This window comes from Polaribacter sp. L3A8 (assembly GCF_009796785.1).
GTDB lineage: Bacteria > Bacteroidota > Bacteroidia > Flavobacteriales > Flavobacteriaceae > Polaribacter.
Genome location: NZ_CP047026.1, coordinates 1,153,430 through 1,197,500 on the forward strand (window position 1 = coordinate 1,153,430; position 44,071 = coordinate 1,197,500).

30 protein-coding genes and 2 rRNA genes (2 of these 32 cut by a window edge) are annotated in these 44,071 nt (G+C 29.4%); 11 read left to right on the forward strand and 21 right to left on the reverse strand.

Features of this window, described 5'->3' with window-relative positions:
* The 17 genes from GQR92_RS04505 to GQR92_RS04585 form a co-directional block, all read right to left on the reverse strand.
* Window positions 1–352, reverse strand: partial view of a glycosyltransferase gene (locus GQR92_RS04505; RefSeq protein WP_158838004.1) — the start only. The gene continues 368 nt to the left of window position 1, outside the view; the window shows 352 of its 720 coding nt (coding positions 1–352); the start codon lies at window positions 350–352; the stop codon falls past the left edge of the window.
* A 208-nt stretch (window positions 353–560) separates the two neighbouring features.
* Window positions 561–1,724 carry a glycosyltransferase family 4 protein gene (locus tag GQR92_RS04510; protein WP_158838005.1) on the reverse strand — a complete coding sequence of 388 codons (1,164 nt, stop codon included), beginning with the start codon at window positions 1,722–1,724 and terminating at the stop codon, window positions 561–563.
* A 4-nt stretch (window positions 1,725–1,728) separates the two neighbouring features.
* Window positions 1,729–2,688 carry a glycosyltransferase family 2 protein gene (locus tag GQR92_RS04515; RefSeq protein WP_233270005.1) on the reverse strand — a complete coding sequence of 320 codons (960 nt, stop codon included), beginning with the start codon at window positions 2,686–2,688 and terminating at the stop codon, window positions 1,729–1,731.
* Window positions 2,681–3,934: a glycosyltransferase gene (locus tag GQR92_RS04520; protein ID WP_158838006.1), complete on the reverse strand. Its 1,254-nt coding sequence runs from the start codon at window positions 3,932–3,934 to the stop codon at window positions 2,681–2,683. The genes GQR92_RS04515 and GQR92_RS04520 overlap by 8 nt, the downstream gene beginning before the upstream one ends.
* A gap of 70 nt (window positions 3,935–4,004) precedes the next feature.
* Window positions 4,005–4,982 carry a glycosyltransferase family 2 protein gene (locus GQR92_RS04525; protein WP_158838007.1) on the reverse strand — a complete coding sequence of 326 codons (978 nt, stop codon included), beginning with the start codon at window positions 4,980–4,982 and terminating at the stop codon, window positions 4,005–4,007.
* 1 nt (window position 4,983) lies between these two features.
* A complete protein-coding gene (locus tag GQR92_RS04530; RefSeq protein ID WP_158838008.1) occupies window positions 4,984–5,829 on the reverse strand; it encodes a glycosyltransferase family 2 protein in 846 nt (281 codons plus the stop codon).
* Window positions 5,823–7,100: a glycosyltransferase gene (locus GQR92_RS04535; protein ID WP_158838009.1), complete on the reverse strand. Its 1,278-nt coding sequence runs from the start codon at window positions 7,098–7,100 to the stop codon at window positions 5,823–5,825. Before GQR92_RS04535 ends, GQR92_RS04530 begins: the two co-directional genes overlap by 7 nt.
* Window positions 7,101–7,116: 16 nt before the next feature.
* Window positions 7,117–9,294, reverse strand: a complete 2,178-nt coding sequence (locus GQR92_RS04540) for a polysaccharide pyruvyl transferase family protein (protein WP_158838010.1) — start codon at window positions 9,292–9,294, stop codon at window positions 7,117–7,119.
* Window positions 9,294–10,577 (reverse strand): ABC transporter ATP-binding protein, encoded by a 1,284-nt coding sequence (locus GQR92_RS04545; protein ID WP_158838011.1) that lies wholly within the window; start codon window positions 10,575–10,577, stop codon window positions 9,294–9,296. Before GQR92_RS04545 ends, GQR92_RS04540 begins: the two co-directional genes overlap by 1 nt.
* An 82-nt stretch (window positions 10,578–10,659) precedes the next feature.
* On the reverse strand, window positions 10,660–11,514 hold the full coding sequence (locus GQR92_RS04550; RefSeq protein ID WP_158838012.1) for an ABC transporter permease: 855 nt from the start codon (window positions 11,512–11,514) through the stop codon (window positions 10,660–10,662).
* A gap of 287 nt (window positions 11,515–11,801) precedes the next feature.
* Window positions 11,802–13,013 (reverse strand): hypothetical protein, encoded by a 1,212-nt coding sequence (locus tag GQR92_RS04555; RefSeq protein WP_158838013.1) that lies wholly within the window; start codon window positions 13,011–13,013, stop codon window positions 11,802–11,804.
* Window position 13,014: 1 nt separating this feature from the next.
* On the reverse strand, window positions 13,015–14,136 hold the full coding sequence (gene rffA, locus GQR92_RS04560) for a dTDP-4-amino-4,6-dideoxygalactose transaminase (protein WP_158838014.1): 1,122 nt from the start codon (window positions 14,134–14,136) through the stop codon (window positions 13,015–13,017).
* Window positions 14,127–14,798, reverse strand: coding sequence for a GNAT family N-acetyltransferase (locus GQR92_RS04565; protein ID WP_158838015.1), 672 nt, complete (start codon window positions 14,796–14,798; stop codon window positions 14,127–14,129). Before GQR92_RS04565 ends, rffA begins: the two co-directional genes overlap by 10 nt.
* Complete coding sequence (locus tag GQR92_RS04570; RefSeq protein ID WP_199269180.1) at window positions 14,795–15,727, reverse strand: glycosyltransferase family 2 protein; 933 nt, start codon at window positions 15,725–15,727, stop codon at window positions 14,795–14,797. Before GQR92_RS04570 ends, GQR92_RS04565 begins: the two co-directional genes overlap by 4 nt.
* Window positions 15,728–16,141: a type II 3-dehydroquinate dehydratase gene (gene aroQ, locus GQR92_RS04575; protein ID WP_158838016.1), complete on the reverse strand. Its 414-nt coding sequence runs from the start codon at window positions 16,139–16,141 to the stop codon at window positions 15,728–15,730. It lies immediately after the preceding gene.
* A 78-nt stretch (window positions 16,142–16,219) separates the two neighbouring features.
* Window positions 16,220–16,723 (reverse strand): transporter, encoded by a 504-nt coding sequence (locus GQR92_RS04580; protein WP_158838017.1) that lies wholly within the window; start codon window positions 16,721–16,723, stop codon window positions 16,220–16,222.
* Between the two features lie 124 nt (window positions 16,724–16,847).
* Entirely contained in the window at window positions 16,848–17,315 is a 468-nt protein-coding gene (locus tag GQR92_RS04585; RefSeq protein WP_158838018.1) for a hypothetical protein, read from the reverse strand.
* 306 nt (window positions 17,316–17,621) lie between these two features.
* On the opposite strand from GQR92_RS04585, the gene xerD reads away from it, so the two are divergent.
* The gene (gene xerD / locus GQR92_RS04590; protein ID WP_158838019.1) at window positions 17,622–18,518 is read left to right on the forward strand and encodes a site-specific tyrosine recombinase XerD; all 897 of its coding nucleotides are present in this window, start codon (window positions 17,622–17,624) and stop codon (window positions 18,516–18,518) included.
* A 273-nt stretch (window positions 18,519–18,791) separates the two neighbouring features.
* Here xerD and GQR92_RS04595 read toward each other — a convergent pair whose 3' ends face one another.
* Both GQR92_RS04595 and GQR92_RS04600 read right to left on the reverse strand, forming a co-directional pair.
* The gene (locus GQR92_RS04595; RefSeq protein ID WP_158841977.1) at window positions 18,792–19,049 is read right to left on the reverse strand and encodes a hypothetical protein; all 258 of its coding nucleotides are present in this window, start codon (window positions 19,047–19,049) and stop codon (window positions 18,792–18,794) included.
* Window positions 19,045–19,203 (reverse strand): hypothetical protein, encoded by a 159-nt coding sequence (locus GQR92_RS04600; protein WP_158838020.1) that lies wholly within the window; start codon window positions 19,201–19,203, stop codon window positions 19,045–19,047. Before GQR92_RS04600 ends, GQR92_RS04595 begins: the two co-directional genes overlap by 5 nt.
* A 276-nt stretch (window positions 19,204–19,479) precedes the next feature.
* Between GQR92_RS04600 and GQR92_RS04605 the strand changes: the two genes are divergently transcribed.
* The 10 genes from GQR92_RS04605 (at window position 19,480) to GQR92_RS04650 (ending at window position 41,327) form a co-directional block, all read left to right on the forward strand.
* Window positions 19,480–20,289 carry a helix-turn-helix domain-containing protein gene (locus tag GQR92_RS04605; protein WP_158838021.1) on the forward strand — a complete coding sequence of 270 codons (810 nt, stop codon included), beginning with the start codon at window positions 19,480–19,482 and terminating at the stop codon, window positions 20,287–20,289.
* 251 nt (window positions 20,290–20,540) lie between these two features.
* A complete protein-coding gene (locus GQR92_RS04610; RefSeq protein ID WP_158838022.1) occupies window positions 20,541–21,335 on the forward strand; it encodes a pentapeptide repeat-containing protein in 795 nt (264 codons plus the stop codon).
* Window positions 21,336–22,064: 729 nt separating this feature from the next.
* Window positions 22,065–23,840, forward strand: a complete 1,776-nt coding sequence (locus GQR92_RS04615; protein WP_158838023.1) for an AMP-dependent synthetase/ligase — start codon at window positions 22,065–22,067, stop codon at window positions 23,838–23,840.
* A 440-nt stretch (window positions 23,841–24,280) separates the two neighbouring features.
* Window positions 24,281–28,396: a hybrid sensor histidine kinase/response regulator transcription factor gene (locus tag GQR92_RS04620; RefSeq protein ID WP_158838024.1), complete on the forward strand. Its 4,116-nt coding sequence runs from the start codon at window positions 24,281–24,283 to the stop codon at window positions 28,394–28,396.
* Window positions 28,397–28,656: 260 nt separating this feature from the next.
* Window positions 28,657–31,740 (forward strand): SusC/RagA family TonB-linked outer membrane protein, encoded by a 3,084-nt coding sequence (locus GQR92_RS04625; protein ID WP_233270007.1) that lies wholly within the window; start codon window positions 28,657–28,659, stop codon window positions 31,738–31,740.
* Between the two features lie 19 nt (window positions 31,741–31,759).
* Window positions 31,760–33,286, forward strand: a complete 1,527-nt coding sequence (locus GQR92_RS04630; protein WP_158838025.1) for a RagB/SusD family nutrient uptake outer membrane protein — start codon at window positions 31,760–31,762, stop codon at window positions 33,284–33,286.
* Window positions 33,287–33,296: 10 nt separating this feature from the next.
* The gene (locus tag GQR92_RS04635) at window positions 33,297–34,907 is read left to right on the forward strand and encodes a carbohydrate binding domain-containing protein (protein WP_158838026.1); all 1,611 of its coding nucleotides are present in this window, start codon (window positions 33,297–33,299) and stop codon (window positions 34,905–34,907) included.
* A gap of 69 nt (window positions 34,908–34,976) precedes the next feature.
* Window positions 34,977–36,356: an endo-1,4-beta-xylanase gene (locus tag GQR92_RS04640; protein ID WP_158838027.1), complete on the forward strand. Its 1,380-nt coding sequence runs from the start codon at window positions 34,977–34,979 to the stop codon at window positions 36,354–36,356.
* A 30-nt stretch (window positions 36,357–36,386) separates the two neighbouring features.
* The gene (locus GQR92_RS04645) at window positions 36,387–39,017 is read left to right on the forward strand and encodes a glycoside hydrolase family 3 protein (protein WP_158838028.1); all 2,631 of its coding nucleotides are present in this window, start codon (window positions 36,387–36,389) and stop codon (window positions 39,015–39,017) included.
* 165 nt (window positions 39,018–39,182) lie between these two features.
* Window positions 39,183–41,327, forward strand: coding sequence for a beta-glucosidase family protein (locus GQR92_RS04650; RefSeq protein WP_233270008.1), 2,145 nt, complete (start codon window positions 39,183–39,185; stop codon window positions 41,325–41,327).
* 642 nt (window positions 41,328–41,969) lie between these two features.
* On the opposite strand, the gene rrf is transcribed toward GQR92_RS04650, so the two are convergent.
* Together rrf and GQR92_RS04660 are read right to left on the reverse strand one after the other, a co-directional pair.
* Window positions 41,970–42,079: ribosomal RNA gene (gene rrf / locus GQR92_RS04655) — 5S ribosomal RNA — on the reverse strand.
* Between the two features lie 188 nt (window positions 42,080–42,267).
* Window positions 42,268–44,071, reverse strand: a 23S ribosomal RNA gene (locus GQR92_RS04660) (it continues 1,082 nt past the right edge of the window).

Consider the following 44,071-nt stretch of genomic DNA (forward strand, 5'->3'; position numbering starts at 1 on the left):
GTTTCTTATCATTTTGTAAAACATCTAAAAAAGTTTTTAAAAAATCATCTGGACACTCATTACTAGGTACAATGTCCGCATCTGTTATCACATAATATCCTTTTCCATATTCTTTATATAATTCTTTCACTTCCCAAAATACTCTATGCCCCCAATTATAATCCATTTTAATAACATTTACGTTGTTACTTATTGCATTATAATACTGAAGTAATGGTGTATAATTAGATTTATTATCTATAATAATAATATTATCATACTCATGTTTAAGTAAAAATTTAATTAATTTTTTTAGATAAAATAGTTGGTTATAATTTATAATTATTATAGGTATACTTTTTGGCTTTTTCAATTGTTCTGATACGACCTTATTTAGATAACAATTGTAAAACTGAATTTTATAAAAGAGGATTTTTTTTATAATTCTTTTAAATAACTTAAGAATTTTTTTAATCATAATTATATATTTTTAATAAAAAAACATCAAATTAACAGTATAAAGAAATACCACATACTTCATTTTTGATATTGATATAAACCTCTTTATAAAACCAATAAATTTAATCTAAGGAATTAAAAATAGCTGTAAATTTTTTAAAATAACTTTCTTTACTATACTCATTAATTTCCATTTTATTATTTGAGCCAATTCTTTCTCTTTCTGCTTTATTAGTTATTAGGTGTTCTAATTTAGAATATAACTCTTTTGAATTATTTGCAATTAACATTTCTTTATCTATAAGTAATTTGTTACAACCAGAATGATTCGTAGAAACCACTGGTAATCCATACAACATGTACTCTAAAACTACATTTGGGGTTCCTTCTAATGTAGAAACTAATACAGCAATATCTAACATATTTAATACTTTCTTTACAGGCACATCTGATAACAAACTAACTTTAGAGTTTACGTCTAAAGTTTTAATTTGATCTTTTAATAAATTAAAGTTGAATTCTGTTTCCAAGCCACTTTTTTTATCTCCCAAAAGCACCAAGTGTATGTTATTATATTTAGTACTTAATTTATTAAATACTTCCAACAATAATTGATGTAACTTTTCTTTTCTATAATGAGATATCATTCCTATCACAATATCTTTTTGATCTATCTTAAATTCATTTTTTAAAGTAATTTTATTTAAAACCTGTTTATCTATAGAAATATATTGTGGTAAACAAAATAATTTAGAATGAGGTACATTGTAATCATTTGTAATTAAATCTAAACCATTGTCGGCATTAGCAATAAACAAAGGTGTTTTGCGAATAGCATATTTTTCTAACAAATCTTTTGTAAAAAAATCTAGGCCTAATTGATGCCAAAATGTGTATTTTGCTCCTGTAAATTTATAAATCAACACCGCTAGTTTAGATGGTGGGTTTAAAAAAGGGACAAGCATATAAGGTTTTTTCTTTCTTACATGGTAAATCATTTTAATTAAATACTGTACTGTTTTTAAAATGTCTTTTAAATTTTTAATAGAAAATTTATTATCAATTTTTAGAATAAATTTCCCATAATAACTAACTTCATCAAGTTCAATTTCATTTAAAAAATTTTTAAATTCTGTAGACATTTCTCCAGAATGGGTAGCTATAAAAGATACATTACAATTTAACTCTTGTTTTGCATATTTAGCAAAACCAATTGCTTGTCTTTCTGCTCCACCTAAAACAGGTGCTTTTATAATTAATACAATATTTTTGTTTCTTAAATCCATTTAACTACGTTATTTGAAGTAATTTTTTAAATTTAAATTCTCCTTTTTTTAAATTCTTCATCAAATAATAATAAGCTTTTATTTTAAACAGGTTTTTATGGTAATTTGTTTCTTTGTATTCTATATTTATAAATTTTATAATTTCTGTTGCTTTATCATACTCTCTTTCTTTAATTAAATATCTAAATACTTTTAAAATTTGTATCAGAACTATTTTTAAAATCTCTTTATTTTTTAATGAAGATTCAAGAGTTAATATTCTTCTTTTTACTTCTAAAAAGGAAGCTATATGATACTGCTTTTTATTATTTTTTACCGTAATTGATTCATTATTTTCTCTTACATAAATTAAAACCTCATCTATAAAATCTATCGCATTTTCTTTATCTATTATTCTAGAATACAATTCTAGGTCTTGATTTTGTTTAATGGTTTCATCAAATAAATCATATTTTCTTAGAAGAGATTTTCTCCACATAGGGTGAAACGTAAGAATTGTTAGTTTTCCATAAATATAATTTTCAAATAAATCTCCTGTAATTAACATATTAGACTCCCATCCCTTTTCGTCTATTTTATCATCAAAATTTTGACTTTTACAAATTACAAAATCATTCTTTTTATTTTTAATAAAACAGGTTACTTTTTTTTCTAAGTGTTCAGGATGCATCAAATCATCACTATCAAACCAATTTACATATTCTCCTTTTGACAATTGAAATCCATAATTTCTACAAGCATTTGCTCCTTTAATACGATCATTAGGCCTTGTATGATATTGGAAACGATTATCTTTTTTAACATACGCTTCTAAAATAACAGAAGTAGTATCTGTAGAACCATCATCTACCACAATACACTCCCAATTGGTATGCGTTTGTGCTATAATAGAATCTAACGTTTCAGTAATTAAGTGAGCTCGGTTATAGGTTGGTATAATTATGGAAACCAATGGATTATTCATAGCAATATACTTTATCTATTAAATATTTTGTTAACTTGGTTGTTGTAAAATGATTATTAACATACTTCATTCCGTAATTTCCCATTATTTGCCTCACCTCTTCATTCTCTTTCAAATATATTATTTTATCTACAAAAGCATTTATATCTTTTTGCGGTAACACATACCCTGTTTTACCATCTACCATACCATATTGCATACCACCAGCATCAGACACTAAAACAGGCAATGCCATAGCTTGTGCTTCTTGTATTACCAAACCTTGTGTTTCTGCTCTTTTAGTAATTTCATCTTCGATACCTGGTGATATAAAAAGATGACTTTCTTTAAATATATTTTTTATTTTTTCTTGTGACACCCCTCCATAAAATTTAATAAAATTCTCGAGGTTAAAATCTTTTGTTTTTAGTTGTAGCTCGTCCATTAATTCTCCTTCTCCAATAATATTCATTTTAAAATGAATCTCTTTTTCTTTTAATGCTTTCGCTATTTTAATCATTAAATGACTCCCTTTTAAATTTATAAGTCTACCACAATAAGAAATATTTATAGCTTCTTCTTTATTTCTTCTGTTCGCTTTTTTTACATGAAACAACTTTAAATTAGGGCCCATAGGTAAGATTTCTATGTTTTTTAATCCGGGATTTACCGCCTTTAAAAGGTGTTGAAGATAAACTGTATTTACGGTAAAAATCGCTGCATTTTTAAAAAGTACATTATATTTTTTTCTATAATATGCTTCTTTATTAGGCATTAAATCATAACCATGAAATGTTACTACAATTTTAACTGTTGATGGAATAATATTAAGCGCTTTTAATTCTGCAAATTGAATTCCATTATGCCCAAAATGAGCATGAATAATATGAGGCATTTTATTAAAAACAAAATAAATACTTTTATAAAATAGGTTTAAATTGTAAGCTTCTTTTTTATGTTTTTTAATATTTAACGTATTAAATAATACCCTCCATTGTATTTTATAAAACTTAGAAATAAGTAACGTTAACGCATACAATACTCGCTTGTATTTTTTTACAGGAGTACGTATTGTATTATAATATGTTTTTTCTAATAAACGGTATTCTTTAATTACTTGATGTATTTTTACTTTTTTGTTTTCTGCAATAGAAAAAATACGGATATCATATCCCTCATCTATTAATCCTGTAATTTGATTAACAATAAAAGTTTCTGATAATGTAGGAAAACCGTCTACTATAAAAAGTATTCTTGTTTTTTGCATTAGTTAAAAAGTTTTACATTTTTTTGAATCATAGACTACTAAAATCGTAATTTACTGGCAATAAACGTTATTAAAAACGACAAACCTTTCTTATTTTTACTAATATTTTTACAGAATTCTTGTAAATAATTGTTCCGTAAAACAACCCAAACCATTCAATACAAATCCAATATTTTTTCTTTTTACTTAAAAAGCTATTTGCTTTTAATTTATCAAACTCTTTTGCGGCTTTTTTTGATAGTGATGGGTATTCCTTTTCTGCCCATATGTACAAGTGATAATACATCCGTTTAGAGTAACTTAATAAATCTGTATTTTTATCCTTTTTTAATAACTCTGTGATTAAACCATAACTTTTAAAAGCGGACTCAAATTTATTTAATGAATTTAAACTACTTAAACTATCTGTAGGTAATACTCTGTAATAACCTAAAATTTTATCAATACAAATTACTTTTTTAGAATGATACAATATTCTAGAAAAATACTCTCCGTCATCATTATTTGTAATATTTACATTCCATGCTCCTGCCTTTTCTATAAGGCTTTTATGTACCAACCAAGCTACTGGTATTACAAACCAATTATCAATTCCATAACTCACCATTACATCTTTGCCCGTACAAATTTTCGAATAATTTATATCAATAAACCTAAAATCATCATGTTTACTTATATCTTTTGAAAAATTAGCCCAATAAGTAAATGATAAATCTGCATTTACCTGCAACATCTTTTTTAATTGTAATTCAATTTTATCCTTGTGTAAAATGTCATCTGAATCTAAAAACTGAATGTAATTACCTTTTGCTTTAGAAAGCCCAATATTACGAGCATTAGAAGCTCCTTTATTTTTTACTTTATAACATTGAACTCCTTTTCTCTTAAAATCATCAAATAAAGTTTGCGTATTATCCGTAGAGCCATCATCAATTACAATAACCTCAATATTCGTATAACTCTGGTTAAGTGTACTTTCTACAGTCTGTTGTAAAAAAGCAATTGAGTTATATGTTGGAATTATAATACTTACTAAAGGAGTTTTCATGTTAACTTCTTTTTTTAAAGACACCTTTTGCTTTCAATAGAAACATCAGTATTTTTAGCCATTGTCTGTTTAACTTTTTTAATAGAAAAGAATCCTCTAAACATATGAAAATTATAAAACTCTCTCGTTTCATTAACGATTCTAACTGGTTTAACCTCTGATAGTCTTTGTAAATTGGTGTAGGTATTAATTCTTTTATTACTTTTTCGCGTTCTACTTTTCTTAAATTTAAATTGCTATTACTTATTCCTGTCATATCAAAATATGAAATAGATACATCAATATATTTAACTAGAGAATTATTTAACCCTAAAGCTATTAAAAATAATTTCCAGTCTGAAACAATCTTTAGGTTTTCATCATAAAACCCATATTTATAAAACAAATCTCTTTTTATAAATGAAGAACCATGATTTAAAGTCCCCTGCATAAAGGTGTTTAGTGTAATCTGCATTCCTTTAGGCCCTTTGTCTACTTTTATTGTTCCATCAGTAAATATTTTCACTAAATTACCATACAAAATATCGGTATCAAATAATTTACTAATTACACGTTCTAAAACTTTTGCATCACACAGATAATCACCACTATTTAAAAATAACAAATATTCCCCTGTAGCTTTATCAATACCTTTATTCATGGCATTATAAATACCCTTGTCTGGTTCACTTACCCAATAAGTAAGTTTCTCTGCATTATTTTCTATATACTCCTTACTACTATCAGTAGAGCCACCATCTATAACAATGTATTCTATATTAGTATAAGTCTGCTCAAAAACACTTTGCATTGTTTTTGTTAAGCCTTCTAGGTCGTTATAGTTTATGGTAATTATAGAGATTAACATTCTACTAATTTATTAAATAATTTAATATAGCTTGTTGCCTGAACTTGTAAGCTATATTTTTTTATTGCATTATCTCTAATATTCACACTGTTAAATATTTTTGAAGTATCTAAAAATATATTTAATTGAATTACTAATGACTTTACACTAATGTCTTCAGTTAAATAACCATTTACTCCATGTTCTATAATATCTGTAATTCCTCCTTTAGGAAAACCTATAACAGGCGTTCCGCATAGTAATGACTCTATTGCTGTGTTTGGTAAATTATCCATTAAAGAAGGAATAACAAAAACATCTACAGCATTATACACAACACTCATTAAGCGTTCATCATGGATTACTCCTAACTCAATTATATTATTATCTTCTTTTAAATTTTCATTTTTTCTACCAATAGCACACAAAATAACATCTTTTCTTTTTACTAGTTCTAAAGCATTTTTTAGAAAAACAAAACCTTTACGATTGTTAGATATAGAATCTGAAACAAACAATACTATTTTCTTATCCTGAGGTAACCCTAATACTTCTCGCGAATATTTTTGATCTATCGGTTTAAAAATCGTTGTGTCCAATCCATTTGGAATTAAATGAATCGGGTAATTTTTAAATAATTCACTTTTTTTAACCTCTTCAGACATCCAAGTACACAGAGTAACTATGTGTAAATTTGAAACATTTTGTAAGGCTTCCTTTTTAATTTTTAAGTTTTTTAAAAACTCTTTTTTTTCTATTTCTGTAACACTTCTTTTTTTAGGTTTACCCGATTCATCTATTCCTAAAAAATCTTCTAAATAATGTTCTCCACCTGTAAATGGATTCATATCATGTAAAGTCCAAATAACGGGTTTTTTATTTTTTTTAAAAAAAGAAGCATAATCTAAAAAGTTAGAAACCCAATGTAGGTTAATTATATCGGCTTCTTTATAAAGCTCCGATTCGGTGATATCAAAATTAGAATTTGGGTAACTAAACATTTCTAATCTAGCATCTCTATTAATTAAAAATTTATTTGTCTTCTGAGGTTTTACTTTAAGCAACTTTAACTCCTTTAATATTTTTGTTGCTTTTAATTTTATTTTTTTATAAATAGAATGTTTTACCTGTTTATCTATTGGTGAGGCTACATAGGTAAATGGAATGTTTTTTGAAGCTGTTCTTAATAACACATTCGACTCCATCCCCTCTTGTAACAAGCCTTTATGCAGTCTTATACAAGCATTTGCAGCTCCTCCTCTATCGTATGTATTTACAAGTAAAACTTTCATTTTTATAGAAAAATATTTAACTCAACTTTAAAATTTGCTCTAAAGACCTTTCTTTTTCTAACACATTGTTATCTTCTAGGTAGGCATGAATTTTACCGCCAAGAGTGTAATCTATTGCAAGAAAATCGGTATCTAAAGTATGGGCAAATAACACAGAATGAAAACGCATACAAATATTTAACTTAGATTTTTTCATTACTGTAATTATCGAATCTACTGTTGAAAGTTTTTTATTAATAAAAACTCTATGGTCATTATAAAAATATTTCTCAGTAAAATAACGAGAAAAATCCCTATCATCATTTCCAATCACAAAATTATGCATGTGGTGAAACTCTATCTTCTCTACATTTAATCTATCAGCTTCCTCTTTTATTAAATTAGCGATTCCTTGTTCAAATTTTTCTTTTTCTAATTTAAAAGTTTCCTTATCACCGGTATAATACTCAAAAGTCCAATCTCTTAAAAAGCAACTTAATACATTTTCTGTTTCTACAATAATTCTACTACTTTGTTGTTCTATAAAACCTTTAGCAGGATCTCCAATATATTTTGCTTTATTTTTAAAACCATATTCATTATAAACAGCAATACTTTTTTTATCTCTCAATTTAACTTCATCAGTTAGTGAGAATATATTTTTAACCAATTTAGAAAACTTTTCTCTTTTCAGAGGTCCTATTCCACAACCAAAAACGGTCGTCTTTACACCAAGTGATTTTGCTAATTTAAACCCAATATAAGGCACGGATAATTCTTCAAGATCCATTAAGGGACCACCTCCCATTACAATTTCATCAGAACTTTTTGTATAACGTAATAAATCTAACGTTTTTGTAGATACTACTTTTGCTTTAAAATTTAATTCTTTACAAGTTCTATCTGTAATAAATGGGTATAAACTACCAATTACAAACTCAACATTATTGTTGTATTGTTTTTTATAAAACTCAATAATACCTCCTAAAATTGCCTTATCACCAACGGTTTCTGTACCATACCAACCAACAATAAAAACTCTATACGTATTTTTATTTTTAGGTATTGTTTTTAACAGTTTCGTTAACTTTATGGCTCTACTTGCTTTTGATCTTTTTAATATTTTAGCGTAAAATTCTTCTTCAAAGTTATTTTTTTGTTCTCTATAAGTTATTGGTGCATGATAATCATGAATACAACTTTTACAATTCTCTTTTAAAATTCTTTTTTTCTCTTTAACGTTTTTTTTATAAAGATCTATAGCAGATGTTTCCGTTGCATTACCAATTTCTTTAGACTTTGGTGCACAATAACTTAATTGTCCTTTAGATCCTAAAACAACACCATTTTTATGATATGGACACCCTATAAGTCTATCGCCACCTTGCAACATATTTTGTATACTACTATATGTTCTTTGGTATGTATTTTCTGTTTCATACGTTCTTTTTAATTTTTCGAAGAATAAAATTAAATTATACGTTTCATCCTCATCAAAATTTCTAATTACTTTGCCTCTATCTTGGTTATATAATCTATTAATACTTTCTGCTATTCTAAACCTACCATACATGTTGTGTTTTTTAACATAATACAATAAATCATCTGCATCCCATACATTTAGCTTAGATATTGTACAGCCAAATGACGTTGGTATTTTTAATTCATTTTCTAAATATTTAAAAACTTTTATAGCTGTTTCAAAATTTCCTTTTACCCCTCTTACGTTATCATGTGCTTTACCAACACCGTCAATAGAAACCATTGCAGAAAAAGGAATATTTTGTTCATCGCAAATAGCTTTTATTTTTTTAATCCTATTTAAAACATCTTCACTTTCAATAGCATTAGTAATAATACTTACTCCTTCTAAATTTGGAACCGCATCTATAATAGACATATAGATTTCTGGTAAATCTTCTCTTAAAGTTGGTTCACCTCCTGTTACTCCTACATGTTTTAATTCTGAAAATAAAGGATCTCTAAGGACATTTCCTAATTCTTCTGGTGAAATTTCTAAAGCTTCATCTTGTTTCCAAATATTGCACATAGTGCATTTAGAATTACAACTATCAATAATATTTAAGTTAAGTACACTCGGTTTGTGATTAATATCTACAACATTCTGGTTCTTTAAAGTATATAAACTTTTAGCTTGTTTATAAATAGTACTGGTATAACTTTTAGTTAATCTTAAGTAATTTAATATTCTCATTATTTAATACTCCAATTTAAGTTGGGATGTATTACCCCAGGCCATTTTTCATTAAATCCAAACCCCTTACTTTCTGAATCTATTATTTTTAACGTTAAACACTTTTTTTGTTCAAAAAAATAATTTTTACCTGGTATTGCACCACTAATAAAAATATCATATTCAATACTGTTTAATAAATCTTTAGGAATAATAGTTGTAAGCGTATATTTTCCTTTTGTAATTAATTCATTTGTTATTTTAAATGAGCCACTTACAAAGACAATATCTTCTGAAACTGTTTTAACGATTATTGCAAATCGAGATTTTTCTATATCCTTCTTTACATCTATTTTAATATCAACAAAAATTTCTTCGTTATCAAAAAAAGTACCTTTACAAACATTAGAACTATTGTAAGAAGTAATTTCTAATAAATGAACCTCAGCATTCCCTACTTCTCCTTTTTTAAACTTTACAACACCATTTAAATCTTCTGAATTAGCAATTTTCTTTTCATTTAAATAATAATCTACAGCAGCATCCGTATCTCCATCAAAAACAACCCCACCATTACCCAAAACAATTCCTCGTGTACACAAACTCTTCACTGCCGCCATATTATGGCTTACAAACAAAACGGTACGTCCATCTCCTTTAGAGATATCTTGCATTTTACCAATGGCTTTCTTTTGAAATTCTGCATCTCCAACAGCCAATACCTCATCTATAATTAGAATATCTGGTTCTAAAAAAGCAGCAACGGCAAATGCCAAACGAACCGTCATACCACTAGAGTATCGTTTTACAGGCGTATCAATATAACGTTCACAACCAGAAAACGCTACAATTTCATCTAGTTTACTTGCTATTTCCTTTTTAGTCATTCCTAAAATAGCTCCGTTTAAAAAGATGTTTTCTCTTCCTGTCATTTCTCCATGAAAACCGGTACCAACTTCTAACAAAGAAGCAATTCGTCCACGAGATTTTATACTACCTGTAGTTGGATTTGTTATTTTAGACAGTATTTTTAACAAGGTAGATTTCCCTGCACCATTTTTACCTATAATACCAAGTACTTCTCCAGGTTGTACTTCAAAATTAATATCTCTTATTGCCCAAACATAATCAGATGTTCCTTTAGTAGCACGGTCGTTTACATCTCCAATTTTTAAAAACGGATCTTCTTTACCTCGTACAACATACCACCAACGTTTTAGATCGTCTGCTATTGTACCCGTACCTACCAAACCAAGGCGGTATTGTTTACTTAGGTTTTCTATTTTTAAAATAGGGTTACTCATACTTTTATTCTTATTTTTAACTAAACACTTTTACAGGCTCAGTGTCATATTTTAAATATGACAATTTTAAAATATTAACTTGTTAAATAGTGTCTATAAAACTTTTTTCTGCTTTGTTAAAAACCACAATTCCAAAAAACAAAACAACTACGGTAGTAATTATGGTATATATAAACATTTGAACATCAAAAACCCCCGTATTTAAAAGCATATACCTTACAGATTCAATAACAAAAGACAATGGGTTGTATTTTACTACCCAAGCATATTTAGGTAACTTTTCTACAAAAAAGGAAACAGGGTACATAACGGCAGAAATATACATTAACAAACGCATGCCAAACCCAATTAAAATATTTAAATCTCTATATTTGGTTACCATTGCAGAAATAATCATTCCTAATCCTAATCCTAACGCCCCCATAATTAAAACCATTACAGGAAACAACATTAAATATTTATTAATACTAATATCTGCTCCTTGATTATAATAATAGATAAAAAATACCATAAAGATTAACAGCTGAATTCCGAATTTTACTAAATTAGAAATAATGGCAACCAAAGGCATAATTAATCTAGGAAAATAAACTTTTCCAAAAATACCTGCATTATTACTAAAAGTATTTGAAGTACCAGAAAAACAAGCTGTAAAATAATTCCAAATAGTAATACCTGCTAGATTAAATAAAAACGGAGGTACACTGCCTGTTGATATACTGGCTACATTGTTAAATATTAAGGTAAATATTACCGATGTAAATAAAGGTTGAATTAAATACCAAAGCGGACCTAAAACAGTTTGCTTATATAAAGTAATAATATCTCTTTTTACAAACAAAATTAACAAATCTCTATATTGCCAAACTTCTTTTAAATTTAAGTCTAAAAGACTTGTTTTTGGCGTTATTTCAAAAAGCCATTTTTCTTTCTTCATTTATTAATTTTTCTAAGAAAACAAATATAATTCAATTTATGATTTTAACATTTAATATCAACCATAATTCTATTTTTTTATCTAAAAAAGAAAATAATCTTCTTAAATATTAAAAAAAAGTTATAGAATATCTATTAAATAGTAGCTGGGGGAATGATATTACAAAAATTAACATCAACGCAAATGTAACAAATCAGATTGATGCACTAAAGCATTTAAACAGTATTACTTAATTTTTTAGAAAATCACAAAATACCTTCTTAAAATTACTAATTAATGAATACAAACTAGAGTAAACTAATAATTGTTCTTACATTAAATAACAAAACCGTTATCAGTGAAATACTTATAATTAAAAATTTTAGTTGTTTTTCTTTTATGCTTTTTAAATACATATATCCTCCTAAAAACATTAAAATATCATATCCCCAAAACCATCTAAACTCAGTTACCGTAAAACCTACAGCAGAAATAATCATTAAAAAAGAAAAATAAGCTACCAAGTATTTATTAAATAACTTTATTTTATAGAAAAAAGGAACTATCGCTATTATTCCAGAAAACCGAAGAGTCCATACTAAATTTCTACCGACATTATAAACGAATGCTTTTATAAAAACAGCAGGATCGTTAGCTATAACACTTGTTAATGATTTCGGTATAAATTTTCCTGTTTGGATATATTCCTCTACCATTGCCCAAGAATACGACCAAACACTACCACTTGAAAACGCTAAACCTTCTTCAAAAATTCGTTTTAAACCTAAGTAATTTCTTGTAATCCAATTATAAGTAGTAGAATTTGGTTCTTTAGAGTAAAAACTTAATGTATGATTTTCTATAATTGCAGGAAAATGAAATACTAGTAAAATCAACAAAAAAGAGACACCTGTTTTTATGTAATTTTTAAGTTTGTATTGTTCAAATACTAATATAAAAAACAACGGAAAAAACAATATAAAAGATTTTCTAATTGATAATGAAATAGCCATTAAAACCCCTATTTTTATATCTGAAATAACGTTTTTTCTAGATTTTACAATTTCATAAAGAATCCAAAGAATAAATACGGATAACAAATAATCATTACTACTCCCAGAATATGCTTTCATTTGAAATCCTTTTACTAAAAAAAGCGACAAAACGGAAGCATAAATAATTTTACTCTCTTTACTTTTTTCTTTATTAAATAGTTTAACACCTATAAAAATAAAAGCTATTTGACTTATCAGATTTAATAGAAAGAAGCTATTGTTGATATTATTTAAAAAGAAGTTTAAAAATTTTAAAGCTAAAAAATAAACTACAGAAGTACCTGAAGCGATACCAGTATATAAATTAGTGTTATTAAAAATAGCAAATTTTTTGATATAGCCATCATTTTCACCAACCTTAAAATTAAAAGGGAAATTCCAAAATATGGTTAATAATACGCCTACTAACAAAAATAAATATAAAACTCTCTTTGTATTTTTTGGTGTGAAAATTTTTACGAACATCCTATTTTAAACTATCAGAATTAATGTTTAAAACACATTTTTGGTCCAACTCATAAAACAAAGGCATTCTTACCAAAGTATCTGCATATCTATCGCAATTAGGTAATTCTCTGCCATCATGCTTATCTTTAAAATAAGGGCTAGAATGCAAGCTTACATAATGAAAAACAGGATTTATTGCTCTTTCTTTATACCCAGAAATAAACTCATTTCTCTTTTTTAAAGATGCTAAAAGCACATAAAACATGTGTGCATTATTTGTTGCATAGTGGGGCACCATTGGTAATGACACCTTTTCCTCTTCTTTAAAAAATTGATAATATGTATTCCAAATTTCTTTTCTTCTATTCTGAATATCTTCTAAATTTTCTAATTGCGCCCATAAGAAAGCCGCAATGATTTCTGATGGTAGAAAAGAAGACCCCACATCTACCCATCCATATTTATCTATTTCTCCTCTAAAGAAAGCAGAACGATTGGTTCCTTTTTCCCAAATAATTTCTGCTCTTTCTATAAATTGTTCATCATTAATACCTAACAAACCTCCTTCTCCACTAATTACGTTTTTTGTTTCGTGAAAAGAAAATGCCGACAAATGACCAATACTTCCTAATGCTTTTCCTTTGTAAAAAGATTCTATCGCTTGGGCTGCATCTTCTACAACGTAAATTCCATATTTTTTAGCCAATGCCATAATTGTATCCATTTCGCAAGCCACGCCTGCATAATGTACTACAACAATTGCTTTTGTTTTTGATGTTATTAAATCTTCTAATGTATTTTCATCAATATTTGGTTGATCTGCTCTAGAATCTGCAAACACAATTTTAGCGCCTCTTAACACAAAAGCGTTTGCTGTAGATACAAATGTGTAAGAAGGCATAATAACTTCATCTCCTTCTTTTATATTTAAAAGGATGGCACACATTTCTAAAGCATCTGTGCAAGAAGTTGTTAATAAAGCTTTTTGAATACCGTAACGTTCTTGAAAAAAATGTTGACATTTTTGCGTAAAAATTCCATTACCCGAAATTTTACCAGAAGCAACCGCTTGTTCAATGTATTTTGTTTCGTTTCCTGTTAAATAAGGCTTGTTAAATGGAATTACAGTATTTACCTCCATAAATGATAGATATATTCTTTTTGCACAATATTATATTTCATTCTCTTATAAAATGTTACAGCAATTTTATTTTGTTCCTGAGTTTCAACCAATATTTCTTTACATTTATTATCTAATGCCCACTTTTCTGCTGCCAACATTAACTTACTCCCTATTTTTTTACCTCTTTGGCCTTCATCAACAGCCAACAAACCAATTTTACAGATTTCTTTATCCTTTTTTAAGGTAATCATACCTACTTCAATTCCGTCAATTTTATAGGTAAATACCTCATCACTAAAACTTCTATTTACAGAGTTTAAAATCCATAATTTATAAAATTCTAAAAATTTATCATTAGGTATTTTAGGGTCTATTTTAAATCTTGAATGCTGACCACTTTGATAAGTTAAATTGAGTAATTCTTTAGATACCTTGTTATGTAAAGGATAAGAAATTATTTGAGGGTCTATTTCTAGTTTATTTTTTGTGAGACTTTTAGCAAAAGTGATCTTAACATCGTATAAAGATTTCTCTTGTAACTTTACCTCTTCTTTACAAAACAAATAAGTTAATCCTTTTTTAAGCTGTATTTCGTTTGCTTTTACAAGATTTTTGCATTTATTTTTATAAACATCAACTCCAAAAAAATTCGAATCCCATTCTAAATATTCCGTTATCATAGATTCTTTTTTTGATATACAATATAAGAGGGTCTTGCTTTTACTTTGTCAAATACTTTACCTAGATACACGCCAATAACCCCCATAATAGAAATTAAACAACCCGATAAAAACCATATTGAAATAATAATACTCGAATATCCCTGCACTACAATATGATTAGATAAGTGTAAGTATAAATTATACACAATCATTAAAACGGCTATAAATACCAGTAAAAAACCAAATTTCACAAAAATCTTTAAAGGCTTATTAGAAAATGACACAATATTATCAAACGCCAAACTTAATAGTTTACCAAAACTGTAACTAGATGTACCTGCTAGCCTTTTTGCATGTTTTACAGGTACAGTTATTTTCTGATACCCTACCCAGTTAATCATGGTAGGTAAAAACTTTATAGCATCTCCTAATGATAAAACAGAAAGAATAACATCTTTATGATACACCCCAAAATTACCTACTTGATGTGATAAATTAGACCCTGTAAAAAAGTTTAAAATCTTATAAAATACTAACGAACCTAACTTTTTTGTAAACGTATCTTTTCTTTCTTCTCTTGCTCCTAAAACAATAGGAAACCCCTCTAAGGTTTTGTTGTATAATTTTTCAATTTCTTCTGGCACATCTTGTAAATCACCATCCATAACCACAACCCACTCCCCTTTTGAGTGTTCTAATCCACAAAAAATTGCTGGATGCTGACCAAAATTTCTACTTAAATTGATAGATTTTATTTCGTTATTTCCTTCGGATAATTTTGAAGCTACCTCCCAATCATTTTCTGGACTTCCGTCATTTATTAAAATAATTTCAAAAGAAATATCTAATTTTAAAAAAACCTTTATTAATCTTATAGATAGCTCTTCTATAGTGTTTGCACATCTATATAAAGGAATTACAACGGATATTTCTATTTCTTTTTCCACCTACAAAAAACTCTCAATTCCCAACTCATAACTCTTTAGACCAAAACCTAAAATAACTCCTATACAAACCGGAGATAAATAAGATTTATGTCTAAAAGCTTCTCTATTGTGTACATTAGAAATGTGCACTTCTACAACTGGAGTTGTAATACCACTAATAGCATCTGCAATAGCAATAGAAGTATGTGTATAAGCACCTGCATTAATAACAATGCCATCAAAACTAAAACCAACTTCGTGTAATTTATCGATAATGGCACCTTCACTATTCGACTGAAAATAAGATAACTCTACATCATTAAACTTTAATTGAAGAGTTCTAAAGTAATCTTCAAAAGTTTCTGTACCATAGATTTCTGGTTCTCTTTTTCCTAATAAATTTAAATTCGGTCCGTTTAGTATAAGTAGCTTCATAATTCAAAAATACATTTTTTAAACAAAAAAACGGAAGCTTTTCAGCTTCCGTTCGTAAATATAATCAATATTTCTATTTTAGATTCCGAACATTACGCCCAAACTAATGTTATTAACATCTACACCATCATTAGTGATTCCGGAATATGAAAGATTTAACTGTGTAGTATCTCCTATTTTATAACCAACTACAGGTCTATAATAAAAACCACCATCTAAATCATCACTTAAACCTACTGCATAACCAAGGTTTGCCCCAACTACAAACTTTTCTGAAACATTAAATCTTGCAGCACCAGATATTGGTAAAAAAGAAGCATCAGAAACCTCTATAGATTCCCCTCCAAATACATCAACATCTTTACCAAAAAAATGAGAGTATTGTACAGACGGACCTAAAGTAAATCCTTCTGAAACAGGAAACATATAATTTAACTCTGCCCCTAGAGTTAATCCATAAAAATCATTAGCATCACCAGTAGGTATCCCTATATTTAAACCTCCATTTAAAACACCTTCTTGTGCATTTATACTGCTTACACCCATTATTGTTACAAAAGCAACTAACATTAATTTCTTCATAATTTATATTTTTAAAGTTCTAGACAAAAGTAAATGAGTACTCCTTTTGCCATTAACGGATTAGCTTTAAAAGTTGACTCAAATGAAATAGGTTGTTTTTTCGAGTATAAAAATGTAGATAACTTTAGAAGTTAAAATTAACTCCAACCATTGGCTCTAAAGCTCCTGAGTTTACAGAACCATATTTTAATTGTGCAATTAAGCCTAAATTTTCACTTACTCCATAAATCAATCCACCACCAATACTAATTCCGGTATCATTTAAAGTTAAACCATCATGTATTTTATAGGATGATAAAGAAATACCAGCTAAACCAAAATATATTAATTTTTTGTATCCTCTAAAATAATAACGTCCATCTATATTCAAAATTGCAGATGTTACACCCTCTATAAAGTAATAAGATAAACTAGGTGCTGCTGCAATTACATCCGTAAATAGATATTCAAATCCTACATTGATACCAACATAAGATTCTGAAGATAATGGATACGTTGCCCCTGCAAAACCAGAAAAACCTCCCATTTCTTGTGCACTAATACTCCTTAGCCCTAATAAAGCTAAAGAGATAATAAATAATACCTTTTTCATAATGTTCTTTTTTTTAATCTTAAAAATAATAAAAAATTTTAAGATTAAAAAAACGATAACTTACTATTAATACCAAATAAACATCAAAATGACCGATTAAATTCGTTTCTTTTTCCTTAATATTTTAATATAAAAAAGAATCGTAACTAAGACTATGATTAGATTTTCTATTGCATATTTAGAAAAAATAATTCAAATTTATTATCAATCATTTTAAAATTCATTTGGTATAACCTTTCCGAAAAGAATATTTCATAATTTTTAGATTCTACCAATTTGATAATTAAGTTTTAATATCTTTATCCTATGAAATGGGAAAACGCAATTAGAGATTTTCAACTATTTTTAAAAATAGAAAGAGGCTTATCTAAAAATACAATTGATAGTTATACACGAGATTTAGAAAAATTGATGTTGTTTTTAGAAGAAAACGAAATCACCCACTCGCCTATTACTATAAATGAAGATTCTATTCAGCAATTTATTTATGAGATTGCTAAAAAAGTAAACCCTAGAAGTCAAGCGCGTATTATTTCTGGTTTGCGTAGTTTTTTCGATTATCTAATTTTTGAAGATTATAGAAAAATAAACCCTACAGATTTAATTGAAGCTCCAAAAATTGGAAGAAAATTACCAGACACCTTGTCTGAAGACGAAATTAATCAATTGATTATTGCCATCGATTTAAGTCATCCGCAAGGAGAAAGAAACCGAACCATTTTAGAAACCATGTACAGTTGTGGTTTGCGTGTTAGCGAACTTATCACTCTAAAAATTTCTGATTTATTTTTTGAAGAAGGTTTTATACGTGTTATTGGTAAAGGAAATAAACAGCGTTTTGTGCCGATTCATTACAATGCTCAAAAATATATTTTAAGCTACATTAAAGCTATTAGAACACACATAAATCCTCAAAAAGGTTTTGAAGACACGGTTTTCTTAAACAGACGCGGTAAAGGATTAACCAGACAGATGATTTTTATCATTCTAAAAAATCTATCTATAGAGATAGACTTAAAAAAGAAAATCAGTCCGCATACGTTGCGTCATTCTTTTGCGACTCATTTATTAAAAAATGGCGCAGATTTAAGAGCTATTCAACAAATGTTGGGGCACGAAAGTATTACCACCACAGAAGTATATGTGCATTTAGATAAAAGTTACTTAAAAGAAGTGGTAGAAACGTATCATCCTAGAAAATAAAAAGACTGTTTAAAAATTTGTCTATAAAGAAAAAAAAATAAACTAAAAAAATTTACGTATTTTAGATTCTCCTATAACAATTCCTTTTTTTAATTGTGCACCTCCCTTATAAAGCACTGTAGCTTCACCATAAGAATTTACTTTTATTTTTTCGGATACGTTAAACTGAAAAGTTCCATCTCTGTAAACCGTTATTTTTGTTTCGTTTAAAAAACGATGACCATAAATAGCAACCTCTAATTTATCTACTATAATATTCTTTATGGTAACTTCCTATTTTCCGTAAATACGTAATTTACATTCATCTTGAACAAGAGGTGTTTGAAATGTAATTTTTTTTTCTCCTCGTAAAGAAAATATTTTTACATCTGCATACGTAATAATAACTTTTACTACTCTATTCTGATAATTATTAGTTACCTTTTTATTATTAGTATCTGTTTTAGCACCAACCAAATACACTTGTAGGATTCCTTTGTTTAGTTCGTATTTAAACTTTTCTATTGGTACAGTAATATCTTTAATTTCAATACTTGGTTCGGGTTCCTTTTTTAACGACTGCTTCTACAGGTTGGCTTACAATAACTTTATTAAAACTACGCTCTAACTTAAATGATCTTTGTGCATTTAAATAATTATTTATAAATAGTAGGGTAATTACAAGAGTGATAACTTTAATTTTCATATTTTTATTTTATAATTCGTTTGTTCCTGCTAATTCTAATTTTAAAACTACGCTATTACCACGTAAAAGACTACTCCTATTTTAAATTGTGACGAATTCTTTTATATTTACCCACTAATTTAAATATTTAATTAATTTATGAGCTTTTAAAAAACTTTATGTTGGGCACTTGCCAATAATAAATTGGATACAAATGTATACATTCTTAAAAAGAATAATCAAGAGAAATCCTTTCTAAAAAACAAAGTTTCCTAAATAAAAATCACCTTAAAAAGCATGAATTTTAAATTTCTAGATAAAAAAGATTCTAGAGGTATCGTAAATAATTTATTTAGTATCTCTTTTACAAAAGAAGATTTACCTTTTAAAACAATTATAATACCTATTGGATTACCATCACTTGTATATATTTTTAGTAAAAAGCAAACAGTTCTTTTTAATAAGGAAATAACACCTTTACAAGGACTTACAATAAGTGGCCAATTTTCAAGTACTTATCATTATCATGTAAATGACGAAAGTTATAATGTAGGCATTAATTTACACCCAACAGCTTTATATAAAATACTACAAATAGATATTTCTACCTTAACCAATAGGCTTGTTCCTTTAATAGAAATTGATAAAGATTTATTTAAAAGAATGAATCCATTTTTTTTAAATTATAAACAAGACCCTTCTAGTTTTATAACTAACATTATAGCGTTTATAGAAAGTTTAGAGTTAATTGTAGATAATGATATAAAACATATAGATAAAGCAATTGCCTATATTGATAAAAATGAAGGCATGATTAATGTTTTAGATTTACTAAAAATACTGCCTTTTTCACAAAAATCATTAGAAACAAAATTTAAAAAAATTATTGGTATAACTCCTGGTAAATTTATTAGGTTATCTCGCTTTACAAAGCTTATGCGTAAATACGATGACAAAAAATTAAGTTTAAAAGATCTCATACATAAATACAATTATTACGATCATTCTCATTTTTTAAAAGACTTTAAGTTATTTATGCCAGAATCCCCTAAGTCTTACTTTAAAAATGAGTATCCGCTTATAAAGTCATATTCTAAAGATTTATAATTACGATTTTTTACAACATTATAACAATAACTCTTATTACTTTTGCGGCATTATTAATAACATAATAAATGTTTTGGGGGAAATATTTATGTGAATTTATTTTTAATAGATTGCTATGAGTCTAAAAAGATCAAATTTAATTATTTGGTCTTTTTTACGTTTAAAAAAAAATTTTTAATAATATTTAAAATAGTGTCACAACTTAAAAAAAAATAGGTCATTATAATGTAAACCTTTTAATGCCTTAAAAAATGAAAAATAAAATTACACTGCTTACATTCTCTTTTCTTTTTATAATTACAGTTGCTCTTGCTCAGAAAAAAGTAAAAGCCTCTGATATTATGAAAGATATAAAAGCAGGTAAAGCAATTTCTATAAACAACGTAACTATTATTGGTGTTTTAGACTTTACTTATATGGATGATGCTGTAAAAAAAATGCCCATTAAAAAGAAAAGTAGCTGGTTTAATTGGAACTCAAATAGTTCTACAAACGAAATTAAAAAAATAATAGACGTTCGTATTTCTTTTATCAATTGTACTTTTAAAAATGATGTTTTAGCTTATATACCAGATGAAGCATCTGGACTTACATATACAGCTAGTTTTGAAGATGAAACTATTTTTAAAAACTGCATTTTTAAGCATAAAGCCATGTTTAAATACTCTCGTTTTGAAAGAAACACTGATTTTTCTGGAACTTCCTTTAATGATGACAGCACCTTTAAGTATGCGAAATTTGACAATAAAATTAGCTTTTCGAATACCATTTTTAATGAAATTGCAACTTTTAAATATGCCAAATTTAGTAATAATGTAAGTTTTTACAATGCTTTGTTTAAAGACACTGCAACCTTTAAATATACTAACTTTTCTAACGGAGTATCATTTAATAACACAACTTTTAAAGAGGATTTAAATATTAAATACATGAAAGTTTCGGGTGATTTTAACATTACAAACATGCACGTAGCTTATGAAATAGACGCTAAGTACACCAAAATTAACGGAAAAAGCTTCAATAAAACTTCCATTGATAAAAATTAGGTATTTCTACCTGTATTTTATTGTTTTTTAAATTATAAATTGCACCCATAATGGAGATAGTTAGAATTAAGGGGCTAACAAAAACCAAAATTAGCTAGCTTTTTTTTAATTAAAAAAGCTAGTTTTTATTTTTATGAAAACTAGTATTTAATATGCAACTTCAATATAAAATAAACTAGTAGTTTCTAACACCTTTCCTATAGATCTACATTTAATTATCACACAGCAATAATAAAATTTTATAAAACACAGTACATTCTATAAATAGACTTACTTTTTTATAAAACACAATATTTAACACCTAAAATAGTCTATAAAACTAATTCTAATATAACAAATTTCAAAACTTTTATAAAACAGGTATTTCTACCTATTTTTTATTCCTAATTAAATTATAAATTGCGCTCATTAATGGAGTAGTTAGAATTAGGGGGCTAACTAAAACCAAAACTAACTAGCTTTTTTTTTAATAAAAAGGCTAGTTTTTTATTTTTAAAGAAGTAATTTTTATTATTTAACTTGATTATAAAAAAAACATTTTTTAAAACAAGAAACACTACACAACAAAATTAGTCCTATAAAACAACTAGTTAAGTAAAATATATTAATCATTATTAATAAATAAATAATGTTCTATAAATATTAAATTATTCACAATAAAAAACTCTTATAATTAGTATTTGTTAAATCAATCAAAAATACCTAATTTGCCTATTCAAATGATAAACTATGGCAGTAGAAATTACAAGATTATTCGATTTTCCTTATTATCAATTAGAAACCTATAATTTAGAAAAAGCGTTTACATCTAAAATAAATGGTAGCTGGAAATCTATTACAACTCAAGAATATGTAGATCAAGCCAACCAAATAAGTAGAGGTTTAATTAACTTGGGTATAAAACCTAACGATAAGATTGCTGTAATTTCATCTACAAACAGAACCGAATGGAATATTTTAGATATCGGAATTTTACAAACAGGAGCACAAAATGTACCTATTTACCCCACAATTTCTGAAGAAGATTATGCGTATATATTAAATCATTCAGAATCTATTTATTGTTTTGTTTCAGATAAAGAGGTTTTAAAAAAGGTAAATAAAATAAAAAAAGAAACCAACTTAATTGCTGTTTATACTTTTGATGATATTAAAGGAGAAAAAAGTTGGAATGAAGTTTTAGAATCAGGAAAAGATGAAAGTAATCAAAATATTCTTGATGATAGAAAAAATAATGTAAAAACAGATGATTTAGCTACATTAATTTACACCTCTGGTACCACAGGTAAACCTAAAGGAGTAATGCTTTCTCATAAAAATATTGTTAGCAATGTTTTAAGTTCAGAAAAACGGGTACCGTTTGATTATGGTAAATCTATAGGTTTAAGTTTTTTACCAATCTGCCACATTTTTGAACGCATGATTCTATATCTATATCAATATTGTGGTGTTTCTATTTATTTTGCAGAATCTATAGAAAAACTGGCTGAAAATGCGCAAGAAATTAAACCACACGTAATGACCGCCGTACCACGCTTATACGAGAAAATTTACGATAAAATAATTTTAAAAGGAGAAACTTTAACAGGTTTTAAAAAAGGATTGTTCTTTTGGGCTGTTAATTTAGGTTTAAGATACGAGCCTTATGGAGTAAATGGGTGGTGGTATGAACTACAATTAAAATTAGCAAAAAAATTAATTTTTTCTAAATGGCAAGCTGTTTTAGGAGGAGAATTAAAATTAATGGTATCTGGTAGCGCAGCATTGCAACCAAGATTAACTAGGGTTTTTGCAGCAGCAGGAATGCCAATAATGGAAGGTTATGGTCTTTCTGAAACATCACCTGTTATTTCTGTAAATGATGAAAGGAATGGTGGTTTTAAAGTTGCTACTGTGGGTAAAATCATTAAAGGTATTGAAGTGAAAATTGCAGAAAATGGAGAAATTTTGGTAAAAGGGCCAAACGTAATGTTAGGATATTACAAAGATGATGAAAGGACTGCAAATGTAATGAAGGATGGTTATTTTTATACTGGTGACAAGGGTGAATTTGACCAAGAGGGGTTTCTAAAAATTACTGGAAGAACCAAAGAAATGTTTAAAACTTCTGGTGGAAAATATGTTGTTCCACCTTTATTAGAAGGCGAGCTTAAGCAATCTTTATTTATAGAACAAGTAATGGTTATTGGTGAAGGCGAAAAAATGCCTGCAGCTTTTATTCAACCCAATTTTGAATTCATCAGAGAATGGATTCATCATAAAAACTTAAATATTGGTACTACAAATAAAGAAATAGTAGCTTCTGATATCGTTATAAAACGTATTCAAAAAGAAGTGGATAAATGCAACAAAAATTTTGGTAAATGGGAGCAAATAAAACGCTTTGAACTTACTCCAGAGGTTTGGTCTATAGAAGATGGGCACTTAACGCCAACCATGAAAATGAAACGAGCTGTTATTAAGGAAATCTATAAAGATTTATTCGATAAAATTTATAGAGCCTAAAAACAGTACTTTAAATAACAAAAGATAAAAAAGCCTAGGTTTATAATTAAAAAATCTAGGCTTTTTATATGAAACAAAAAAAGAGAAATTATAAAAAATAGTACAATTTAAGTAGCACTCATTTTTAAATTAACTTAAAAATATTTTTCTACCAACCTTATAAAGCAATAATAAAAAGAACGCTTTACTCCTATTCATCAAACAAATATTAGACTAATATTTATTAAAATAGTAACTATTTTAACTTATCTTAGAGAATAAAGTATAACTTAACCTTTTATCTAAAGTTTTGTAAACCTTTTGTAAATTAATGCTTTAAATAATTTAAATGAGATTATAGTGATACTTTTTGGGTAAATTGTTTTAGCTATATTTTAATATTTTAATATTTTAATATTTTTACTATTTAAACTTAACCAACCTAATACCAATTAATTAAAATGCTTAAATATTTAAAATTAACAAAGTTTTTAATTTTTATTATTTGCTCTTTTAATTATTGTTTTTCTCAACAAATTTCTAATTTTAAATTTGTAGAAATAAAAGAAGGCATTACTAAACGAGCTGTAACAACAATAAAGCAAGATAAAGAAGGTTTTTTATGGTTTGGTACTAACGGAGCTGGTTTATATCGTTATGACGGTATTTCTTATAAATGGTATGAATACCATTGGGATAATTATAATTCCATAAATAGTGGATTTATCAACGCTATTTTTGAAGATAGTAATGATAATTTATGGATAACTACAGATGAAGGTCTTAATTTATACAATAAAGAATTTGATTCTTTTAAAAGAATAGACTTAAACAGTGCTTTTCCTGCATCAGAAAACTACACTATTCAAATTAAATCTGTTGCAGAGGTAAATGCAGAAGAACTTATTCTTGGTACTTATGGGCATGGTTTATTTCTCTTTAATAAATTTACCTATAAATCAAAAAAAATCCCTTTTACAAAACCACACCATAATGGTTTTTTAGTGAATTCAATAATTAAATACCAAGAAAAAGATTTTTTTATAGGTACTTCAGAAGGTCTTTATCAATTTAATTTTTTACCTAAAGAAAATAAAACAACAATAAAACAACTAATTAGCAATCAACTAATAGAATCTCAATTTATTGATAGTAATGATAACTTGTGGATTGGAACTCAAAAAAATGGCCTATTAAAAATAGATTTAAAAAAACCTCAAAAAACAGTTTCTATATACAATATTACAGATAAACGAATATTATCAATCACAGAATTCGAAAACACAATAATTTGTGGAACAGAAAACGAAGGTTTAATTATAGTAAATAAAAATGGTAAAATTCTTAAACAATACCTCCATAATAAATTTGATGATACTAGTTTAAAATCAAATTCAGTTTGGTCGTTGTTAGTTGATAAAGAACAAAGAATTTGGTTAGGTTTTTATAATCAAGGTGTTTCTGTAATCGATAAATTATATACTAAATTTAATACAATAGAGTGTTTAAATAACAATACAAATTCTTTACAATCTAGTTCTGTTACAGGTATTAAAGAAGATAAACAACATAGACTGTGGATTACCACAGATGGCGGTGGTATTGATGTTTTTAACAAAGAGAATGGAAAATTTATTCATATAAACAACAAAGAGCCCTCTAAGTATGGCAAAATTTTAAGCAATGATGTTACCGCCATTCATATAGATAAAAAAGACCAAGTGTGGTTAGGTGCTTGGACCAGTGGTTTAACCAAGATTAATATAAAAACCAAACAAAACATAAATTATTCTACCCAAAATAGTAATCTAAAATCAGATAGAGTTTTAAGTATACAAGAAGATTCTAAAGGTAAAATTTGGATTGGTACTTTTTTAAAAGGGCTGCATTATTTAGATCCAAAAACCAATACAATTACACACTGTAATACCCAACCTTTTTTAGATTGGAATTTAAATGATGAAGATATACGTAGAGTTTTTGTAGACAAAGATGATGATGTATGGCTTGGAACCCTAAACGGATTATTTCAAGTTAAACAACTTAAAGATAACAAATTTCAAGTAATTTCTTTACGAGATAAAATGTCTGTTAAGCTTAGAAACCATACAAGTACACACAGAATTCTATCTATTTATCAATCTAATGACAAACTTATCTGGATAGGAACCGATGGCGGAGGCTTATTTAGTTACAATAAAACCACAAAAAAATTTATTTGGTATAATAAAATAGACGGTTTTAACGAACTATACGTAAGCTCTATCATAGAAAGTAATAATAATAATATTTGGGTTGCGGGTACTGGCGGAATTACAAAATTAGACAGAAAAAACAATACCGCCTTTAATATTACTAAAGATGACGGTTTGTTAGCAAATGATTTTAATTATAATGCAGTCTTTAAAAATAGCCAAGGTAAACTCTACTTTGGTAATTATTTGGGAGTAAATTATTTTAATCCAGATAAATTAAAAAAGAATACAACAGAACCTAAATTATTTTTTACTGATTTTAAATTATTTAATAAATCGGTTAAACCAAGTGATCAAAACTCTCCCCTATCAAAATCTATCACCTACACAAAAAAAATAGTATTAAATAGTAGTCAATCTGTATTTACCATAGATTATATAGGTTTAAATTATACACGACCAGAAAAAAATAAATATGCCTATTTTATGGAAGGCGTAGATCCTGAATGGAATTTTGTAGGTAATGCTAAAAATGCTACCTATACTAATTTATCTCCCGGCAACTATACTTTTAACGTAAAAGCGGCCAATAATGATGGTGTGTGGAACAAAACACCTCTAAAACTTTATATTAAAATATTACCACCTTGGTACGCTAGTAACTTTGCTTATTTTTTATACTTTTTAGTATTTTTAGCTTTGATGTTTTTAACAAACTGGCTGCTACAAGAGCGTTTTAAAGAAAAACAAGCCGTTGAATTTGAACGAGATAAAAGAATTCAAGAAGAAAAGTTAAACGATAAGAAATTGCAATTTTTTACAAATATTTCTCATGAATTTAGAACACCATTAACCCTAATATTAAATCCTTTACAAGATCTAATAAAAGATAAAAATCTTAATTTACCTAGTCCAGCAAAAGAAAAACTACATATTGTTCAAAAAAATGCAGATAGATTAAATAGATTAATTAATGAACTGATGGATTTTAGAAAACTAAAATTTAATAAAATTAGTTTACAATCTAAAAATATAGAAATAGTAAGTTTTGTTAAAGATTTAGTTAGCCATTTTAAGCAAGAAGCTTCTCATAGAAAAATAGATTTAGTGTTTACTTCTAACGAAGATCTTTTTTCATCATACATAGATAAAGAAATGATAGAAAAAGTTTTGTTTAATATTATATCTAATGCTTTTAAAGTAACTCCTAATAAAGGAAAAATTATTATTTCCGCTCAAAAAACAAAAAAACTTGTTTACTTAGAACTATTTAATGAAATTAAAAAAGTAGAAGCCTTTGAAATTGTAGTGCAAGACACAGGAGCAGGATTAAATAAAAAAGAACTCACAAAAATATTTGAACGCTTTTATCAACTAAATAAATTAAATAAAGGTTACTACGGTAGTACTGGTATTGGTTTAGAGGTAGTTAAAGATTTTATTGAAATACATAAAGGAAAAATAGACGTAAGTAGTAAAGTTAATGAAGGCACACAGTTTAAAGTTACTCTGCCCTTAATAACAGAACATTTAGAAGATACAGAAGAAGTAAAAAATGAGGAACTCACTGAAAACATTAATGATAATCAAAACAATATTATCCCAGAAAATGAAATTGTAAAAACACAAGAATCTGATAATAAATCTTATACAATTTTAATTGTTGAAGATAATATTGAATTATCTAACTATTTAAAATCATCATTGAGTCCTTTTTATAAAATAATAACAGCTTCAAATGGTAAAATAGGTTTAGAAAAAGCAATTTCTAAATTACCAGATATAATTTTAACAGACCTTGTAATGCCAGAAATGGATGGAATTGCTTTATGTAAAGCCGTTAAAACAAACATAAAAACAAGTCATATTCCGTTACTAATGCTTACTGCAAAGTCTATGATCGAAGACAAAATAAAAGGAATAGATTCTGGTGCAGATGCATATATTAGCAAACCATTTAATATGGAAATCTTAAAATCTACTTTATGTCAGTTACTATCTAGTAGACAAATAATGTTTAATAAGTTTTATACAGGTGTATCTAATAAGACACAAGAAAAAACAACATCTTTAGACAATAAGTTTATACAAAAACTATTAAAATACATAGAAAACCATATAGACGATGCAGATTTAAGTGCAGAATTACTTGCAAAACAAATGTTTTTAAGTAGAAGTCAACTCTATAGAAAATTAAAAACACTTACAGGTACATCTGTAAATGAATTTATTAGAAATGTACGCTTAGAAAAAGCAAAACAATTACTAGAGTCTAAACAATTTTCAATTAGTGAAATTACCTTTAAAGTTGGCTTTTCTTCTCCTTCTTATTTTACCAAATGTTTTAAAAAACGATTTGAAAAATTACCAACTGAAGTTTAGAATTATACTATTTAGGGATATAACAGCAACAACAAACGAATATAAGACACTAACTAACAGTACGTTAAATAAAAAGAGACAATAGTACCATTGAATGCATCAAAAATGTTAAAATTTACTTTTTAATAAATATATCTTTAATCTGAATTTAAAGAAAACGATTTAGTAAAATCGCCATTCTATATTCAAAAAAAGTTTATTTAATGAAAAGTAAAAAATTAATTATGAACAAAAAAATGGTGAAAAAATTATTTTTTCTGATGATATTATTATCTGGAAGCGTAATCTTTGGTCAAACTGTAACAGGTAAAGTTGGTACTAAAGGAGAACCCTTACCTGGTGCTAGTATTTTAGTAAAAGGAAGCAATAACGGAGCAATAACGGATTTTGACGGAAATTATACATTAAAAAATGTTTCTTCTACAGCAACGTTAATCGTTACTTACATAGGTTATAAAACTCAAGAAGTAAATGTAAATGGTAAAACAATACTAAACTTTAGTTTAACAGAAGATGCAGAAGCTTTAAATGAAATAGTAATTATTGGTTATGGTTCTGTAAGGAAAAGTGATTTAACAGGTGCTATTTCAACCGTAAAATCAGACGCATTTAAAGATCAACCTTTTACAGGAGCAGATCAAGCCCTGCAAGGTAAAGTTGCCGGGGTAACAGTAATGCAAAATTCTGGTGCTCCAGGTGGAGGTGTTTCTGTTAGGGTACGTGGTATAACCTCTTTAACAGGTAATAATGAACCTTTATACGTAATAGATGGCGTACCTGTAGAAGCAGACTCTAATAATGATTCTTTTTCTTTCTCTTCTTTAGGAGGTGGTAATGGGCAAACTAAAGTAAGTGCATTATCAAACATAAATCCTTCAGATATAGAATCTATGCAAGTTTTAAAAGACGCTTCTGCAACTGCAATTTACGGTTCTAGAGCATCTAATGGTGTTGTTTTAATTACAACAAAAAAAGGTAAAGATGGTAAATCAACCATAAGTTATGAGTCTTATATTGGTTTTCAAAGTACTCCTACTTATTTAGATTTAATGAATCTACAAGAATATGCTGAGTTCTATAAAGAAATTGCAGCGGTTCGTGGACAGTCTGTTCCTTTAGAATTGCAAAACCCTGCTTTATTAGGGAGTGGTACAAATTGGCAAAAAGAAATTTTTAGATCTGCACCAATTATGAATCATCAAATATCTGTTAATGGTGGTAATGAAAAAACAAAATTTTATACATCTATCAACTACTTTGAGCAAGATGGTATTGTTATAAATTCTGATTTTAATAGAGTTTCTATGCGTTTAAATGTAGACCATAAAGTAAATGACTGGTTTAAAGTTGGTAACAACCTTACGTTTAGTAAATCTAGAGAACATATTACTTTTAATGATGATGAAAGTGGTGTAATTAGTAGTGCTGTTAGGCAATCGCCTGTAATACCTGTTAAATATTCCGATGGAAATTGGGGTGGTCCTACAGATGTTTCTGGTGTTGGTAATGGTAGAAATCCTGTTGCATGGTCAGAAATTAGAAACAATCAATTAGACCGTTTTAAAATTAATGGTAATTTGTTTGGAGAACTTACTTTAAAAAAAGATTTAACCTTTAGAACAGAATTAGGTTACGATTATAATACAAGTAAAGTAGCTGTATTTAATCCTACTTACGAAATGGGAACCGAAATTAATACGGTTGCTACTTCTGCTAAATCTAATTCAGATAGTTTTTATTGGATCTTTAAAAATTATTTAAACTACAATAAAAGTTTAGGACTGCATTCTATTAATGCAATGATTGGGCAAGAAGCACAAGAATCTAAATGGGAAAATGTTAGTTTAAGCAGAAGAAACTTTTTAACAAATGATGTTACTACTATTAATTTAGGAGATGCAGAAACTGCTAGAAATGATAACTCTAAAGGTACCTGGAGTTTAATGTCTTATTTTGGACGTTTAAATTATGCTTTTGATGGTAAATATTTACTAACAGCTACAATGCGTGCCGATGCTTCATCTAACTTTGGTAGCAATAATAAATGGGGCTACTTCCCTTCTTTCTCTGCCGCTTGGGTGTTAAGTAAAGAGAAATTTATGGAAACTACAAATGACATCATCAGTTTAGCTAAAATTAGAATTGGTTATGGTGAGGTAGGAAACCAAAATATTGGAGGTTATAAATATGGTGCTGCATTAAGAAATGTTAATACAGCTTATGGTACCGGTTTTACCCAATTAAATATTGCAAACCCAGATGTAAAATGGGAGTCTACAAAATCTACAAACCTTGGTTTAGAACTAGGTTTTATAGACAACCGTATTTCTTTAGATGTTGATTTATACAAAAAAACATCTGCAGATTTCTTATTTCAAGAGCCTTTACCTAGTTATTTAGGTGCTTATAATGTTGCTAGCTATTTAGGCCTACAACCTCCATTTGTTAATTTAGGTGAAATGGAAAACAAAGGAATCGATATTAAATTAACTACTAGAAACATTGCTAAAGAAAACTTTAATTGGACTTCTTCTTTTGTATTCTCTAAATACAAAAACAAATTAGTTTCATTATCTAATGATAATTCAGCAATATTTCAAACTATAGAATTTAACAACACAATAACCAAAACAGCTGTTGGTCAACCAGTAGGTCTTTATTATGGTTATGTTTCTGACGGATTATTTCAAACAGAAGAAGAATTATACGCAAGTCCATCTCAAGGAGATATTAATAAAGACACAGGTATTTGGTTAGGTGATATTAAATGGAAAGATATAAATGAAGATGGTAAAATTGATGATGCTGATAAAACCTTTATCGGAAATCCTCATCCAGATTTTACATTTAGTATTTCTAATAATTTAAACTATAAAAATTGGGATTTAAGTATTTCTATGAATGGTTCTTACGGAAACGATGTTTATAACTGGACTCGTAAATTAACTGAAGGAATGCTAGAGTTAAACGGAAATCAATCTAAAGTTATAAAAAACAGATTTATAGAAGGTGTAAATACAAATACCACCACACCTAGATTTGTGTTTGGAGATCCTAACGGAAATGCAGGCGTTTCTGATAGATTTATTGAAGATGGTTCTTATTTAAGAATTCAAAACCTAACATTAGGGTACACAATACCTTCTAATTTACTAACTAATCAAAACTTAATAAGTAAAGTAAGACTTTATACAACCATTCAAAATTTATACACTTTTACAAACTACTCTGGGTACGATCCAGAAATTGGTGCATATAACCAAAATTCTATGATGATGGGTATAGACAATGGTAGGTATCCTATTCCTAGAACATACATGCTTGGAGTAAAAGTTGAATTTTAATTGAATAAAACATCATATTATGAAACTAAATAAAATAATACTATTATTCACCTTATTGTTTGCAATATCTTGTTCACAAGATTTTGTAGAGCAATCACCTGAAGACGCAATAACTGTTGATAATTTTTTTAATACAGATCAGCAAGTTTTAAGCTCTGGAAGCCCTTTATACGGTTATCCTTGGTTTTACTTTAACGAAAAATTTTTAATTACAATAGGAGACTTATATGCAGGAAATGCAATTGGTAGCTACTCTGATTTAGCACAATTTGAAAATTTTACCGTAAACGGATCTAATCAATTTTCTAATGAAGGTTGGGATTCTTTATACAACGTAATTGCAAATGCAAATGTGTTAATACATAATTTAGAAACAAAAGTTGGCAGTAACGTCTCTCAAGAAGTTATCAATAAGGTAATGGGAGAAGCGTATTTTATGAGAGCAACTGCCTATTTCTATTTGGCAAGAATCTGGGGGCCTGTGCCTATTATTTATTCTGTAGATCAAATTAATTCAAAAGAGCCTATCTACAAAAACAAAACAGAAGATATCTATACCTTTTTAATTAAAGATTATGAAAAAGCAAATAGCCTATTACCTACAACTTGGGATGCTAATAATGCAGGTCGTGTAACAAAATCTGCCTGTGATGGTATGTTAGCTAAAGTATATATTACTATGGGAGACTATGCCAAAGCTAATAATTACTCTACCAAAGTTATAAACAGTGGTTTGTATAATTTACTACCAAATTATCAAGATTTATTTAACCCAGTTTTTAACAATAATGCAGAATCTATTTTTGCTTTACAATGGGTAGCTTGTGGAGATTGGGGATTCCAAAATGCAAATCAAGCTTATTTAGCAGCTTCTCCAAAATTAACTCAAGTTGGTGATGGTTGGGCTACATTTCAACCAAGTATAGATTTAATGAATGCTTATGAAAATGGAGATCTAAGACGTTATAGAACCATTATGGAACCAGGAAGCTTTTATCCAGAATTGGTTACCGCAGAAGGCGGTTATACAGTACCAGATGATGGTATGACAAGTACACTTGCCGGTTTTAGAAAATACGTAGTAGGATCGCCAGATGAAGGTAATGTTTGCTTTATGTCTACAGAAGTTAACACCAATATTTTACGTTACGCAGACATTCTACTTATACATGCAGAAAGTATATTAGGTACAAGTACTTCTACCACAGATCAAGAAGCATTAGATGCTTTTAATGCGGTTAGAAAAAGAGCTGGTTTAGATGCTAAAACAGAAATAACTTCATCTGATATTTTTAATGAAAGAAGAATAGAGTTTGTTGTAGAGGGAGATTATTGGTTCGATTTGGTAAGAAGAGACAGAACAGAAGCTATCGAAATTCTTTCTAATCAAGAAAGAGGAGTATATCAAGACAGAAACATAAACACTATTGCTTCTAAAAAAGTAACCCCTTCTCAAGCCGATTTTTTATTACCAATACCAAGTGCAGAAACAGCTAAAAATCCACTTTTATTAGAAGAACCCGTAGCTTTTGATTTTAACAATTAAATAAAAAATTATGAATACAATAAAATTAAAATATATAAAGTATTTGTTTCTTTTTGTAGCAAGTACAAGCCTTTTTACTTCGTGTGATGAAGACGACGAGCAATTACAACCTAATATAGACGCAATTTACACTTCTAACACAGATCTAGATAAAAACCAAGGTTTTCCTGATGATGTTGTTATGGCAGAAGGTGTAGACTTGCAAGATGTTAAAACCATTACTTTTGATGGTAAAGTGGATGTTTTATTTAACCCAGTCTTTAATTCTAATTTAGCAATTTCTTTTTCTATTCCTTTTGATGAAGACAAAGGAAGTAGATTTGGAGTACAAAAAATTACGTTTACAAAAGAAAACGGAACATCATTTCAAACAGATTTTGAAATATTACAACCTGTTCCCACTATCAATAAATTTAATCCAGAAAGACCTACAGTAGGTACACCAGTTACCGTAAATGGTAAATGGTTTAACAATGTATTAGATGTTATCTATCAAGGAGAATCAATGAATTTTGAAACAATTTCTTCTACCCAATTATCTTTTACAATACCTGCAAACTTAACACAAGGTGGTCAATTAGAAATTATTACCAAAGGTGGTAGTGTTGTAAAACAATTAGACATATACTTAGGTTTCGAAGAATTAATAATTGTAGATTTTGATGGAGGTGGTTTAAGACCTAATAATAATTGGATCGCTTATGGAGATTATAACACTTTAGAGTATAAAAATGCAGGTGGTATTTCTGGCAATTATGCAGAACTAACTTGGGTAGGTGCAACGGCTAACGGTTACAACGGTTCCCAATCTGATGCAGGCGCATTAATGCTAAATGAAACAAACCCAGAAAAAGTAAAATTTTTAATGCAAGTTAACGCTAACGGAGCTATTGGAACTGTTATAGAAATATTTATAGTAGATACTGATGGTGTAAACTGGGCAATAAATTACACAATTGCTGCAGATGGTTGGCAAACTGTAGAGGCTATAGTAGCGGATTTTGGTAAAAATTACGATCCAAGCAATCAAAGTGATGGAGACGCAAACCCTGCTGCAATTAACCAAGTTAAGGTAGGTATTGGTCAAAATTCTGGTACACCTAATCCATCTACCGTACAATTTGATAATATCAAATGGCAAGTTTTTGAAACAGTTCAACCTTCTACGCTGCCTCCTACAGGACCTAAAAACATTCTTTTAAATGGAGATTTAGAATTAGGCGATGCAGATAACTTTGAAAACTGGGGAATGTGGAATGGTGCAGATAGAATGACAGCAGAAACAACTGAAATTCATGGTGGTGCAAGAGCTTTAAAAGTTGTAAATCCTGCTGCCGGAAATTCTTGGGACGCTCAATTTGTAAGTGATGCTGTAACTACAGAGGTAGGTAAAGAATATACTGCATCAATGTGGATTAAAGGAGAAACTGTAACACTTCGTTTTTCTACAAATGCAGATGCTGGCGCTTTATATGGTGTAGATTATACCACCACTACAGAATGGCAACAGGTAACTTGGGACTTTGTAGCAAATGATGCTTCTACAAGATTAGTGTTAGATATGGGTGTATCTAAAGGTACATTTTATATAGATGATATAGAACTTAAAGAAAAAATATAATTCATTAAAAAGTAACTGAGTTAAACTCGAGTTGCCCTTTTTTGGGGCAACTCTTTAAAAGATAATAAAATGAAAATTAAATTTAAATATGCAATCTATATTCTCATTATAGGTAGTTTTTTTTCGCTAACTAGTTGTGCAGATGCTGGCGATGATAGTAATATTGCCAAAGCAATAGCTTTAGGAAGTCCTATTATCAATAACGCAACAGATGTAAATTCTAATAGTTTTAAAATAAGTTGGCCCCGTGTTTACGATGCAGATAATTACGAATTAGATGTTGCAACAAACAATACATTTGAAAGCTATGTAACAGGATACCAAGCAAAACCTGTATCAACTTTAAACGAACAAGTAATTGGTTTAAAAGAAGCTACTAACTATTTTTATAGAGTTAGAGCTATTAATAGTAGCGAAACTTCTAAAAACTCTGCAGTTATTCAAGTAACTACTTTAGAAGGAAATGATCCAGAACCAACTACATATTTAAAAGAAGCTTCAACTACTTTTATGGTAGGTATGGCTGTTAAAGCAGAACAACTTACAAATGGTTCTAAATACGATGAAATTCTAAAAAATGAATTTTCAAGTATTTCTGCAGAATATGAAATGAAAATGAATATTATAGAACCAACTAAAGGAAATTATGATTGGTCTAAAGCAGATGCCATAGTAGATTATGCCATAGCAAACGGAATTAATGTTCACGGTCATGCATTAGTTTGGCATGAGTCTGCACCAGATTGGTTGGCAAATTATACAGGTACAGATGCCGAGTTTGAACAAGAAGTAAAAAACTATATTACAGCTGTATTAACAAGATATAAAGGTAAAGTTGCTTCTTGGGATGTTGTAAACGAAGCTATTAATGATTCTAATGGTGCCTTAAGAAACTCTATTTATAGACAAAAAATGGGTGACAATTTTGTAGCTAAATGTTTCCAATTTGCTCGTGAAGCTGATCCAGATGTTTTATTATTTTATAATGATTACGCAGTAACAACAAATAAAACAAAACAAACTGCAATATTTAATTTAATAGATGATTTACAAGCAAATAACACTCCAATAGATGGTGTAGGTTTTCAAATGCACATTAAATACAATAGCCCTTCGGTTGATGAAATTAAAACTGCAGTTGATAAAGCAGTAGAAAGAGATTTAAAACTTCATTTTTCTGAACTAGATGTGCGCGTAAATCCAAATAAAGATATTACAACTTTTACAACTGAAAGAGCCGTAGCTCAAAAAAATAAAATTAAAGAAGTGGTATCTGTTTACAATGCTATTCCTTTAGAAAACAAATATGCCATTACAGTTTGGGGTATGAAAGATGACGATTCTTGGGTTATAAATCAATATAATAACACCAATGAATGGCCTTTATTATATGATTCAAACTTCGAAATTAAAAAAGCACATACCGGATTTTTACAAGGTTTAGAATAATAAATAAAACAGCAAATACACAAATAAAAAATGAAGGTAGTAATAAAAATACTAATTATAGCGCTTATCGTTTCCTGTACAGATAAAATACCTCTTTATAAAAATGATACCGCATCATTCGATGAAAGAGCAAAAAATTTAGTTTCTTTAATGACTTTAGATGAGAAAGTATCTCTTATGGGGTATGAGTCTCCTGCTATTGATCGACTAGAAATTCCGGCCTATAATTGGTGGAATGAATGTTTACATGGAGTTGCCAGAGCTGGTGTAAGTACCGTATTTCCACAAGCAATAGGTATGGCGTCTATGTGGGATAGAAAACAAATGTTTAATATTGCCGATGCTATTTCAGATGAAGCTAGAGCTAAACATCAAGCATTTGCCGCTAGTGGTAAAAGAAGAATTTATCAGGGCTTAACTTTTTGGACACCAAATATTAACATTTTTAGAGACCCTCGTTGGGGACGAGGAATGGAAACTTATGGTGAAGATCCTTATTTAACAGGAGAATTAGGCGTGCAATTTATTAAAGGTTTACAAGGAGATGACCCTAAATACTTAAAATTAATTGCCACTGCAAAACATTTTGCTGTACACAGCGGACCAGAAGCTAGCAGACATAGCTTTAATGCAGAACCAACTGTATTTGATATGTTAAACACATATAGCCCTCAGTTTGAAAAAGTAATTAAAGAAGCAAACGTATACTCTGTAATGTGCGCCTATAATAGTTACAACGGATTACCTTGTTGTGGTAATTCAGAATTAAGTGATTTATTAAGAAAAGAATGGGGCTTTAAAGGTTATATCGTTTCCGATTGTTGGGCTATTAAAGATTTTTACAATGAAGGTGCACACGAAATAAGTAAAAATAAACAAGAAGCATCTGCAATGGCTGTTCAGGCAGGTACCGATTTAAACTGTGGCGATTCATACCCATCATTAGTAGAAGCTGTAAAAAACGGGTATATAACAGAAAAAGAACTAGAAGTATCGGTTGAAAGATTGATAAAAGCAAGAATGAAATTAGGTTTATTTGCACCAAAAGGAGCTGTTAAATACGAAAAAATTCCGTACGATATTGTAGATTCTGAAAAACACAAATTATTAGCACTACAAACGGCTCGTAAATCTATTGTTTTATTAAAGAATGAAAAAAACATACTTCCTTTAAGCAAAGACATTAAAAAAATTGCAGTTATTGGTCCTAATGCAAATGATTTAGAAACTTTGTTAGGTAATTACAATGGGTTTCCATCAAACGCAATTACTCCGTTAAAAGGTATTCAAAATAAATTACCAAATGCAGCAGTAAATTATGCCGTTGGAACTCCTTTGGCTAAAGGCCTACCTATTTTTAACATTGTACCATCATCAGTTCTATTTACATCAAAAGAAATGAATGCTAATGGTTTAAATGCAGAATACTTTAATAGTACAGATTTATCGGGAGAACCTATTCATAAAGTAATCGATAAAAATGTTGATTTTGTTTGGGGAACCAAAGCGCCTTTTAAAGATATGAATGCAGATGAATTTTCTGTACGTTGGTCTGGTTACTTATCGGTAGATAAAACAGGTAGTTACGCTATTGGTGGCGAAGCATTTTCTGGAATGAAATTATATATCAATAACAAATTATTAGTTGCAAGACAAGATGTACATCACCCAAAGAAAGAGTACGAATATGTAGATTTAAAAGCAGGTATTCCTTATGAAATTAAATTAGAGTATGTACAAATAAATACAGAGCACGCTATGATGCAATTGCTTTGGGAAGCTCCTAATAATAATTTAGAAAAAGAAGCAATTCAATTAGCCAAAGAATCTGACGTTATTATCTTATGTATGGGATTAAGTCCTTTATTAGAAGGAGAAGAAATGAAAGTAAAAGTAGATGGTTTTAAAGGAGGAGATAGATTAGATATTAAATTACCAAAAGCACAAACAGATTTAATGAAAAAACTAAAAACATTAGGCAAACCAATGGTATTAGTTTTATTAAACGGTAGTGCAGTGGCAATAAATTGGGAACAAGAAAACATTCCTGCAATTGTAGAAGCATGGTATCCAGGGCAATCTGGTGGTACCGCTATAGCGGATGTATTATTTGGAGACTACAACCCTGCTGGTAGATTGCCATTAACCTTTTATAAAGATATTAACGATATACCGGCCTTTGATGATTACAATATGAAAGGAAAAACATATCGTTATTTTAAAGGAGACCCACTATATGACTTTGGTTTTGGTTTAAGCTATTCTACTTTTGAATACACTAATCTAAAAGTGGTGTCAGAAAGTAAAACATCCGAAGAAATTAATGTAACCGTTGATGTAAAAAACACAAGTAATTTAGCTGGTGATGAAGTGGTTCAATTATATCTAACTAGAGATGATGATGGTTTTAATCCAATCAATACATTACTTGGTTTTGAGAGAATCCATCTAAAAGCAGGAGAAACAAAAAGTGTTTCTTTTAAAATTACACCAAAACAAATAGCTTCTGTAAATTTAACTAGCCATAAAATGGAAGTGAAATCAGAAAATATTAAAATTTCTGTTGGTGGTGCTCAAAATACTGTAAAAAGAGAAAATCAAAAAAATATCATTGCTAAAAATATAAATTTAACAGGAAAAACTTATATCATACAAAATTAAATAAAGGTTGGGGGACTTTTATTAAGCATCTTTTTAGAAATAAAAAGGTGCTTTTAATCAAAATAACGTCTATAAATCATCTATAAAATGACAAAACAAAAAAATAATTTTAACCGGTACTTATCATTTCTAATGATGGGTTACCTATTTGTTATGAGTGCAAAAATGAATTCTCAACAAGTAACTGCTCAAAATAATTTAGACGAATCAATTGAAAAAAGTATCAACAAAATTTTGCTACAATTAACTTTAGAAGAAAAAGTAGCCATGTGTCATGCGCAATCCAAGTTTAGTACACCAGGTGTTCCGCGGCTAGGAATCCCAGAAATATGGATGTCTGATGGACCTCATGGAGTTAGGGGTGAAATAAATTGGGACGATTGGGGATATGCCGGTTGGACCAATGATTCTATCACTGCTTTTCCTGCTTTAACCTGTTTAGCAGCCACATTTAACCCTAAACTTTCTAAAAAATACGGAGTTAATGTTGGTGAAGAAGCTAGATATAGAAAAAAAGATGTACTCTTAGGGCCTGGTGTAAATATTTATAGAACACCTCTTAATGGTAGAAATTTCGAATATATGGGAGAAGACCCATATTTAAGTTCTAAAATGGTGGTACCATATATACAAGGAGTACAAAGTAACGGAGTTGCAGCTTGTATAAAACATTATGTATTAAACAACCAAGAGCACTGGCGAGATCATATTAACGTAGAAGTAAGTGACCGAGCGTTACATGAAATATATTTACCTGCCTTTAAAGCCGCAGTACAAGAAGGTAAAGTTTGGTCTTTAATGAGTGCATACAATCAATACAAAGGGCAATATTGCAGCCATAATGAAAAATTAAACAAAATATTAAAAGAAGATTGGAAATTTGATGGCGCATTAATTACAGATTGGGGAGCAACACACAATACAAAAGAAGCTGCTTTATATGGTTTAGACATAGAAATGGGTACAGGTACAGATGGATTAACCATAAGTACAAAAAACGCCTATGATTACTACTATTTAGCCAATCCTTTTTTAGAATTATTAAAAAAAGGAGAAATAGAAGAATCTTATTTAAACGATAAAGTACGTAGAATTTTACGTTTAATGTACAGAACAACCATGAATAAAAATCGTCAATTTGGTAAAGCAAACAATCAAGAACATTTAGATGTAGCTAGAGAAATTGCAACAGAGGGAATTGTATTGTTAAAAAATGAAAATTCATTTTTCCCTATTAATGATACTAAAAAAATAACTATTGCTGTAATTGGTGAAAACGCAACCAGATCTATGACAATTGGTGGTGGTTCTTCAGAGTTAAAAGCAAAAAACGAAATTTCTCCATTAGAAGGTTTAAAAGCACGCTATAAAAATGCTAACATAATTCATGCTATGGGTTATGAGTCAGGACCTTCTGTATATGCAAAAGTACTTCCTGCTACATTAGATGCAGAAAAACTTAAAAAAGAAGCCATAGAAGTTGCCTCAAAAGCAGATCTAGTACTCTTTTTTGGAGGTTTAAATAAAAGTCATCATCAAGATTGTGAAGGAGGAGACAGACAATCATACGGACTTCCATTCGGTCAAAATGAATTAATTAATGAAATTACAAACGTAAACCAAAATACAAGCGTCATTTTAGTAAGTGGTAATGCAGTAGAAATGCCTTGGCATAATAAAGTAAAAGCAATTATGCAAACATGGTACTTAGGTAGCGAAGCAGGAAATGCCATTGCAGATATTATTAGTGGAGATGTTAACCCATCCGGAAAACTACCATTTTCTTTTCCAAAGAAATTAGAAGACAATGCAGCACACAGTTTCGGAGAAATTTCATATCCAGGAGATAGTATCAATCAAATTTATAAAGAAGGAATTTTAGTTGGATATCGTTGGCATGATACTAAAAAAATTAAACCTTTATTTGCATTCGGTGAAGGCTTATCTTATAGTTCTTTTAAAATATCTGAAGTTAAAGTTAACAAAAAAACTTTTTCTAAAAACGATATCATAAAAGTTACGTGCCAAGTAACTAATACAGGTAAATATTATGGATCAGAAGTTGTTCAAATCTATGTTGGTAAACCTAAATCTAAAGTTAACAGAGCTATAAAAGAGTTAAAAGGATTTCAAAAAGTTTTTATAAATAAAGGCAACTCTAAAAACATAGAAATTACAATTAAAAGTAGTGATTTAGCTTTTTATGATGAATCAATATCAGATTGGAATATAGAAAACGGAAATTATGAAATACATGTTGGTAATGCATCTAATAACATCGTTTCTAAATTAAAAATTGAAGTCGAATAAGATTAAAAAGACCATTGTTTTTTTAATTGTTTTTCAATAAAAAATTAAGAGTAAAATAAAGCAGGTATCAAGCAAATTAAGCTGATACCTGTTTTTTGTTATCTAAAAACGGTGCTTCTTATTTAAAAACAAAAAAAGTATTGCAACTAAGCACATAAAAAACAACTCAAGAATAAAAGTAAATAACTATTATGGCGTGCCCATTTTCACTCCCCCTAGATAGATCAAGAACATTATCATAAAAATGGTCAGGCTTTACGTTACAAGTCCTCGTTCGTACCTCACTGTGGGCTTTTCACTGCAATCCTTCACGCAAGCAACATGAAGAGTTCTTCATATATAAATCCAAAAAACGAACAACAGAAGCAACTTAAAAAAGCTAATAAAACAAGTTTTCTACAAATAAAGAAGTATCCCCTCTAAACTAAATGCATCCTTTTTAAGCATAACTATTCCCATAAAAGTATCTTAAAACACAAGTAAACACCCTGGTAAACTAAAGAATAAAGCCAGAACCAAATCTAAACTACAAAAAAAACAACACTCTTTAATTTACGATAATGTCTATAATTTTATCGCATAAAAAAACCTCAATTCGTTAAGAATTGAGGTTTACAGATACGGATATTAGTCCGTATTAAAGAAAGGCGGCGACCTACTCTCCCACATAAATGCAGTACCATCGGCGCGATTGGGCTTAACTTCTCTGTTCGAGATGGGAAGAGGTGAGCCCCAATGCTATAACCACCCTAAGATTTTGGTTATTAATTGTTGTTGGTTTATAGTTTTTGGTAAAACTGTATACAATACAGCCCCATCAACTAATAACGATCAACTAAAAACCGCAAGCATCGCTTGCTTATAAGTTAACATATGGTAAAATAATATCTAAATCGTCTAATAAATAAAGAGTCTGTGCTCCCGCCTTTCGGCGGGAAGCGTACATAAGTCTATGGGTTATTAGTATCACTTGGCTATGACATTACTGCCTTTACACCTATGACCTATCAACGTTGTAATCTCCAACGACCCTTTAAAGAAATCTCATCTTGTGGTGGGTTTCGCGCTTATATGCTTTCAGCGCTTATCCCTTCCCGACGTAGCTACCCTGCTATGCTTCTGGCGAAACAACAGGTACACTAGAGGTCAGTCCAACTCGGTCCTCTCGTACTAGAGTCAGATCCACGCAAATTTCTAACGCCCACAGCAGATAGAGACCGAACTGTCTCACGACGTTCTGAACCCAGCTCGCGTGCCACTTTAATGGGCGAACAGCCCAACCCTTGGGACCTTCTCCAGCCCCAGGATGTGACGAGCCGACATCGAGGTGCCAAACCCCCCCGTCGATATGAGCTCTTGGGGGAGATCAGCCTGTTATCCCCGGAGTACCTTTTATCCTTTGAGCGATGGCCCTTCCATGCGGAACCACCGGATCACTATGCTCTTGTTTCCAACCTGATCGACCTGTATGTCTCTCAGTCAAGCACCCTTATGCCATTGCACTCTACGTACGGTTACCAAGCGTACTGAGGGTACCTTTAGAAGCCTCCGTTACTCTTTTGGAGGCGACCACCCCAGTCAAACTACCCACCAAGCACTGTCCTCATCTCTGAGTTAGACTCTAGATAAGCAAAGGGTGGTATTTCAAGGACGACTCCACAACGCCTAGCGACGCCGCTTCAATGTCTCCCACCTATCCTACACATTACTTATCCAAAGCCAATACTAAGCTATAGTAAAGGTTCACGGGGTCTTTTCGTCCCGCTGCGGGTAATCGGCATCTTCACCGATACTACAATTTCACCGAGCTCATGGCTGAGACAGTGTCCAGATCGTTGCACCATTCGTGCAGGTCGGAACTTACCCGACAAGGAATTTCGCTACCTTAGGACCGTTATAGTTACGGCCGCCGTTTACTGGGGCTTCATTTCAGATCTTCGCCGAAGCTAAACCCTCCACTTAACCTTCCAGCACCGGGCAGGTGTCAGGCCTTATACATCATCTTTCAATTTAGCAAAGCCCTGTGTTTTTGATAAACAGTCGCCTGGACCTTTTCACTGCGGCCCTGCTGTAAAGCAGGGCGACCCTTCTCCCGAAGTTACGGGTCTATTTTGCCTAGTTCCTTAGCCATGAATCTCTCGAGCACCTTAGAATTCTCATCCCAACTACCTGTGTCGGTTTACGGTACGGGTTCTTATAATCTGAAGCTTAGAGGTTTTTCTTGGAAGCCCTTAGGCACACTATCCAATTGTCCGAAGACGCTTGGTACTATCACACTTCACCTAGTTCTGCGGATTTGCCTACAAAACTAATAGCTACATGTTTCAACGAACTATTCCGTCAGTTCGCGGTGCTTTCATTACTCCGTCACCCCATCGCAATTATAAGAAGTACAGGAATATTAACCTGTTATCCATCGACTACTCCCTTCGGATTCGCCTTAGGACCCGACTAACCCTCAGCTGATTAGCATCGCTGAGGAAACCTTAGTCTTTCGGTGTGGGGGTTTCTCGCCCCCATTATCGTTACTTATGCCTACATTTTCTTTTGTAACCAGTCCAGCATGCCTCACAGCACACCTTCTACCCAGGTTACAATGCTCCCCTACCACTAACGTGTCTTTCAACGTTAATCCATAGCTTCGGTAATATGTTTATGCCCGATTATTATCCATGCAAAATCGCTCGACTAGTGAGCTGTTACGCACTCTTTAAATGAATGGCTGCTTCCAAGCCAACATCCTA

What these genes read in the sequence shown, in the direction of transcription:
- GQR92_RS04580 (WP_158838017.1), bottom strand. Translation starts at nt 16,723, where the DNA reads ATGAAGAAATTAATGTTAGTTGCTTTTGTAACAATAATGGGTGTAAGC.
- GQR92_RS04565 (WP_158838015.1), bottom strand. Translation starts at nt 14,798, where the DNA reads ATGATAACGGAATATTTAGAATGGGATTCGAATTTTTTTGGAGTTGAT.
- GQR92_RS04645 (WP_158838028.1), top strand. Translation starts at nt 36,387, where the DNA reads ATGAAGGTAGTAATAAAAATACTAATTATAGCGCTTATCGTTTCCTGT.
- GQR92_RS04555 (WP_158838013.1), bottom strand. Translation starts at nt 13,013, where the DNA reads ATGTTCGTAAAAATTTTCACACCAAAAAATACAAAGAGAGTTTTATAT.
- GQR92_RS04625 (WP_233270007.1), top strand. Translation starts at nt 28,657, where the DNA reads ATGATATTATTATCTGGAAGCGTAATCTTTGGTCAAACTGTAACAGGT.
- rffA (WP_158838014.1), bottom strand. Translation starts at nt 14,136, where the DNA reads ATGGAGGTAAATACTGTAATTCCATTTAACAAGCCTTATTTAACAGGA.
- GQR92_RS04515 (WP_233270005.1), bottom strand. Translation starts at nt 2,688, where the DNA reads ATGAATAATCCATTGGTTTCCATAATTATACCAACCTATAACCGAGCT.
- GQR92_RS04545 (WP_158838011.1), bottom strand. Translation starts at nt 10,577, where the DNA reads ATGAGTAACCCTATTTTAAAAATAGAAAACCTAAGTAAACAATACCGC.
- GQR92_RS04615 (WP_158838023.1), top strand. Translation starts at nt 22,065, where the DNA reads ATGGCAGTAGAAATTACAAGATTATTCGATTTTCCTTATTATCAATTA.
- GQR92_RS04585 (WP_158838018.1), bottom strand. Translation starts at nt 17,315, where the DNA reads ATGAAAAAGGTATTATTTATTATCTCTTTAGCTTTATTAGGGCTAAGG.
- GQR92_RS04605 (WP_158838021.1), top strand. Translation starts at nt 19,480, where the DNA reads ATGAATTTTAAATTTCTAGATAAAAAAGATTCTAGAGGTATCGTAAAT.
- GQR92_RS04640 (WP_158838027.1), top strand. Translation starts at nt 34,977, where the DNA reads ATGAAAATTAAATTTAAATATGCAATCTATATTCTCATTATAGGTAGT.
- GQR92_RS04510 (WP_158838005.1), bottom strand. Translation starts at nt 1,724, where the DNA reads ATGGATTTAAGAAACAAAAATATTGTATTAATTATAAAAGCACCTGTT.
- GQR92_RS04620 (WP_158838024.1), top strand. Translation starts at nt 24,281, where the DNA reads ATGCTTAAATATTTAAAATTAACAAAGTTTTTAATTTTTATTATTTGC.
- GQR92_RS04635 (WP_158838026.1), top strand. Translation starts at nt 33,297, where the DNA reads ATGAATACAATAAAATTAAAATATATAAAGTATTTGTTTCTTTTTGTA.
- GQR92_RS04600 (WP_158838020.1), bottom strand. Translation starts at nt 19,203, where the DNA reads ATGAAAATTAAAGTTATCACTCTTGTAATTACCCTACTATTTATAAAT.
- GQR92_RS04530 (WP_158838008.1), bottom strand. Translation starts at nt 5,829, where the DNA reads ATGTTAATCTCTATAATTACCATAAACTATAACGACCTAGAAGGCTTA.
- GQR92_RS04525 (WP_158838007.1), bottom strand. Translation starts at nt 4,982, where the DNA reads ATGAAAACTCCTTTAGTAAGTATTATAATTCCAACATATAACTCAATT.
- xerD (WP_158838019.1), top strand. Translation starts at nt 17,622, where the DNA reads ATGAAATGGGAAAACGCAATTAGAGATTTTCAACTATTTTTAAAAATA.
- GQR92_RS04520 (WP_158838006.1), bottom strand. Translation starts at nt 3,934, where the DNA reads ATGCAAAAAACAAGAATACTTTTTATAGTAGACGGTTTTCCTACATTA.
- GQR92_RS04630 (WP_158838025.1), top strand. Translation starts at nt 31,760, where the DNA reads ATGAAACTAAATAAAATAATACTATTATTCACCTTATTGTTTGCAATA.
- GQR92_RS04550 (WP_158838012.1), bottom strand. Translation starts at nt 11,514, where the DNA reads ATGAAGAAAGAAAAATGGCTTTTTGAAATAACGCCAAAAACAAGTCTT.
- GQR92_RS04610 (WP_158838022.1), top strand. Translation starts at nt 20,541, where the DNA reads ATGAAAAATAAAATTACACTGCTTACATTCTCTTTTCTTTTTATAATT.
- GQR92_RS04540 (WP_158838010.1), bottom strand. Translation starts at nt 9,294, where the DNA reads ATGAGAATATTAAATTACTTAAGATTAACTAAAAGTTATACCAGTACT.
- GQR92_RS04535 (WP_158838009.1), bottom strand. Translation starts at nt 7,100, where the DNA reads ATGAAAGTTTTACTTGTAAATACATACGATAGAGGAGGAGCTGCAAAT.
- aroQ (WP_158838016.1), bottom strand. Translation starts at nt 16,141, where the DNA reads ATGAAGCTACTTATACTAAACGGACCGAATTTAAATTTATTAGGAAAA.
- GQR92_RS04650 (WP_233270008.1), top strand. Translation starts at nt 39,183, where the DNA reads ATGAATTCTCAACAAGTAACTGCTCAAAATAATTTAGACGAATCAATT.